At 62.1% G+C, this 55,835-nt stretch carries 49 protein-coding genes and 4 pseudogenes (2 of these 53 running past the window's edge); 23 read left to right on the top strand and 30 right to left on the bottom strand.

From position 1 onward, the window contains the following. Positions 1-665, bottom strand: the 5' portion of a protein-coding gene (locus tag F8N82_RS06345; RefSeq protein ID WP_038994406.1) for an NAD(P)/FAD-dependent oxidoreductase. 466 nt of this gene lie to the left of the window's left edge; 665 of the gene's 1,131 nt are visible here — the first part of the coding sequence; it begins with the start codon at positions 663-665; its stop codon lies off the left edge, out of view. Positions 666-786: 121 nt separating this feature from the next. On the opposite strand from F8N82_RS06345, the gene F8N82_RS06340 reads away from it, so the two are divergent. Further along, positions 787-1,410, top strand: a complete 624-nt coding sequence (locus F8N82_RS06340) for a helix-turn-helix domain-containing protein (protein WP_052251408.1) — start codon at positions 787-789, stop codon at positions 1,408-1,410. A 194-nt stretch (positions 1,411-1,604) separates the two neighbouring features. Then, positions 1,605-2,390: a sulfite exporter TauE/SafE family protein gene (locus F8N82_RS06335; protein WP_038994404.1), complete on the top strand. Its 786-nt coding sequence runs from the start codon at positions 1,605-1,607 to the stop codon at positions 2,388-2,390. Positions 2,391-2,429: 39 nt separating this feature from the next. On the opposite strand, the gene F8N82_RS06330 is transcribed toward F8N82_RS06335, so the two are convergent. Beyond that, positions 2,430-3,467 (bottom strand): DUF1176 domain-containing protein, encoded by a 1,038-nt coding sequence (locus F8N82_RS06330; RefSeq protein ID WP_038994403.1) that lies wholly within the window; start codon positions 3,465-3,467, stop codon positions 2,430-2,432. A gap of 150 nt (positions 3,468-3,617) precedes the next feature. Here F8N82_RS06330 and F8N82_RS06325 point away from each other — a divergent pair, with 150 nt between their 5' ends. Genes F8N82_RS06325 through arsH form a run of 3 tightly spaced genes read left to right on the top strand, consistent with a single transcriptional unit; the run spans position 3,618 to position 5,149 of the window. Further along, the gene (locus tag F8N82_RS06325; RefSeq protein ID WP_038994401.1) at positions 3,618-3,962 is read left to right on the top strand and encodes a metalloregulator ArsR/SmtB family transcription factor; all 345 of its coding nucleotides are present in this window, start codon (positions 3,618-3,620) and stop codon (positions 3,960-3,962) included. A gap of 11 nt (positions 3,963-3,973) precedes the next feature. After that, a complete protein-coding gene (locus F8N82_RS06320; RefSeq protein ID WP_038994400.1) occupies positions 3,974-4,444 on the top strand; it encodes an arsenate reductase ArsC in 471 nt (156 codons plus the stop codon). Positions 4,445-4,456: 12 nt separating this feature from the next. Next, positions 4,457-5,149, top strand: a complete 693-nt coding sequence (gene arsH, locus F8N82_RS06315) for an arsenical resistance protein ArsH (RefSeq protein WP_038994399.1) — start codon at positions 4,457-4,459, stop codon at positions 5,147-5,149. Between the two features lies 1 nt (position 5,150). Here arsH and F8N82_RS06310 read toward each other — a convergent pair whose 3' ends face one another. From F8N82_RS06310 to F8N82_RS06295, 5 genes and pseudogenes are all read right to left on the bottom strand, one after another. Then, the gene (locus tag F8N82_RS06310; protein ID WP_038994397.1) at positions 5,151-5,765 is read right to left on the bottom strand and encodes a hypothetical protein; all 615 of its coding nucleotides are present in this window, start codon (positions 5,763-5,765) and stop codon (positions 5,151-5,153) included. 77 nt (positions 5,766-5,842) lie between these two features. Continuing rightward, on the bottom strand, positions 5,843-7,600 hold the full coding sequence (locus F8N82_RS06305; protein WP_038994395.1) for a putative bifunctional diguanylate cyclase/phosphodiesterase: 1,758 nt from the start codon (positions 7,598-7,600) through the stop codon (positions 5,843-5,845). A gap of 9 nt (positions 7,601-7,609) precedes the next feature. Beyond that, positions 7,610-8,557 (bottom strand): annotated as a pseudogene (locus F8N82_RS27535) (methyl-accepting chemotaxis protein); the annotation flags it as partial. A 309-nt stretch (positions 8,558-8,866) separates the two neighbouring features. Further along, positions 8,867-9,175, bottom strand: a pseudogene (locus tag F8N82_RS27530) (PAS domain-containing protein); the annotation flags it as partial. 119 nt (positions 9,176-9,294) lie between these two features. Next, positions 9,295-10,251, bottom strand: a complete 957-nt coding sequence (locus F8N82_RS06295) for a LysR family transcriptional regulator (protein ID WP_038999251.1) — start codon at positions 10,249-10,251, stop codon at positions 9,295-9,297. Between the two features lie 606 nt (positions 10,252-10,857). On the opposite strand from F8N82_RS06295, the gene F8N82_RS06290 reads away from it, so the two are divergent. Next, a complete protein-coding gene (locus tag F8N82_RS06290; protein WP_038994390.1) occupies positions 10,858-11,295 on the top strand; it encodes an acetyltransferase in 438 nt (145 codons plus the stop codon). 139 nt (positions 11,296-11,434) lie between these two features. Here the strand turns inward: F8N82_RS06290 and F8N82_RS27525 are convergent. Further along, positions 11,435-11,553: pseudogene (locus F8N82_RS27525) on the bottom strand (IS5/IS1182 family transposase); the annotation flags it as partial. A gap of 297 nt (positions 11,554-11,850) precedes the next feature. Here F8N82_RS27525 and F8N82_RS06285 point away from each other — a divergent pair. From F8N82_RS06285 to F8N82_RS06270, 4 genes are all read left to right on the top strand, one after another. Further along, positions 11,851-13,401, top strand: coding sequence for a hypothetical protein (locus F8N82_RS06285; protein WP_141231031.1), 1,551 nt, complete (start codon positions 11,851-11,853; stop codon positions 13,399-13,401). Positions 13,402-13,767: 366 nt separating this feature from the next. Next, positions 13,768-14,778 carry a tRNA dihydrouridine(20/20a) synthase DusA gene (dusA, locus tag F8N82_RS06280; RefSeq protein WP_038994386.1) on the top strand — a complete coding sequence of 337 codons (1,011 nt, stop codon included), beginning with the start codon at positions 13,768-13,770 and terminating at the stop codon, positions 14,776-14,778. 126 nt (positions 14,779-14,904) lie between these two features. Then, positions 14,905-15,831 (top strand): transaldolase, encoded by a 927-nt coding sequence (tal, locus tag F8N82_RS06275; RefSeq protein ID WP_038994384.1) that lies wholly within the window; start codon positions 14,905-14,907, stop codon positions 15,829-15,831. A 179-nt stretch (positions 15,832-16,010) separates the two neighbouring features. Next, entirely contained in the window at positions 16,011-17,915 is a 1,905-nt protein-coding gene (locus F8N82_RS06270; protein ID WP_038999249.1) for an alkaline phosphatase D family protein, read from the top strand. 31 nt (positions 17,916-17,946) lie between these two features. On the opposite strand, the gene rssC is transcribed toward F8N82_RS06270, so the two are convergent. Then, entirely contained in the window at positions 17,947-18,429 is a 483-nt protein-coding gene (gene rssC / locus F8N82_RS06265; protein ID WP_038994382.1) for an anti-sigma factor antagonist RssC, read from the bottom strand. Next, positions 18,426-19,610 carry a two-component system response regulator RssB gene (gene rssB, locus F8N82_RS06260; protein WP_038994380.1) on the bottom strand — a complete coding sequence of 395 codons (1,185 nt, stop codon included), beginning with the start codon at positions 19,608-19,610 and terminating at the stop codon, positions 18,426-18,428. The genes rssC and rssB overlap by 4 nt, the downstream gene beginning before the upstream one ends. A gap of 262 nt (positions 19,611-19,872) precedes the next feature. On the opposite strand from rssB, the gene F8N82_RS06255 reads away from it, so the two are divergent. Then, entirely contained in the window at positions 19,873-20,172 is a 300-nt protein-coding gene (locus tag F8N82_RS06255) for a PilZ domain-containing protein (RefSeq protein ID WP_038994378.1), read from the top strand. Positions 20,173-20,226: 54 nt separating this feature from the next. On the opposite strand, the gene F8N82_RS06250 is transcribed toward F8N82_RS06255, so the two are convergent. After that, positions 20,227-20,928 (bottom strand): MlaA family lipoprotein, encoded by a 702-nt coding sequence (locus F8N82_RS06250; RefSeq protein ID WP_038994376.1) that lies wholly within the window; start codon positions 20,926-20,928, stop codon positions 20,227-20,229. Between the two features lie 191 nt (positions 20,929-21,119). Between F8N82_RS06250 and F8N82_RS06245 the strand changes: the two genes are divergently transcribed. Both F8N82_RS06245 and F8N82_RS06240 read left to right on the top strand, forming a co-directional pair. Next, positions 21,120-21,677 (top strand): hypothetical protein, encoded by a 558-nt coding sequence (locus F8N82_RS06245; protein WP_038994374.1) that lies wholly within the window; start codon positions 21,120-21,122, stop codon positions 21,675-21,677. A gap of 124 nt (positions 21,678-21,801) precedes the next feature. Then, complete coding sequence (locus F8N82_RS06240; RefSeq protein ID WP_038994372.1) at positions 21,802-22,065, top strand: DUF4404 family protein; 264 nt, start codon at positions 21,802-21,804, stop codon at positions 22,063-22,065. A 45-nt stretch (positions 22,066-22,110) separates the two neighbouring features. Here F8N82_RS06240 and queF read toward each other — a convergent pair whose 3' ends face one another. Continuing rightward, positions 22,111-22,941, bottom strand: a complete 831-nt coding sequence (gene queF / locus F8N82_RS06235) for an NADPH-dependent 7-cyano-7-deazaguanine reductase QueF (protein WP_038994370.1) — start codon at positions 22,939-22,941, stop codon at positions 22,111-22,113. Positions 22,942-23,009: 68 nt separating this feature from the next. After that, a complete protein-coding gene (locus F8N82_RS06230) occupies positions 23,010-23,519 on the bottom strand; it encodes a cupredoxin domain-containing protein (RefSeq protein WP_038994368.1) in 510 nt (169 codons plus the stop codon). A 156-nt stretch (positions 23,520-23,675) separates the two neighbouring features. On the opposite strand from F8N82_RS06230, the gene F8N82_RS06225 reads away from it, so the two are divergent. Then, the gene (locus tag F8N82_RS06225) at positions 23,676-24,356 is read left to right on the top strand and encodes a heavy metal response regulator transcription factor (RefSeq protein WP_038994366.1); all 681 of its coding nucleotides are present in this window, start codon (positions 23,676-23,678) and stop codon (positions 24,354-24,356) included. Further along, complete coding sequence (locus F8N82_RS06220) at positions 24,353-25,702, top strand: heavy metal sensor histidine kinase (protein ID WP_038994364.1); 1,350 nt, start codon at positions 24,353-24,355, stop codon at positions 25,700-25,702. Before F8N82_RS06225 ends, F8N82_RS06220 begins: the two co-directional genes overlap by 4 nt. Before the next feature lie 66 nt (positions 25,703-25,768). On the opposite strand, the gene F8N82_RS06215 is transcribed toward F8N82_RS06220, so the two are convergent. From F8N82_RS06215 to F8N82_RS06205, 3 genes are all read right to left on the bottom strand, one after another. Next, complete coding sequence (locus F8N82_RS06215; RefSeq protein WP_038999248.1) at positions 25,769-27,013, bottom strand: lipoprotein-releasing ABC transporter permease subunit; 1,245 nt, start codon at positions 27,011-27,013, stop codon at positions 25,769-25,771. A gap of 72 nt (positions 27,014-27,085) precedes the next feature. Beyond that, positions 27,086-27,769, bottom strand: a complete 684-nt coding sequence (lolD, locus tag F8N82_RS06210; RefSeq protein ID WP_176470402.1) for a lipoprotein-releasing ABC transporter ATP-binding protein LolD — start codon at positions 27,767-27,769, stop codon at positions 27,086-27,088. 7 nt (positions 27,770-27,776) lie between these two features. Beyond that, complete coding sequence (locus F8N82_RS06205; protein ID WP_038994360.1) at positions 27,777-29,027, bottom strand: lipoprotein-releasing ABC transporter permease subunit; 1,251 nt, start codon at positions 29,025-29,027, stop codon at positions 27,777-27,779. A 94-nt stretch (positions 29,028-29,121) separates the two neighbouring features. On the opposite strand from F8N82_RS06205, the gene F8N82_RS06200 reads away from it, so the two are divergent. Beyond that, positions 29,122-29,706 (top strand): PilZ domain-containing protein, encoded by a 585-nt coding sequence (locus tag F8N82_RS06200; RefSeq protein WP_038994358.1) that lies wholly within the window; start codon positions 29,122-29,124, stop codon positions 29,704-29,706. A gap of 28 nt (positions 29,707-29,734) precedes the next feature. Then, positions 29,735-30,457: a glycerophosphodiester phosphodiesterase gene (locus F8N82_RS06195; RefSeq protein WP_038994356.1), complete on the top strand. Its 723-nt coding sequence runs from the start codon at positions 29,735-29,737 to the stop codon at positions 30,455-30,457. Positions 30,458-30,499: 42 nt separating this feature from the next. On the opposite strand, the gene sthA is transcribed toward F8N82_RS06195, so the two are convergent. The 3 genes from sthA to F8N82_RS06180 all read right to left on the bottom strand — a co-directional run bounded on the left by sthA (position 30,500) and on the right by F8N82_RS06180 (position 34,618). Beyond that, the gene (gene sthA / locus F8N82_RS06190; RefSeq protein WP_038994353.1) at positions 30,500-31,894 is read right to left on the bottom strand and encodes a Si-specific NAD(P)(+) transhydrogenase; all 1,395 of its coding nucleotides are present in this window, start codon (positions 31,892-31,894) and stop codon (positions 30,500-30,502) included. Between the two features lie 188 nt (positions 31,895-32,082). Beyond that, positions 32,083-33,081 carry an FAD:protein FMN transferase gene (locus tag F8N82_RS06185; protein ID WP_038994351.1) on the bottom strand — a complete coding sequence of 333 codons (999 nt, stop codon included), beginning with the start codon at positions 33,079-33,081 and terminating at the stop codon, positions 32,083-32,085. Between the two features lie 73 nt (positions 33,082-33,154). Further along, positions 33,155-34,618: a glyceraldehyde-3-phosphate dehydrogenase gene (locus tag F8N82_RS06180; protein WP_038994349.1), complete on the bottom strand. Its 1,464-nt coding sequence runs from the start codon at positions 34,616-34,618 to the stop codon at positions 33,155-33,157. Positions 34,619-34,787: 169 nt separating this feature from the next. On the opposite strand from F8N82_RS06180, the gene mfd reads away from it, so the two are divergent. From mfd to F8N82_RS06160, 3 genes and pseudogenes are all read left to right on the top strand, one after another. After that, entirely contained in the window at positions 34,788-38,237 is a 3,450-nt protein-coding gene (gene mfd, locus F8N82_RS06175) for a transcription-repair coupling factor (protein WP_038994347.1), read from the top strand. 10 nt (positions 38,238-38,247) lie between these two features. Then, positions 38,248-38,808, top strand: a complete 561-nt coding sequence (locus F8N82_RS06170) for a CsiV family protein (protein WP_038994345.1) — start codon at positions 38,248-38,250, stop codon at positions 38,806-38,808. A gap of 3 nt (positions 38,809-38,811) precedes the next feature. Beyond that, positions 38,812-42,145, top strand: a pseudogene (locus F8N82_RS06160) (SNF2-related protein). Between the two features lie 75 nt (positions 42,146-42,220). Here F8N82_RS06160 and nagZ read toward each other — a convergent pair. From nagZ to F8N82_RS06145, 3 genes are read right to left on the bottom strand one after another with little or no spacing between them, the layout of a single operon-like run. Continuing rightward, complete coding sequence (nagZ, locus tag F8N82_RS06155) at positions 42,221-43,219, bottom strand: beta-N-acetylhexosaminidase (RefSeq protein WP_176470412.1); 999 nt, start codon at positions 43,217-43,219, stop codon at positions 42,221-42,223. 22 nt (positions 43,220-43,241) lie between these two features. Then, positions 43,242-43,766, bottom strand: a complete 525-nt coding sequence (locus F8N82_RS06150; RefSeq protein WP_038994341.1) for a L,D-transpeptidase — start codon at positions 43,764-43,766, stop codon at positions 43,242-43,244. A 46-nt stretch (positions 43,767-43,812) separates the two neighbouring features. Further along, positions 43,813-44,526, bottom strand: a complete 714-nt coding sequence (locus tag F8N82_RS06145) for a TetR/AcrR family transcriptional regulator (protein WP_038994339.1) — start codon at positions 44,524-44,526, stop codon at positions 43,813-43,815. A 230-nt stretch (positions 44,527-44,756) separates the two neighbouring features. On the opposite strand from F8N82_RS06145, the gene lexA reads away from it, so the two are divergent. Together lexA and sulA are read left to right on the top strand one after the other, a co-directional pair. Continuing rightward, complete coding sequence (lexA, locus tag F8N82_RS06140) at positions 44,757-45,365, top strand: transcriptional repressor LexA (protein ID WP_038994337.1); 609 nt, start codon at positions 44,757-44,759, stop codon at positions 45,363-45,365. 10 nt (positions 45,366-45,375) lie between these two features. Next, a complete protein-coding gene (sulA, locus tag F8N82_RS06135; RefSeq protein ID WP_038994335.1) occupies positions 45,376-45,870 on the top strand; it encodes an SOS-induced cell division inhibitor SulA in 495 nt (164 codons plus the stop codon). A 67-nt stretch (positions 45,871-45,937) separates the two neighbouring features. Here the strand turns inward: sulA and F8N82_RS06130 are convergent, their stop codons facing one another. From F8N82_RS06130 to F8N82_RS06100, 7 genes are all read right to left on the bottom strand, one after another. Beyond that, positions 45,938-46,171 carry a hypothetical protein gene (locus tag F8N82_RS06130; RefSeq protein ID WP_038994333.1) on the bottom strand — a complete coding sequence of 78 codons (234 nt, stop codon included), beginning with the start codon at positions 46,169-46,171 and terminating at the stop codon, positions 45,938-45,940. A 50-nt stretch (positions 46,172-46,221) separates the two neighbouring features. Next, the gene (locus F8N82_RS06125; RefSeq protein WP_038994332.1) at positions 46,222-46,743 is read right to left on the bottom strand and encodes a DUF6586 family protein; all 522 of its coding nucleotides are present in this window, start codon (positions 46,741-46,743) and stop codon (positions 46,222-46,224) included. A 139-nt stretch (positions 46,744-46,882) separates the two neighbouring features. Further along, positions 46,883-49,495: a type I DNA topoisomerase gene (gene topA / locus F8N82_RS06120; RefSeq protein ID WP_038994330.1), complete on the bottom strand. Its 2,613-nt coding sequence runs from the start codon at positions 49,493-49,495 to the stop codon at positions 46,883-46,885. Positions 49,496-49,595: 100 nt separating this feature from the next. Further along, positions 49,596-49,847 carry a DUF1653 domain-containing protein gene (locus F8N82_RS06115; protein WP_038999245.1) on the bottom strand — a complete coding sequence of 84 codons (252 nt, stop codon included), beginning with the start codon at positions 49,845-49,847 and terminating at the stop codon, positions 49,596-49,598. A gap of 79 nt (positions 49,848-49,926) precedes the next feature. After that, a complete protein-coding gene (gene fadA / locus F8N82_RS06110) occupies positions 49,927-51,102 on the bottom strand; it encodes an acetyl-CoA C-acyltransferase FadA (RefSeq protein WP_038994328.1) in 1,176 nt (391 codons plus the stop codon). A gap of 31 nt (positions 51,103-51,133) precedes the next feature. Further along, positions 51,134-53,281, bottom strand: coding sequence for a fatty acid oxidation complex subunit alpha FadB (gene fadB / locus F8N82_RS06105; RefSeq protein ID WP_038994327.1), 2,148 nt, complete (start codon positions 53,279-53,281; stop codon positions 51,134-51,136). A gap of 482 nt (positions 53,282-53,763) precedes the next feature. Then, positions 53,764-54,201, bottom strand: a complete 438-nt coding sequence (locus F8N82_RS06100; RefSeq protein WP_038994326.1) for a hypothetical protein — start codon at positions 54,199-54,201, stop codon at positions 53,764-53,766. Positions 54,202-54,310: 109 nt separating this feature from the next. Between F8N82_RS06100 and F8N82_RS06095 the strand changes: the two genes are divergently transcribed. Beyond that, positions 54,311-54,754 carry a universal stress protein gene (locus F8N82_RS06095; RefSeq protein ID WP_038994324.1) on the top strand — a complete coding sequence of 148 codons (444 nt, stop codon included), beginning with the start codon at positions 54,311-54,313 and terminating at the stop codon, positions 54,752-54,754. Positions 54,755-54,799: 45 nt separating this feature from the next. On the opposite strand, the gene F8N82_RS06090 is transcribed toward F8N82_RS06095, so the two are convergent. Beyond that, positions 54,800-55,835 carry the 3' portion of an ATP-binding cassette domain-containing protein gene (locus F8N82_RS06090; RefSeq protein ID WP_038994323.1) on the bottom strand. The gene runs 875 nt beyond the window's last position, so the window shows 1,036 of its 1,911 coding nt (coding positions 876-1,911); its start codon lies beyond the right edge, outside the window; it ends in the stop codon at positions 54,800-54,802.

Below are 55,835 nucleotides of genomic sequence, written 5' to 3'. Positions count from 1 at the left end.
CACGGCTGCAGGCCGACCGGTTGAACGCCACAGACTGCCGCGATGTTATCGGCCCAGGCGCCTGCGGCATTGACCACCTGGCGCGCCTGAATGCAGCTGCCGTCTGCCAGTACGATCTGCCAGTAACCTTCGTGGAAGCTGCCTTCGACTACCTCGGCATTGCATCGCAACTGCCCGCCGGCCTGACGGTAACCGCGCAAAAAGCCCTGGTGCAGCGCGTGCACATCCAGGTCCATGGCCCCGGGCTCGAGCACCGCCCCGGCCAGTACCTCGGCGCGCAGGCTAGGCACCAGCGCCAACGCCCCATCGCGGTCGAGCAAGGTAACCTCGGTGCCGTTGGCCAGGCTCTGCGCATACGTGTTGTCGAGCAGCGCCTGTTGCTCCAGAGTCGCCACATACAAGCAACCCCGCGGTTCCAGCAACGCATGCTCACAGAAACCTGGCGGTGGCGACTCATAAAAGGCCCGGCTGGCGCGGGTCAGCGCCTGGATCTGCGGCGTACCGTAAGCCTCCATGAACATCGCCGCCGAGCGCCCGGTGGAGTGGTAACCGGCCTGGGCTTCGCGTTCAAGCATCAGCACCTGCCGCCCTTGCGCCAACCGATAGCCCAGTGATGCGCCAGCAATACCGGCGCCGATGATCACGATGTCGAAGGTCTCTGTCATAGCCATGCAATCGCCTGCGAGGAGAAATTATCATTTGTGAGAATTCTAATATATGAGAATTTCGAATTATGCAAGCCGCCACGGTAAGATGTGGGTTCGTTTTGACTAACAGAGATGCTTGATGAGTGCCGATTGCTACCCTGCCGACGACCGCGCTGGTGCGCTGCCGCTGATTGACCGCGGCGAAGTTGGTGCGCGCCTGCGCAGCGTGCGCAAGGCCCAGCAAATGACCCTCAAGCAGCTGTCAGCGTTATCCGGGGTGCCGGTCTCGACCCTGTCGAAAATGGAACTGGCGCAGGTTTCGGTGAGCTACGAAAAGCTGGCCGCGGCGGCGCGGGCGTTGCAGCTCGACATCGCCCAGCTGTTTCGCGCCTCAGGCGTGAGCGATGTGCCGGTGCCGACCACCGTGGTAGTCAACTCCCTGCCCACGGCGCCCGGTTACAGCACCGGCACCTACGACTACCACCCGATTGCCGGCGAATTCCCCCAGCGCCTGATGACACCGATGTATGCGCGCATCATCGCCCGCGAACGGCAACAGTTCGACGAATTCATCCGCCACCCGGGGCAGGAATTTGCCCTGGTGCTCAGCGGGCGGGTGCGGATTGTGTTCGAGACCGGTGAAGCCGTGAGTATCGGCCCGCAGGAGACGGCGTACTTCAACAGTAGTGTCGGGCATATTTATCTGTCGGAGACTGAAGATGGTGGGGATGCGCATGTGATGGTGGTGATGACGGATCGGTAACAGCGTTGTCTGTAACACCGCATCGCGGGTCAAGTCGAGACGTCGCACCGCCGCTCCCACAGCGCTACGCGCTAAGAACCCTCCCGAAGCTCGACCCAGTTATAACCTAATAACGAACTAGTCTATTTGGCTATAAAAAAACCTTTATGCTGGCTGCCATCCGATCACGGGCACGTTGGGCGTTTAGGTTACTTATGGATGTAGGTTCTTTCGGTTTCACCCTTGCAGGCCTGGTAGTTGGATTCATCGTCGGCATGACCGGCGTCGGCGGCGGCTCGCTGATGACCCCGATCCTGCTCTGGTTCGGCATCAACCCCGCTACCGCCGTAGGCACCGACCTGCTCTACGCCGCCATCACCAAAGCCAGCGGCGTCTGGGTCCACGGCAAAAACAAGAATATCGACTGGAAAATCACCGGCTGGCTGACCCTCGGCAGCGTCCCGGCCGCCGCCCTGACCCTGTGGTTTCTTGCCAGCCTCGATACCGACACCCAGGCCGCCAACGCCATCATCAAGCAAGGCCTGGCCGTGGTCCTGGTGCTCACCGCCCTGGCCATCCTGTTTAAAAGCAAACTCCAGGCATTCGCCAGCAAACACGCCGGCGACCGCTACCACCTGAGCGGCACCAGCCTCAACCTGCTGACCGTCGTCACCGGTGTGGTGCTCGGCGTCATGGTCTCACTGACCTCCATCGGCGCCGGCGCCCTGGGTACCGTGGCCCTGTTCCTGCTCTACCCCTACCTGGTCACCCGCCGCCTGGTCGGCACCGAAATCGCCCACGCCGTGCCCCTGACCCTGGTTGCTGGCCTGGGCCATGCAAGCATGGGCAACATGGATTGGTCGCTGCTCGGCTACCTGCTACTGGGCTCGCTGCCAGGCATCTACATGGGCAGCCACCTGACCGGACGGATTTCCGACAACGTCCTGCGCCCTTGCCTGGCAGGGATGCTGCTGATGATCGGCTACAAGCTGGCGTTCTGATCCAGATTATCAGGCGACACAAATCCCACAGCCCCAGGGTCAATCCTGCGTTCGCCACAGCACTGGCCATTGTTCCGACCAGGTGCCGGTGCAACTGCCCAAGCGCGCCAGCGAGCGCAGTTGCATGCGCTGACCATCGAAGCGCCAACTCTGCGCAGCGCCACAGTCGCCTATCCCCCGGCCCAGGACGAAACTGCTGAGCACCCCGGTGTCGGGGTCATACCCTACCGAGCCACCAAAATCCCCCCACTGCTCCTGCACCGCAATCGTCTCCAGCTGCAGCGCCTTTGCCTGCTCAGGATGCGCCCGCGAGGTGGTGTAAAGCGCATACTCGCAGTTGTAGGCACCGCAACCGAAACGAAAACTGACCAGTGCGGTTTCACGGCTCAAGGCGTAGGCCTGGGCGCCGTCCGGCCTCCAGTCAGCGCCTGGGTCGCGCCAATCATCCGCAGTGGCAGTCATGACCACCTCGCTAATGCGCCGGGCCTCTGCTTCACCCATAGGCTCGGGGCGTACAAATGGCGCCAGCTTGGGCAACGCTGGCGCCGGCGGCACAGCGCTGTCCGGCGCGTCACCTGTACGCACGAATGCACTGCGATGCCCTACCCGTCCCTGCACCGAATCGATCAGCAACAACGAGGCACTCAGGCCATTGAGCGAACTACCCAGCTCGCCATCGTTGCTCTGTGAAGTCAGGCGTGCGCCATTGCGCAAGGCTTTGAGCAGAGCCATGGCCTGCTCGCCGCTGGCGCGCCAGAACACTACACCACTCTCCTGCGCATCGCTCGCGAGCACCAGCGGCTTGCCATCGAGTTGCAACGGCGCCGCAAGCGAACTCTGGCTGAAGATCAGCACCTGCAATTGCCCATCGATGCCTGCCGCGCGCACGATTTGTATGCCCAACGGCATATCGGCATTTTCGTCGGCGGCCACGGCCGTGCATTGGCGGGTATTGTCACAACCCACTACCCAGTCCTTGAGGTGTTTGTACAACGGTACCGGCTCGATTGCCGTCGCCTGGGTAACAGCGGGCAAGGCCAGCAGGGAGAGAAAGGCGGCATGCAGCGGTGCGGTCATGATGAATTCCGTTTCAGGTGAGCGACGCATTCTATCCCTTGGGCTGTTGAAGTTCTGCTCCCACGGCATTGACCGGCCGGTAGATCGGACTTGCCATATACATATGGAAATTCGTATATTCGAATCTCCATATGTATAAAGGTCGATTCGATGCTGACCCCCGCCGCCCTGTTCAAGTGCCTCGCCGACGAAACCCGCGCCCGCGCCACGCTGCTGATCGCCCGCGAAGGCGAGCTGTGCGTGTGCGAGCTGATGTGCGCGCTCGACGACAGCCAGCCAAAGATCTCCCGCCACCTGGCGCAACTGCGCACCTGCGGCCTGTTGCTCGACCGCCGCCAGGGCCAGTGGGTGTATTACCGGCTCAACCCGCAACTGCCGGCCTGGGTCAACCAGGTGCTGCAGTTGACCCTTGAGGCCAACGGCCAGTGGCTCAGCGCCGACAGCACCCGCCTCGACGGCATGGGTGATCGCCCTGCCCGCACTGCCTGCTGCTGAGGAATCTCACCATGCGCGTCCTGTTCATGTGCACTGCCAACAGCTGCCGCAGCATTCTTTGCGAAGCGCTGTTCAACCACCTGGCGCCGGCCGGCTTCGAAGCAGTCAGTGCCGGCAGTTTTCCCAAGGGCCAGGTGCATCCTCGCAGCCTGTCGACCCTGCATCGCGCCGGCATACCCACCGCCGGTCTGAGCAGCAAGGGCAACGAGGCCTTTGCCGGCAACCCGCCGGATATCGTCATCACCGTCTGCGACAACGCCGCCGGCGAAGCCTGCCCGCTGTACTTCGGCCCGGCGCTGAAGACCCACTGGGGCCTGGCGGATCCGTCCGAAATCCACGGCACCGACACTCTGCTCGATGCCGCCTTCGACGCCACCCTGGCGCGTATCGAACTGCGCTGCAAAACCTTCCTCGCCCTGCCCTTCGAGCGCCTGAGCCGCGACCAGCTGCAGGCTGAAATCGACCGCATCGGCACCCTGTAAAAGGACGCTTCCATGAACGACCAACTGCCCAATCTCGACCTCGACCTGATCCCGGCCAACGCCAGCCATGACGAGCACAAGCCGCGTATCCTGCTGCTTTACGGCTCGACCCGCGAACGCTCGTTCAGCCGCCTGCTGACCGAGGAAGCCGCGCGCCTGCTTGAGCACTTCGGCGCCGAAACAAGGGTTTTCAACCCAAGCGGCCTGCCCCTGCCCGATGACGCGCCAGACGATCATCCCAAAGTGGCGGAACTGCGTGAACTCATGCAGTGGTCCGAAGGCCAGGTGTGGTGCTCGCCCGAGCGTCACGGCGCCATGTCGGCGGTGTTCAAGGCGCAGATCGACTGGGTGCCACTGGCCATGGGCGCGGTGCGTCCGACCCAGGGCAAGACCTTGGCGGTGATGCAGGTGTGCGGCGGTTCGCAGTCGTTCAACGTGGTCAACCAGCTGCGGGTACTGGGGCGCTGGATGCGCATGTTCACCATCCCCAACCAGTCCTCGGTGCCCAAGGCCTGGCTGGAGTTCGACGGCAACGACCGGATGAAACCATCGGCCTATTACGACCGCGTGGTCGACGTCATGGAGGAGTTGGTCAAGTTCACCCTGCTGCTGCGCGGGCGCAGCGAGCACCTGGTGGACCGCTACTCCGAGCGCAAGGAGTCGGCCGAGGCCTTGTCCAAGCGTGTCGGCCAGCGCTCGATCTGAGCTACAGCTGGCGCCTGACGATATCCAGCCGGTAGTGGCAGCGGCTGTCGTCATCCAGGCTGATCAGGTCCATGGTCAGCAGATAGTGATCGGTAACCCCCAGCCCATCACCCTGGCCGCGAAAAAACTCGCGTAGCACCGGCCACCGCAGCGCATCCTCGAACCCCAGTTCCCGGGCGATGCGGTGGTAGCGGTCGGCGCCTTTGATGCGCAAGCGCACCTGGGCTGGGCTGAATTCGAACACTTCCAGTCGATACTCCGGGCTGGAGGTGAAAATCGCCGCGGCCACCAGCCGGCCCAGGCCACGGGCATCGCGCTCGAGCAGCACCTTGCTGGCCAGATACTGCGCCGCCATGCGCCGGCCCAGGCGATAGAACATGCGCTCGGACAGGCGATTGATGTGCTCACGGCCGAACATTTCCCCCGCTTGCTCAAGCATCAGGCCGTAGAAGGCTGCGGTGATGTTCGACAACGATTGGGCCATGCCGACCACGCTGTCGGGGAAAAAGGCATGGACCAGCGCCTGCCAGTCCATGTCGTCGGGATAGCGGTCGTGCTCACGCAGGGCGGCGGCTTGCAGGAAGGTCTCGGGAAGTCCTTTTCCGGGCGGATTCATTGCCACTGATCTCCATGACATTACCCCATGCATCCATTGCACAGGCGACCACTAAGTGTAGGCAAGCCTTGCCGGCGCTAGCGCACCAACCGACGCCCGGCACGCTCACGGCCCATGACGAACTGCAGCAAGCGATCCATCGGCAACGGCCGGCAGAACCAGAAGCCCTGACCGAGGCTGCATCCCTGGGCCTTGAGGTAATCCAGCTGCTCACGGGTTTCGATACCCTCGGCCACCACCTGGATGCCCAGACTTTCGGCCAGCATCAGGTAGCCTTTGACAATGGCCTGGTCGATCGGGTTGCCCTGGACCTCATTGACGAACACCCGGTCAATCTTGAGCTTCTCGAACGGCAAGGCCCGCAAGGTGCTGGGCGATGAATAGCCGGTACCGAAATCGTCAATCGACACGCGCACGCCCATGCCCTGCAACAGCAGGATATTCTGCCGCGCCTGCTCGATATCCTTGAGCGCAGCGGTCTCGGTCACTTCGATTTCCAGGCGGTTGGCCGCCAAGCCGCTGCGCTCAAGGGCAGCCGTGAGCCTGGCGACAAAGTCACACTGCATGAACGAATAGCCGCTCATGTTCACCGCCACCGGCACGTCCAGCAGGCCGGCCTCGATCAACGCGCGATTGTCGGCGCAGGCACGGGTGACCACCCAATCATTGAGCGCCGACATCAGCCCGTTCTGCTCAGCCAAGGGGATGAACACCTCGGGCGACACCGGGCCGTAAACCCCGTCGTTCCAGCGCAGCAGGGCCTCAAGGCCAGTGATCCGCTGCGGGTCGGCCAGTTCGAATTGCGGCTGGTAATGCAGCTCCAGTTGCTGAGCGTCAATGGCCTGGCGCAAGCGCTCCAGACGCTGCTGTTCGCGATGCTGAGTGACGCGCATGGCCGGGTTGAAACAGGCAATGCGATTACCGCCGGCCTTCTTGGCCTGGTACATGGCAAAGTCGGCATCGATGATCAGTTGGTCGGGCGCAGGCGTTACGCCCTCGGGGCAGTTGGCGCAGGTACTGACCCCCAGGCTTGCGCGCACGGTCAGGGCCATGCCGTCGATCCGCAGCGGCGCTCGCAGGCAGTCGAACAGGCGCGTGGCCAGGCTCATGCCGCCCTGCTCGGCAAACGCCTGGCGCACCACTACGACAAACTCGTCACCACCGACCCGGGCCAACAGGCCCGCGCCGGCCAGGCACTGGCGAATGCGCTCGGCGACGCCGACCAGCACCCGGTCGCCAACGTAGTGGCCGTGGTTGTCATTGATGATCTTCAAGCCATCGAGGTCGATGAACACCAGCACCAGTTGCTGTCCGTGCGCCACTGCCAGGGCGATCTCCTGTTGCAGACGCTCATGCAGGGCGCTGCGGTTCATGCAATGGGTCAGGGTGTCGTGGCTGGCCAGGTGGTTGATGCGCCGGTGCATCTGCAACTGCTCACTGATGTCGTAGCAAACCCCGATCAGCAATTGCCGGCCGCCCAGCAACAGTTCGCCGACACTCACGTGCAAGTCGAACAGCGAGCCGTCCTTGCGCTTGCCCAGCAGCTCGCGCACCAGGCCATTGAGCTTGCGCCCGCCGCCAGCACGGTAGGACGCCAGGCACTGATCATGGCGCTCGGCGTAGGCCCGGGGCATCAACCGGGCAATGTTGGCCCCGGCCAGTTCGCCGAAGCTGTAGCCGAACAGCTTCTGCGCCGCAGCATTGATCGCCTGCACCCGCCCCCACTCATCGGTGATGATAATGGCATCGGCGGCGGCCTCGAAAATCGCGTAGGGAATGCTGGTCAGCTCGCGCTCGGCGTTGGCCGCGAGCTTGTCGAAATCCTCTCGGGTCATGATCGCGGCCTAGCGGTTGAACCGGTCCACCAGCGCGTACATCTCATGCGCCGTATGTTCAAGCTCACGACCAATGGTGGCGGAGCTGGCGGCAATGTCGACGTTCTGTTCGGACACCTGGGCGATGGTAGTGATCTGCCGGCTGATGTCCTCGGCGACATGGGCCTGCTGCTCGGAGGCGGCGGCCATCTGCTCGGTCATCTGGTGGATATGCTCGACCGCCACGCCGATGCCTTCCAGGGCATTCTGGGTGGCAATCACCTGATCGACGCCAGCATGAGCCTCGTCACTGCCCTGGCGGGCGATATCCACCGCCTGGTTGGCGGCGCTGTGCAGCGACTGGATGATGGTCTGGATGGTTTCGGTCGACTCCTGGGTCTTGAACGCCAAGGCCCGCACTTCATCGGCGACCACGGCAAAGCCACGCCCCTGCTCGCCGGCCCGCGCCGCTTCAATGGCGGCGTTGAGCGCCAGCAGGTTGGTCTGGTCGGCGATCTGGCGAATCATGTTCGAGGCGATCTGGATCGACTGGGTTTCGTCGGCGAAGTTCTCCACCGACTGGCTGATCTGGTTCACCGTGTCCTGCAGTTTCTCGATCACCAGACGGGTCTTGCCGGCTTCTTCGGAGCCAACCCGGGTCAGCTGGTTGACGTCGTCGGCTTCGCGGGCGGTGTCGTGGATGTGGGTCGACACCTCAGCGATCGATGCCGCCATCTCGGTCATGGCGGTGGCGGCCATGTCGGTCTCGTCGCGCTGGCGCTGCAACGACGACTCGGAAGCCTGGGCCAGCTTGCCACTCTCGCCGGCCATGGTTTCGGTCTTCTGCGCATAGTCGCCGGAACGGCTGAGGGCGGTGCGCACCTTGGCCTGTTCGCTGATCAGCGACATCATCAACTGCGCCACGGCGCCGTGCTCGTCGGTGTAGGTGCGGGCGATCAGTTCGCTGTCGAAACTGTCGGCGGTGGCACGCCGGGCCAGGGCGAACTTGCGCTGCAGGTTCCAGTGCGCAGCCACCTGCATGCCGACAAAACCGCAGGTCAATACGGCCAGCGCCGCCCAGCTATCCAGGTACCACACGGCCGCAAGGCAGGGCACGCCAAGCGCCACCGGCGCCAGCGCCTGCTCTTTCACGGCCTTTGCCAGGAGCTTGAAACTCCAGCTCTTCTTGCCCGTGCGAATGCGCTCGTAGAGCGCTGCGGCGCGCTCGATATCGGCGCGCTGCGGCTTGACCCGCACCGACTCGTAGCCCACCACCGCAGTGCCTTCGAGGATCGGCGTGACGTAGGCGCTGACCCAATAGTGATCGCCATTGCGGCAACGGTTCTTGACGATGCCCATCCAGCTCTTGCCGTCCTTGAGGTACGACCACATGTGGGCAAACACCGCCTCCGGCATGTCCGGGTGGCGAACGATATTGTGCGGGCTGCCAATCAGCTCCTCACGGCTGAAGCCACTGATGGCCACCAGCTCATCGTTGCAGTAGGTCAGGTTGCCGTGCAGGTCGGTGGCAGAAATCAGCCGCTGTTCGTTCTGGAAGATGACTTCCTGCTGGGTGACCGGCAGATTGCTTCTCATTGCGCTGGGTATCCGTTATTGCGAGATCAATCGGGTATAAGAACCCGCATTGTAGGTGTGGCAATTGGCCATACCTCATGAATAGAGCGGCTGCAGCTATAGCGATATGGAATACCTGGTTAATTTTCCGCGTTGGGCTGGTTGGCCAGGGTCAGGCATTCGCGAAACAGCCGGCTGGCCGGGTCGAGGCTGCGATTGGCCGAGTAGAAGCAGCCAATGCTGCCAAAGCTCAACGGCTTGCCGAGGTCGAAGGCCTTGAGCTTGCCGCCCTGGGCCAACTGCTGGGTGGTTTGCAGGGGGAAGAAGCCGACGGTCTGTTGGTCCTGCATCAATTCGTAGTTGGTCAGGGCCGCGATCGACTCGATGACGTTGGCCGGCGGCCCCAGGTCCAGCTCTTCGAACAGGCGGTCGACAGTGCGCCGCAGCAGGCCGCTGCGCGGTGGCAAAATCCATGGGAACGGATGCAGCTCGGCCAGGCTCACCGGCCGGCCGCTGGCGTGCAGCGGGTGCTCAGCGCCAGCGACGATGCACAGCCCCTCCTCGCACAATACATCGACCTTCAGCCGCGGCTCGTACTCATGCCGGCGCCAATCATCCGGGATGCGCCCGACGACAATATCCAGCTCGCCGGCCAACAGGCTTGAGAACAGCTGGTCCATATGCCCGACCCGCACCGTCACCAGCACCCCCGGCGCGCTCTCTTTGAGCAGGCGCAAGGTATGCGGCAGCAGCAAGGCCGATGACGAGGTCAAGGAACCGACCATGACCTGGCCGGTGGTGCCGCTGTGGTAGGCGTTGACCTCGTCGGTGAGGCTGCGCAGTTCCGTGAGCATGGCATGGGCGCGGCGCACCACCACCCCGCCCAGCTCGGTGGCACGCACCCCGCGGTTGCCACGCACCAGCAGGGCGGCGCCGAGGAAGGCTTCCATTTCGTGGATGATCTTGGTCACGGCCGGCTGGGTCAGGTTCAGCGCCTGGGCCGCGCCCACCAGCGAGCCGCTGCGCAGCACCTGGTCGAAGACCACCAATTGATAGAGTTTGAGTTTGCGGGCAACAGAGACAACGGTCGACTTCATGGGTAACACCGGATGATGATCGAGCGCCATGCGTAACAGCACTCAACCTAACGGGCGATTCCTTATTGTTTTATAAACTTTCACACCGAAACTTCTCAGCATGGCGGGGAGAGTTGTTCATTCCTTTAAATTCAATATAGAGCGCGCAGACGAGCGAAAAACTGATGTAGATCATCAATTTAGGGGAGAAAAGCAGGTAGGGGAAAGGTGTGCGGCGGGGGTTATTTTCCGAGCATAACATACTTTCAGACATCAGCAAGGCAGGGGCTGGCCTGGTATTCCAATCAGCCTATAAACGGGGAAAGCCAAGTTGAAATAAAAATAATGAACACACGTATAACAACTTGGAATATCTGCAAGATTTACTATCTCTACTTGCCCTGCAGGCATGAAAACCCCGCGCGGGGCGGCCACGCTCAAGCGTCCACTTTCCTTGACACATCGAAAAGCACCCAGTAATTTTCTCGGCCCCTCCTTTTCGGCTACCCCTGCCGTGCACTGCCCAGGCGTTAACTCGCGAAGCGGTCATACAGATGCCGACACTTATACGGTCGCTAACCATTGGCGTGCCTCCATCTCCGCTATCAAGTGTACAAGGATGATTTCATGATCATTCGTCAGGCTAACGCTGCCGACTACCCGCCACTGCTCGACATCTGGCTGCGCTCCGTGCGTGCTACCCACCACTTCCTGCAAGCGTCCGACATAGACGCGTTGCTTCCGCAACTGCGCGACGTCTACCTACCCGCTGTTGAGTTATGGGTTACGGTAGACACTGAAGACTGCCCGCTGGGTTTTATTGGGCTCAATCAAACCCACGTAGAAATGCTCTTCATTGATCCAGACCTGCGCGGGCAAGGCATTGGCCGGGCGCTACTGGATTTCGCCCGCAGTTCGCGCGCTACGATGAGCGTTGACGTAAACGAGCAAAATCCCCAGGCGGTGGGGTTTTATCTGCATTACGGCTTTGTTCAAACCGGCCGCTCCCCACTGGATGGCGAAGGCCGGCCGTTCCCGTTGCTGCACATGAGCTTGCCCGGCTAAGCGCATGATAGAAAATCGCCCCTGCGCTCCCGCGTAGGGGCGATTGATCTGTCGCGAGACCATCGTGTTGTTGCTAATTCATGCACGTTCAAGCACCCCACTGCCTACTTGCGGGTGAATGCCTGGCATTCTTGGCACACTAGGTTCTGTACGAGAAGTAATGTCGCAAACTCACATAGCTCAAGCTAACGAGACCATCGCTGCATAGCTTTTCGCGAGCTTGTCAAAGCGTGTGACGATGCGGCGGCTCTCTTTTAGCCCATCGTCATTGTCCGGCTATCGGATAGCACATTGACAGGTAATGGCACTCGGCTATCGTCAGCGCACGGTGCTCGCTTGACAATCAAATGGCGAGTATCAGGATGGTATAGGCCGTTCTTTTAACTAACCTTCCCCGGGGCCGCTGCAAGTGCGTCCAGCCTTCGCACCTGAAGACCCTATAACGTTGGTTTCGGTAACGGATATACCGGTTATCAGCGGCTCGAACTCAGCGCGGTGCAGTAAGTTTCGTGAGCGCTCGGGCGAGAGCAGCCTAGGTGTGCAAGGAGGCAAGTCATGCAAAATACTGTATCGGGGACCTTGGTTTCCGGGAATGATTCACGTCTTCAGGTCAGCATGGGCAACGAAACGGCCAATGGCCGTTGGGATAATCCGTACGCTATCCAGTTCACCTTCTCCATCGCCGGACGTCAGTTCTTCTATGGCCAGAACCTGAAGACCCACTACTGGTTCATCCAGGAACTGCTGCCAGGCGGCAAGATGGGTCAGGAGACTGCCAACGGTCGCTGGGACAACTCCTATGCGGTCCAGTTCGCCTTTTCGGTTGGTGGTCGTCAATACTTCTACGGCCAGAACCTGGAGACCAATTACTGGTTTATCCAGGAGTTGCTAGCCGGTGGCAAGATGGGCCAGGAAACCGCCAATGGCCGCTGGAACAACCCCTATGCGAGCCAGTTTGCATTTTCCGTCGGCGGGCGTCAGTTCTTCTACGGGCAGAACCTGAAAACCAACTACTGGTTCATCCAGGAGCTGCTTGCTGGCGGCAAGATGGGCCAGGAAACCGCGAACGGTACCCTGGATGGACCGTTCGCGGTTCAATTTCCCTTCAGTGTAGGCGGTAGCCAGTATTTCTACGGGCAGAACATAAATAACCGAAGCTGGTTCATCAAAGAACTCCTGGCCGGCGGCAAGGTAGGCAAAACAACAGCCAGCGGGCGCTGGGACAACGCCTATGCTGTTCAGTTCGCCTATCCGGCGCAGCAGTACGGGCGCCAGTACTTCTATGGTCAGAACCTTGATACCAACTACTGGTTCGTCCAGGAACTGTTGCCGGGCGGAGCAATGGGCGAGGAGATCATGAACGGGCGGTGGGGCAACCCCTACGCTACACAGTTTGCCTACGAGCAGGGCGGCATCTCCTACTTCTACGGACAGAACCAGTCGAGTAACTACTGGTTCATCCAGGAGTTGCTGTCCGATACCGAGTACACGGTACGCCGGCTTCCGCTTCTCGACTACTCCAACTCGGCATCCGCTGCCCAGGAGGGTGCACCCGGTGTCTGCCTGGACGCAGGTTCATCCACGAGCTATCAGCCTAGTTATGCCGTTGGTTGGTCGCCCTACCTGGCGGATTGGATACGCTACGTCAAGAACGGCGGCCCGATCTTCAAGTACCACGATCCTGCCGAGATCGATGGTGTCGGCATACTTCTGCCCATGCGCAACGGGAAGTTGTACGGGGACCAGCTCAAGCGACAGATTACCGAGGAACTGCCCCTGTATGAAAAGTCCGAGGGGCACTATTCGTGGGTACTGACGCCGGGCGGGAAAATCCTCTACAAGTGGAATTCCCAGCTTGAGCTCGACAGTCGCCAGTACACGCGGCACAGCGACCTCAACCAAGGGCGCCCGGTTACTTGTGCCGGCGAGTTCTACCTGACCCGGCGAAGCTCGAACATCTTTCTCACGGAGTTGTACATCGAGATCAACGACAGCTCGGGCCACTACAAGCCATCAGCCGCGGTGTGTTTCAGGTACGTGCTTGAGGAGTTCGAGGCACTGGGCATCGACCTGAACAACATCGAGGGGGTTTACACGCGCAACTAAGCGCTCTCCCCCCTGGCAACCCAGGGGTGCTGCAGCCAGGCCCGGGAGTTCACTCTCCCGGGCTGTCCCGCTGCTTTGCACCCAACGTGCGCTAGCGCGCATGATTGGGCATTCCAGGTTCAGCCACCGTTAGTCTCTCGTCGCTTCGCCTAAGCCTTGGCAGCCTGATTGCAGGCGAATACCTGACACTCTTGGTAGACTATGACACCTTTGTTTTTGATACGGATCTTGGCACAGCAACTGCTCGCCCCCCTCCAGGCTGTTCTCGATCACTGGCCGCAACCCTGATCTCGGCGGCTGCGTTGGTACGCCGGACCAACGATCCATCAAAAACGCCCAGAAATGGTACAAAACACGTAACCGAAAATGCCTCTAGAATCCGCCTCAACCCCAGTAAACCCGCGCCCTGAGCCGTCCCGCCGCTTCAGCGTTGCGCCTATGATGGACTGGACCGACCGCCACTGCCGGTTCTTCCTGCGCCTGCTCTCCAGCAACGCCCTGCTCTACACCGAAATGGTCACCACCGGTGCCTTGCTGCACGGTGATGCCGAGCGGTTCCTGCGTCATAGCGAGGCCGAGCATCCGTTGGCTCTGCAGTTGGGCGGCAGTGTGCCGGCTGATTTGGCCGCGTGTGCCAAGCTGGCCGAGGCTGGCGGGTATGATGAGGTCAACCTCAACGTCGGCTGCCCGAGCGATCGGGTGCAGAACAATATGATCGGCGCCTGCCTGATGGGCCATCCGGCGCTGGTCGGCGATTGCGTGAAGGCGATGCAGGATGCGGTGCAGATTCCGGTGACGGTCAAGCACCGCATCGGTATCAATGGCCGCGACAGCTACGCCGAGCTGTGCGATTTCGTCGGCCAGGTGCGCGACGCCGGTTGCCGCAGTTTTACCGTGCACGCGCGGATCGCGATTCTCGAAGGCCTGTCGCCGAAGGAGAACCGCGAGATTCCACCGCTGCGCTATGACGTCGCCGCGCAGTTGAAAGCGGACTTCCCCGACCTGGAGCTGGTGCTCAACGGCGGGATCAAGACCCTGGCTGAATGCCAGGAGCACCTGAAGACGTTCGACGGGGTAATGCTCGGCCGCGAGGCTTATCACAACCCGTACCTGCTGGCCGAGGTCGATCAGCAGTTGTTCGGCAGCAGCGCGCCGGTGATCAGCCGCAGCGAGGCGCTGGCCAAGTTGCGCCCTTATATTGCAGCGCACCTGGCCTGCGGTGGCGCCATGCACCACATCACCCGGCATATTCTCGGCCTTGGCCAAGGCTTCCCGGGGGCGCGCAAGTTCCGCCAGTTGCTGTCGGTGGATATCCACAAGAGCAAGGACCCGCTGGCCCTGCTCGACCAGGCCGGCGAGCTGCTGCAGGGGCGCTAGCCCCGGAACCTGTGCGCGCTTTGGCACTCGAAGGCTTATCCCACTTCGCCCCGCCTGCCAGCCAGCCCTTGAGCGGCTGGCAGCGCTCGGGTAATGTCGATCCATTGCACAGGACAGAGCACGCCCATGACTTCCAAGCTGGAACAACTCAAGCAGTTCACCACTGTGGTTGCCGACACCGGTGATATCGATGCCATCAGCCGCCTGAAACCGGTCGATGCCACCACCAACCCTTCCCTGCTGCTCAAGGCCGCGGCCATGCCCGGTTATGCCGAGCTGCTCCAGCAGTCGGTCGAGCACAGCAAGGGCGATGTCGGCCTTGCCTGTGACGCCTTTGCCGTGGCCGTTGGCGCCGGCATTCTCAAAGTGATTCCGGGGCGCATTTCCACCGAGGTCGACGCCCGCCTGTCCTTCGACCAACCGGCGCTGCTGGCCAAGGCCCGGCAGTTGATCGCGCTGTACGACAAGGCCGGTATCGGCCGTGACCGGGTGCTGATCAAGCTGGCCTCGACCTGGGAAGGCATCCGCGCCGCCGAGATCCTGGAAAAAGAAGGCATCCAGACCAACCTGACCCTGCTGTTCTCCTTCGCCCAGGCCCAGGCCTGCGCCGACGCCGGGGTGTTTTTGATTTCGCCGTTCGTGGGGCGCATCTACGACTGGTACAAGAAGTCCACCGGCAAAGAGTACGTCGGCGCCGAAGACCCGGGCGTGCAATCGGTGACGCGCATCTACGACTACTACAAGACCAATGACTACAAGACCGTGGTCATGGGCGCAAGCTTCCGCAATATCGGCCAGATCGAGCAACTGGCGGGCTGCGACCGGCTGACCATCAGCCCCGAGCTGCTGCAGCAGTTGAGCGATGATCAGGGCCAGTTGCCGCGTCTCTTGAAGCCAGGCAAAAACGGTGAGGCGCGCCAGCAACTGAGCGAGAGCCAGTTCCGCTGGGCGTCGAACGAAGATGCCATGGCCACCGAGAAACTGGCCGAGGGGATTCGCCAGTTCGCCCGGGATCAGGAGAAGCTCGAGGCGTTGTTGGCGGCAAAGGCCTGATACAAATCTGGGTTTGCCAGTGAGGGGTGCAGCGTAGAGCATCTTATCGGCCTTCAGGGCCTCATCATCGCGGGTCAAGTCGAGTCGTCGCACCGCCGCTCCCACCCATCAAGTGGGAGCGGCGGTGCGACGACTCGACTTGACCCGCGATGCTTTCGACTTTGCTTTCAGAGATGTTGATGTCTGAATCTTCCGAATTACCCGCAGTACTGGCCGGGCCTTTACTGCGCCGTCTCGAACCCACGCGAATCGTGTTCTGGCTGGTAGCCTCCGAGCCGCTGCAAGCCGAGCTGCAACTGAGCTGCACAGGCATTACTGCCGATATCAACTGCACGGTTGTGCCGATCGGCCGCCACGCCTTTGTCCACCTGCTCGACATCCGCCTCGACAGCCCGCTGCCCTGCGATGAGCAGGTCGACTACGACCTGATTCTCAACAGCCAAGGCATCGCCCAGTACGCGCCGCACCTGCTCTACCCCGGCGCACAACGGCCGAACCTGGTCCTGCGTTCACACCTGGAGCAACTGCTCCACGGCTCGTGCCGCAAGCCTCATCACCCGGCAGCGGACGGCTTGTTATGCGCCGACCGCCTGTTGCTGGAAAACCCCGCGCCGTTGCAGCGCCCTGCCCTGCTGATGATGAGCGGTGACCAGGTGTATGCCGACGATGTCGCCGGGCCGATGTTGCGCGCCATACACGCGCTGATCGAGCGCCTGGGGCTGTTTGGCGAGCAGTTGCAAGGTGCGGTGGTCGATGACAGTGCCGCGCTCTACCAGCATCCGGCCTGCTATTACCATCGCGCCGACCTGCTGCCGGCGTTGGAGAGCAACGAAACCCTGCGCGCGCGTTTTTTTGGCGGCACGCGCAAGCCGATCTTCACCAGCAGCAACGCCGACAACCACCTGGTGACCTTCGCCGAAGTCATGGCCATGTACCTGTTGGTCTGGTCACCGCTGCCCTGGGGCCTGATCGACGTGCAGATGCCGCCCGGCCTCAACGCCCAGCGCCAGGCGCGCTACCGCCAGGAGCAACAGCTGATCGAGGTTTTTGCCAGTGGCCTTGGCGGGGTGGCGCGGGTGTTGGCGCACTTGCCGAGCCTGATGATTTTCGACGACCACGACATCACCGATGACTGGAACCTCTCGGCGCAGTGGGAAGAAACCGCCTACGGCCATCCGTTCTCCAAGCGCATCATCGGCAACGCCCTGCTCGGCTACCTGCTGTGCCAGGGTTGGGGCAACAACCCCGATGCCTTTACCGCGCTGCTGGAGCATTGTCAGGCCTTCAGCCACAGTGCCGACGCCGATGACTACCTCGACACGCCGCTGCAGGATGCCCTGATCAACGAGGTGTTGCGCTTTCAGGGCTGGCAGTTCGTCCTGCCGAGCAGCCCGGCGCTGCTGGTGCTGGACACCCGCACCCGGCGCTGGCGCAGTGAAAGCAACTTCAACAAGCCTTCGGGCCTGCTCGACTGGGAAGCCCTCAGCGAGCTGCAGCAGGCGCTGCTCGACCACCCTTCGGCAATCATCGTCTCGCCGGCACCGATCTTCGGCGTCAAACTGATCGAGAGCGTGCAGCGGGTGTTCAGTTGGCTGGGCTATCCGCTGCTGGTGGATGCCGAGAACTGGATGGCCCATCGCGGTGCGGCGCAGGTCATCCTGAATATCTTCCGCCACTCGCGCACGCCGGGGCATTACGTGATCCTGTCCGGTGATGTGCATTACTCGTTCGTCTACGAGGTGCTGATCCGCCACCGCCAGCGCGCCCCGCACCTGTGGCAGATCACCAGCAGCGGCATCAAGAACCAGTTCCCCAAGCGCCTGCTGGATACCTTCGACCGCCTCAACCGCTGGCTGTACTCGCCACGCTCACCACTCAACTGGTTTACCAAGCGCCGGCAGATGCAAGTGATCCCGCGTACCCCCGCCCACAGCAAGGCTGGCGAGCGGCTGTGGAACAGCGCAGGCCTGGGTCAGGTGTTTTTCAATGAACAAGGGCAACCGGCGCGGATTTTCCAGCTCAACGCCGATGGCAGCGAGGCAACCGAGTTTGCACCGCGCCAAGCTGACTTGAAAGAAGTTTGACGGGCGCCTGGAACGGCGCCCCGGTCGACGCTCAGGTACGCTCGAGGGCGTTGACCAGGTCGTGGAAGGCTTCGCGGTTGGAGTCGTTCAGGCCCATGAGGATCTTGTGCGCTTCGAGCACCTTGGAGCGCACCACGTCCTCGTTCTGATCCTGCGACGGCAGGTCGGTCAGGCACTCGGGGCACGGGATCGGCCGGTCAACGATGTTGAACACCTGGTCGAAGCCCATCGACTGCAGCAGGCGGGTGATGTCGGCATGGGTGGTGACCACCGTTGGCAACAGCCCGACCTTTTGCCGCGACAGGATCGAGAGCTTGGCCAGCAAGCCCAGGGTGGTGCTGTCGATGCTATGGGTTTCTGTCAGATCGATGACGATCGCCGAGAAATTCAGCGCCGTGAAGATCTTTTCAATCGTCGCATCCAGCGCCGAACACAAGGTCAGGCGCACTTCACCGACAAACTTCAGCACGAAGGTGCCATTCTGCTCGGCGAACTGGATTCTACCCGTACTCATTGAAGGTTCCTGCTCAACACCAATAGGGCGATATCATCCGGCATCTCCCCAAGCGTAGCTAATCCGAATCGTTGGCGCAGCCCATCCAGACTACCGCCTGCGGCCTTGATGATTTCAGGCAGGGCCGCCTCTTTATCTTTGAGTGTGTCACCGGGCAAAAGGTCCAGAATGCCATCAGATAGCAGGGTCAGGCTGAACTGCGGCGGCAACTCCAGGACATGGTCCTGGTAGGTCGCCTCCTCGAACAAACCGACCGGCAATCCGCGGCCTTCCAGGTAACGGCTCTGGCTCGGGGTGTAAAGCACTGGCAACGGCAGGTGACCACCGATGCTGTAGGTCATGATACCCGTATCTTCGTCGATCACACCGCCGACCATGGTCACATGCTTGCCCAGCTTGCAGTTGATCAGGCCGCGGTTGATGTGCCCGAGCACTTCCGAGGGCTTGAAGTCGCGCAGCTTGCCGCCGCGCTTGAATTCGAACAGCAGGCGCGTGGTCATGAACTTCAGCAGCACGGTGACGAAGGCTGATGAAGCGCCATGCCCGGAAACGTCTGCCAGATAAAAGGCAATGCGCCGGTCATCGACACGGAAATAGTCGGCAAAGTCGCCCGACAGGTACAACGACGGAATGATCTGGTGCTCGAACGACAGGTCGTCGGCCACCCAGGGGCTTTCCGGCAGCATGTTCATCTGCACCTGACGCCCGGCGGTCTGGTCTTCCTGCAGCAGGTGCAGGCTGGCCTCAAGCTCGCGGTTGGCAGTTTCAAGCTTTTCCCGGTAGCGCTGGTTTTCCAGCACCAGGCGCGCGCGGTCCAGGGCCCGGCGAACCGAATGCTCGAGGACTGCGAGGTCTTCGAGCGGCTTGATCAGGTAGTCGGCCGCGCCCAGGCGCAGGGCCTCGACGGCGTCGTTCATCACCCCGGCGCCCGATACCACGATCACCGGCAGTTCCGGCGCGCGCTCGGTCACCTGGCGAATCAGCTCCAGGCCGCCCATTTGCGGCATGCGCAGATCGCAGATCACAAGATCAGGGTGTTCCTGTTCGAAGACCTGAAGGCCCTGCTGGCCATTGCTTGCCTGCAGGACGCTGAAACCGCTGTCTTCCAGGTAGGCGGCAAGACTCGCACGTACGACGTCGTCGTCATCGATTATCAGCAGCGTTGCACTGGTTTTCTGCATGTGGGCAAACGGCGCCAGGAATAGGTTGGGCGTAGGTGAGCATCGGCCCACGTACTGGATTCACTTCGAGCTACTCTTCTATGAGTTGTAGGACATGAAAACCTGTCCGGCAAATAGCAGAGGTGCCTTGTAAGGCGCAGACGGTACTCCCATCCGCCGGGCGTTTCAAGGGCACACCGATGGTCGCCGATGCTCTTTACAGCCGAAAGCACCGGGAGTTATAAAAACCCCTCCAACCGCAACGCAATGAAAGGATGCAGACATGAGTTCAGTACACACGAACTACAGCGAGAAGCGCGATTTCATTCGCATGCGGGTGGACGCAGATATCAGCCTGATCCTCGAGGATCAAGTCATCGCCGCCGTCTGCCTGGACCTCTCCAGCAGTGGCATGCAGGTCCAGGCGCCGCATCAGTTCAAGGTCGGCGATAGCCTCGAGGTACGGATCGATTCCGAGCACCAGGCGCTGCAGGGCCTGGAAGCGAGCGCCGAGGTGGTATGGATTGCCGACCAGGCGGGCGGCGAACAGAAGCTTGGCCTGCGCATCCTGAAGATGAAATAAATGCAGACACAAAAAAAGGCGACCTGAAGGTCGCCTTTTGTTTACCCGCGCGGATCAGAAGTCGTCGACGACTTCACCATCCTTGACCTTGAATTCGCGATTTTGCAGATAAGCATTGCGAATGAAGATGTATTTGTCGCCATTGATCAGCTTTTCTGCCGACAGCAGGCTGGCGCGGGTGTCGACCACATCGACGGCGGCAGCGGTGTTGCGGGTCGGCACATGATCGATGTAGCGGTAGGGTTCGGTGTAGGTGTCCGGGTACTTGGCGATCGCGTCGCGCACGGTGCTCGGGCCGAGCAACGGCAGCATCACGTACGGGCCACTGCCCACGCCCCAGTAGCCGAGGGTCTGGCCGAAGTCTTCGTCGTTGCGCTGCAGGCCCATCTTGGTACCGACATCAAAGAACCCGCCAATACCGAAGGTGGTGTTGACGATCAGCCGCGCGGTGTCGACGCCGGCCGCGTGCGGCTTGAGTTGCAGCACGTTGTTGGCCAGGTTGGTGACGTCGCCCAGGTTACGGAACATGTTGTGGATGCCGTCTTCGAGGAACTGCGGGGTGACCGCCTGGTAACCCTTGGCCAGCGGCTTGAGCGCATAGGTGTCAACCGTGTCGTTGAAGCGGAAGATCGGCCGGTTGATGCTTTCCCAAGGGTCTTCTTCCGTCGCCGCCTGAGCCGCGATTACCGGCGCCACCAGCAGACCGGCACAGACACAGGCCCGGGTCATCCGATCGATCAGGCCGATCCTACGCATAAAGTTACTCCTCGAACTAGGGCAGACGCTGGGCGTCCTGTGCCGAAAAATGAAACTAGTATAAAGCCTGTACCGCAGTTAAGCAGCTTGGCATAAACAGCGCCGCTAAAATGTGAACGACTGTGTATCGGTCGCGTCACCAAAAGGTCACAAACCCAGCGTAGCCTGCAGGTTATTTCAGGGACGTTGCCATGTCAGACTCCCCCGCCATCACTGCCTTGCTGTTTGGCTTGCGCGGTTGCCTTGTAGATGAGCACGCCAACCCTGAATCCCCTTGCCCTACCCCGGGCGCGCTGCCCACCCTTGACTGGCTCCACCAGCAAAAGGTTCCTTGTGCCTGGTTAGATGAGCTTCCGGCCGCAGACGGCACACTGCTTGCCAGCCCGTTGCCGGCCTGGCTGCACGCCTATCCCGCCTGTACAACGCCCTGGCCGGCACCCGACGCCTGCTGGCAGGCGCTGATGGGCCTCAAGGCGGACAAGCTCGAGGGTTGTGTGCTGGTCAGCGGCGAGCCGCGCCTGCTGCAATCGGCCCTCAACGCCGGGCTGTGGACCATCGGCCTGGCCTCTTGCGGGCGCAACAGCCAGCAGTGGCAGGCGCTGAGCGCACAGGAGCAGGAACGCAGGCGTGGCCAGGCCACCTTGCAGCTGTTCAGCCTCGGCGTGCATTCGGTGATCGATCACCTGGAAGCCCTGGCCGACTGCCTGGCCGATATCGGCCAACGCCGGCGCAAAGGCGAAAAACCCTGAAACAGCGCCATTGATCAGGGTCATGCAAAGCACCGGCCGGTGGATTACTCTAGTAGACAGGGTATGGACCTTTCACCCGCTGCCGGGGTCCATGACTGTGCCTATTCATAGAGGGAGTACACCCATGCCTGCCCGCGAACTGCAAGAGCAACTCAATGAGCTGCGCGAGCAACTGGAGCAAAATCCGCCGCTTTCCGAAACCGAGCGTAAACACCTGCATGAGCTGATGCAGCAAATCGAGGCAAAGCTCGAGCTGGAAGCTGCAAGCCCTGATAACGATCTGGTCGATAGCGTCAACCTGGCTGTGGAAACCTTTGAAGCCAACCACCCCAGCTTGACCGGCATCTTGCGCCGACTCGCCGTAAGCTTGCACAGCATGGGCATCTAAGCCCACCTGAATAAAAAAGCCCCGTCATCGAACGGGGCTTTTTCGTTACTGGCGAACCAGTCGCAGGTTCGCCAGGGTCACCTGGCCGGTGCTGCGGTACGGGTTGATATCCAGCCCGCCGCGGCGCACGTAACGGGCGTAGACCGTCAGGTGCTCGGGGTTGAGCAGGCGCTTGAGGTCGAGGTAGATGCGCTCGACGCACTGCTCATGAAAGTCGGCATGCTGGCGGAAGCTGATCAGGTAGGTCAGCAGGCTGGCATGGTCCAGCGCCGCGCCACGGTAATGCACAGTGACGCTACCCCAGTCCGGCTGGCCCGTGACCGGGCAGTTGGACTTGAGCAAATGGCTGTGCAGGGTCTCTTCAACGATGTTGGCGCTGTCGCACCGCAGCAACTCCGGCTGAGGCTGCTCGTAATTGCTGATGCTGATATCCAGCTCATCGATGCACACACCCGGCAGGCCGACCACGCCCTGCCCTTCGACTTCGGCCAGGCTGCGGATCTGCACGCCCACCGGCTTGCCGGCGGCAGCGGAGAGGTCCTTGACCAGGCACGCCTGCAGCGCTGCGGGCGATTCGAATACGGTCTGGTTCAGCGAGTTGAGGTACAGCTTGAACGACTTCGACTCGATGATGTTCGGCGAATCGGCAGGGATGGCGAACTCGCCGATGGCCACCATTGGCTTGCCCGACGGCAGCAGCCAGGACAGCTCGAAGCAGTTCCAGAAGTCGACGCCCAGCCATGGCAGGGTTTCGGCGCTGACGCCCAGCTCGGCCCATTTTGCTGCCCGCGGGATCGGGAACAGCAGCGAGGGTGTGTAGGTGCAGACGTATTCGCTGGATTTACCCAGCGGAGAATGTTCGGCGGCAGGATGCATGGCTAAAACCTGTAGGAGCAAATGCGCCTAGTTTATCGGTTTTAAGCCATGCTTTGGGCAATCGGCTGTTATTGGCCGATGGTCAGCCTGCCGACCATGCCGGCCTGGTAATGACCGGGGACGTTGCAGGCGAACTCGATTGGCGTCGACTGGCTGAAAGTCCACGTCAGTTCGGCGCTTTTGCCCGGTTCGACCATCACCGTGTTCGGGTCGTCATGCTGCATGCTCGCGCCTTGCTTCATGCTGCCATGGTTCATAGTGCCGTGGCCCATGCCCGAATGATCCATCTGGCCTTGCATGGCGAGCATTTCTTTCTGATGCTTGGCATGCATCAGCGCATCACCCAGGCTGAACTCATGGACGACCGCACCCTTGTTGACCAGCACGAAGCGCACGGTCTCCCCGGCCTTGACCTCAAGGCTGCGCGGCGCGTAATACATGTCGCCCATCACCACCTCGACAGTGCGGGTGGCCTTGCTCGCGGGCGCAGGTTGCCCGAAGGCGTAGGAATGCGCGGGCGATGCCAGGACCGGAAGGCTGAACAGCGCCAGGGCGCCGACGATATAAAGCTGTTTCATTTCAAGCCCACTCCAGGGTTGCGACGATTCAGGCTTCACTGTAGAAAACCGCCGCTGGCAGTCACCTGACAAAAAGATTACAACTTTGTCAGCTTGGCCACCCGGCACGCCCGGCGCGGTATAACCCTCCGGCAATCCACGCTAAAGAGCCAGCCGATGAAACTGTTGATCGTCGAAGACCAGACCAAGACTGGCCAGTACCTGTGCCAGGGCCTCAGTGAAGCGGGCTTCGCCACCGAGCTTGCCAGCGACGGCAACACCGGCCAACACCTGGCCCTGACCGGCGACTACGATTTGCTGATCCTGGATGTCATGCTGCCCGGTCGCGATGGCTGGCAGATCCTCCAGGCCGTGCGCGCTGCCGGCCTGGAAATCCCGGTGCTGTTCCTCACCGCCCGCGACGCCGTCGAAGACCGCGTGCACGGCCTGGAACTGGGCGCCGACGATTACCTGGTGAAGCCTTTTGCCTTCTCCGAACTGCTGGCGCGGGTGCGCAGCCTGCTGCGCCGTGGCAGCAGCCCGGCGCAGGAAACCAGCCTGGGCCTGGCCGACCTGCGCCTGGACCTGATCCGCCGCCGGGTCGAACGCGCAGGCCAGCGCATCGACCTGACCGCCAAGGAGTTCGCCCTGCTCGAACTGCTGCTACGCCGCCAGGGCGAGGTGCTGCCAAAATCGCTGATCGCCTCGCAGGTGTGGGACATGAACTTTGACAGCGACACCAACGTCATCGAAGTGGCGATCCGCCGCCTGCGCCTGAAGATCGACGATGCCCACGACAACAAGCTGATTCATACCGTACGCGGCATGGGTTATGTGCTTGAAGAGCGCAGCGCCTGATGCGGCGCCTGTCCCTCGGCAGCCGCCTGGCGCTGCTGTTTGCCGCCTGCACTGCAGTGGTGTCGCTGAGCGCCGGCATCCTCTTCAGCCGCGCCAGCGCCACCCACTTCATTGAGCTCGACCAGCAATTGCTCAACAGTCGCCTGTCGCTGTTGCGCCAGATGCTCGAAGGGGTAGATGACCCGGCCAGCCTCGCCCTGCGCCTGCCCGCCCTGCAAACCGAACTCAGCCACCAGGCCGACCTTGCCGTGCGCATTCGTGGCCGTGACGGGCGTACCTGGTTCGACAGCCAGACAGGCCTGCCCGATTCACCGCAGGTGCTCGGCCTCAGCACCCTGTACAGCAGCGGCATCGACTACCGCAGCCTGTGCGTCAACCTCAACGACGGCGACGCGCAGCTGACGCTGTTTCTCGACATCACCCACCACCAGCATTTCCTCCAGCGCATGCAACAGTTGATCTGGCTTACCGTCGGCCTCTCGGCGCTGGCGACCGCACTGCTCGGGGCCTGGGCCGCACGCAGCGGGCTGCGACCATTGCGGCAGATGGGCGAAGTGGCCTCGAGGGTGTCGGCGCGCTCGCTGACCACGCGCTTGCCCGAAGGGCAAATGCCGCTGGAGCTGGCGGAACTGGCACAGACCGTCAACGCCATGCTCGAACGCCTGGACGATGCCTTCCAACGCCTCTCGGCGTTCTCTGCCGATATTGCCCACGAGCTGCGCACGCCGCTGTCCAACCTGCTGACCCACACCCAGGTGACCCTGACCCGGCCGCGCAGCCTGGATGAATACCGCGAGGCGCTGCACAGCAACCTCGAAGAACTGCAATGGATGGCGCAACTGGTGAACGACATGCTCTACCTGGCCAAGGCTGACCACGGCTTGCTGATGCCCAGCCGCCAGCAACTGGCGCTTGAAGACGAGGCCGATGCCTTGCTTGAGTACTACGCACCGCTCGCCGAAGAAGCCGAGGTGACCTTGAGCCGCGAGGGCCAGGCGCCGCTGACAGGCGACCGGCACATGCTGCGCCGGGCGCTGTCCAACCTGCTCGACAATGCCTTGCGCTTTACCCCGGCCGGCGGCGAGATTCGCGTCACGCTTGAACAGCTGGAAGGCCTGGTGCGGCTGCAGGTGGCCAACCGTGGTGAGCCGATTGCCCCGGCGTTGCTGCCAAAGCTGTTCGACCGTTTCTATCGCGCGGACCCGGCGCGGCGCGAAGGCAGTAGCGAGCATGCGGGATTGGGACTGGCGATCACCCGCTCGATTGTGCAGGCGCACGGCGGGAGTATTCGTGGGGAGTCGGCTGGGGGCTGGACCCGATTTGTGGTCGATTTGCCGACGGTGTGAATACTATCGCGGGGCAAGCCCGCTCCTACAGCCGGTGTAGGAGCGGGCTTGCCCCGCGAACAGCCATCACTCGTAACGCAAGGCGTACGCCGGCTCTACCTGCGATGCCCGCCACGCCGGATACAGCGTCGCCAGGAAGCTCATGATCAGGCCGGCACTGCAGATCAGCGCCACGTCGCCCCACTGCAGCTCCGACGGCAAGGTGCTGATGAAGTACACGTCCGAGGTAAAAATGTGCTGGCCGCTGACCCGCTCCAGCCAGCCGACGATCTGGCTGACGTTCAGCGCTGCGATCACCCCGAGCACGCCGCCGATCAAGGTACCGACGATACCGATCAAGCTGCCCTGAACCATGAAGGTGCCCATGATCTGCGCCGGCGTCGCGCCGATGGTACGCAGGATGGCGATATCGGCACCCTTGTCGTTGACCACCATGATCAGCGTGGCAATGATGTTGAACGCCGCCACGGCGATGATCAGCAGCAGCAACAGGCCGATCATGGTCTTTTCCATCTTCATCGCGCTGAACAGGCTGCCCTGGGTGTGGGTCCAGTCATCGGCGCGGTACTGCTCGCCCAGGCTCGCGGTAATCGCCTTGGACACCTGCGGCGCGGCATACAAATCTTTGACCTTGAGGCGCACGCCCTGCACCTGGTTCGGCGCCCAACGCTGCATCTGCGCGGCGTCGGCCATGTGCATCAGGCCCAGCGAGCCATCCAGCTCGGCGCCGACCTTGAATACCCCGACCACGTTCAGGCGCTGCATGCGCGGGGTGATGCCACCCGGTGCGCTGCTGACTTCCGGCACGATCAGGGTCAGCTTGTCGCCAACATTGAGGCGAAAACGCCGTGCGGTGATTTCACCGATAACCACGCCGAACTCGCCCGGCTTGAGGTCTTCGAGGCTGCCTTGAACGATATGCTGGGCCACGATCGACACCTTGCCCTCCTCGGCCGGGTCGATGCCGCTGACCTGGATCGGCTGCATCGAGCCCTTGTAGGAGAGCATGCCTTCCATTTCGGTCAGTGGCGCAGCAGCGATCACTTCAGGGTTCTTCAAGGCTTGGGCCGCCACCGGCCGCCAGTCATCCAGCGGCTGGGCACCGAGCACGCTGGCGTGCGGCACCATACCGAGGATGCGCGAGCTCATTTCACGCTGGAAGCCGTTCATCACCGACAGCACCACGATCATCGCCAACACGCCCAGGGACAGGCCGATCATCGAGGTCATGGAAATGAACGAGATGAAATGGTTGCGGCGCTTGGCGCGGGTGTAGCGCGCGCCGATGAAAATAGACAAGGGTCTGAACATGAACGAAAGCACCCGGGTAAAGAAAAGGAACCAGGTGCCCGCCTGAACGCGGCGGGCACGTTGCGCGGGCAATCAGATCGGTACCAGGTGCCCGTCATCCAGGCGCAGTACGCGGTCCATCTGGCGCGCCAGGTTGAGATCGTGGGTCACCACCAGGAAGGCCGTTTGCGAAGAACTGCTGAGCTCCTGCATCAAGTCCTGGATACCCTGGGCGGTATGGTGGTCGAGGTTGCCGGTGGGCTCGTCGAGCATCACCAGCCCCGGCCGGTTGACCAGTGCCCGGGCGATGGCTACGCGCTGACGCTCGCCACCGGACAGCTCGGCCGGCTTGTGGCTCAGGCGATGGCCCAGGCCGACGCGTTTGAGCAGCGCTTCAGCGCGCTCACGGGCTTCGGGGATGGCCGTGCGCCCGATCAGCAGTGGCATGCACACGTTCTCAAGCGCGGTGAATTCCGGCAGCAGGTGGTGGAACTGGTAGACGAAGCCCAGGGCGCGGTTGCGCAGCAGGCCGCGGGCGCGCTCGCCCAGTGCCGAGAGTTCTTCGCCGGCCAGCCAGACGCTGCCTTCGGTAGGGGTATCGAGGCCGCCGAGCAGGTTGAGCAAGGTACTCTTGCCCGAACCTGAACTACCAACGATCGCCACCCGTTCGCCCGGGTGCAGCTCCAGCTGCAAGCCGGACAACACCTGGACCTTCTCCGGGCCTTCCTCGTAGGACTTGCCCAGGTTGCGGCAACTCAGCACTGCTTTATCACTCATGCCCAACTCACTCATAACGTAGCGCCTCCGCAGGCTGGGTGCGTGCCGCACGCCAGGCCGGATACAGGGTGGCGAGGAAACTCAGGACCAATGCCGCACCGCAGACCATCCACACGTCCTCGGCCATGATCTGCGAAGGCAGGTAGTCGATGAAGTAGACGTCGGCATTGAGGAACTTGTGCCCGATCAGGGTTTCGATCCCGGCAATCGCGGCGCTGACGTTGAGCGCGGCGAAGATACCCACCAGCGCGCCGATCAGGGTACCGACCACGCCGATCACCGTGCCCTGGACCATGAAGATGGCCATGATCTGCCCGGGCGTCGAACCCAGGGTGCGCAAGATGGCGATGTCGCCCTTCTTGTCGTTGACCACCATCACCAGGGTGGAAATGATGTTGAACGCCGCCACCGCGACAATCAGCAGCAACAGCAGGCCGATCATGGCTTTTTCCATGCGGATCGCCTGGTACAGGTTGCCGTGGCTGCGGGTCCAGTCGCGGGCGTAGAACTCCTGCTCGCCCAGCTTCTGGGCGATGTCCCAGGCAACCCGGGGGGCCTGGAACAGGTCGTCGAACTTCAGGCGCAGGCCCTGGACCTGGTCGGCATTCCAGCGGTGCAGGCGCGACAGATCGGCCAGGTTGGTCAGGCCCAGGTAGCCGTCGATTTCACCGGCGCCGACATGGAAGATGCCGACCACGGTAAAACGCTTCATGCGCGGGAACATGCCGGCCGGGGTCACGGTGACCTCGGGAGCGACGAAGGTCAGCTTGTCGCCAATACCGACGCCCAGCTTGGCCGCGGCCTTGTCGCCGATCATGATGCCGAAATCGCCGGGGGCCAGGTCATCGAGCTTACCCTCCCGGATAAAGTCGTCGATGATCGAGACCTTGCGTTCCTGGGCCGGGTCGATACCGTTGAGCAGCACCTTCTGCACCTTGCCGTCATGAGTCAGCAGGCCCTGCATCTGAGTGAAGGGCGCCACCGCCAGAACCTGCGGGTTCTGCTTTACTTGACTGGCAAGGGCCGGCCAGTCGTTGATCGGCTGGCCGGTTTCCAGTGTGGCGTGGGGCACCATGCCCAACACCCGGGTGCGCATCTCGTGATCGAAGCCATTCATGACCGACAACACCACGATCATCACGACAACGCCCAGGGCGAGGCCGATCATCGAGGTCAGGGAAATGAACGAGACGAAGTGGTTGCGACGCTTGGCACGGGTATAACGCGTGCCGATGAATACGAAGAGAGGTCTGAACATGTCGGGGCTTGTTCGGATGAAAGAGGAACGTCCTTGTGGCGGGGCTTGATTAGCAGCTTTACACTCAGACCACCGCCGCTACCATGGGTTCGCCATGTCGACATTAGATGAAGAAGATCGCCGCGAATACTACCGTATCGAGGATCGGATCGCACTGGAAATTAGCCCGTTGAGCGCCGCCGAAGCGCTTGGCACGGACTTGTTGCAAGATACTTCACCGCTGTTCAACTTGCTCGGTGAACTGCACCTGAGCGAGTTCGAATCCCAGCACCTGCTGCGCCAGCTCAGTGACAAGGACCGCACCCTGGCGGCCTTTCTCAAGGCCCAGAACAAACGCATCGACCTGCTCAGCGCAGTGGTCGCGCAGACCTTGCTCGGGCAACTGAGCGCGCCACAGGCAGTGGTGCTGTCCGAGGGCGGCATCGAGTTCAACCAGGCCGAGCCGCTGGCGGCCGGCGCCCGCGTGGCGGTGAAGATGGTGCTGATGCCCCAGGCCCTGGGCCTGCTGCTGCGCGCCAAGGTCACCCATTGCGACCGTCAGGCCGACGGTCAGTACGAGATCGGCACCGAGTTCGTCGACACCACCGATGCCCAGCGCCAGCTGCTGGCCCGCTACATCCTGCAACGCCAAGCGCAACAACGACGCCAGGCCCTGGAAAACGACCCAAGCGCCTCCTGAGTTTCACTTATTTGTTGAAGGAACAGACGTGACCACGATTTACGGCCACCGCGGCGCCAAGGGCGAAGCCCCCGAAAACACCCTCGCCAGCTTCCAGCAGTGCCTCGGGCACGGCGTGCGTCGCTGCGAGCTCGACCTGCACCTGTCAGCCGACAACGAACTGATGGTGATCCACGACCCGAGCCTCAAGCGCACCACCGGCCGGCGCGGCAAGGTGGTTGAACACAGCGCGGCTGATCTGGTGACCTACGACGCGCGCAAGGGCGGCCCGGGCTGGGTTTCGCCCTGCCCTGTCCCGCGCCTTGAGGAGCTGTTTGAAAAGTGCGATTTCGAGCACTGGCAGCTGGAGGTCAAGAGCGCCTCGCGCACCCGCGCTGCCACCACCGTGCTGGCAATCCGCGAAATGGCCCAGCAGTTCGGCCTGCTAGACAAGGTCACCATCACCTCGAGCTCTCGGGAAGTGCTGGGCGCAGCGCTGGAGCTGACGCCGGATATTTCCAGGGGACTGGTCGCCGAATACGCCTGGCTCGACCCATTGAAGGTCGCCCAGAACTATGGCTGCAACTTGCTGGCGTTGAACTGGACACTGTGCACCCCCGAGCGCCTGGTCAAGGCCCAGCGCCAGGGTTTGCACGTGTCGGTGTGGACAGTCAACGAGCCGGCGCTGATGCGCAGGCTCGCCGACTTCGGCGTAGACAGCCTGATTACAGACTTTCCCGGTTTGGCCAGCGCCACCCTCGAGAATCGCTGAAATCGGTCTCCCCGGCCGGCTCAGGCCACCGGCCGGAGCCGCTCAAAAAAGCCGGTTGAGGCCGTCGTAAGCCGCTACCCGATAGGCTTCGGCCATGGTCGGGTAGTTGAAGGTGGTGTTGACGAAGTACTTCAGGGTATTGCGCTCACCCGGTTGATCCATGATCGCCTGACCGATGTGCACGATCTCCGACGCCTGGTAACCGAAGCAGTGCACGCCGAGGATTTCCAGGGTTTCGCGGTGGAACAGGATCTTCAGCATGCCTTGCGGCTCACCGGCGATCTGCGCCCGGGCCATGCTCTTGAAGAAGGCCTTGCCCACTTCGTAAGGCACTTTGGCCTGGGTCAGCTCCTGCTCGTTCTTGCCGATCGAGCTGATCTCCGGAATGGTGTAGATACCGGTCGGTACGTCGTTGACGAAGCGCCAGCTGCCGTTGTCGACGATGCTGCCGGCGGCCGAACGGCCCTGGTCGTGGGCGGCACTGGCCAGGCTCGGCCAGCCGATCACGTCACCGGCGCCATAGATGTTCGCCACGTGGGTGCGGTAGTTCTCGTCGACTTCGATCTGGCCACGGCTGTTGACCTTGATGCCGATGTTCTCCAGGCCCAGCTTGTCGGTGTTGCCGGTACGGCCGTTGCACCAGAGCAAGGCATCGGCCTTGATCTTCTTGCCGGATTTCAGGTGCAGGATCACCCCGTTGTCCAGGCCTTCGACACGCTCGTACTCTTCGTTGTGGCGAACGGTGATGTTGTTGTTGCTGAAGTGGTAGCTCAACGCCTGGGAGATTTCCGAGTCGAGGAAGCTCAGCAACTGGCCGCGGTTGTCTACCAGTTCCACCAGCACACCCAGGCCACTGAAGATCGAAGCGTACTCACAGCCGATCACGCCGGCGCCGTAGACGATCAGTTTGCGCGGGGTGTGACCGAGGCTGAGGATGGTGTCGCTATCGTAGATACGCGGGTGGTGGAAATCGATATCGGCCGGGCGATACGGGCGCGAGCCGGTGGCGATGATGATGTGCTTGGCCACCAGTTTCTCGACCACGCCGTTGGCGCAGACCACTTCGATGGTTTGCTCGTCGGCGAAGCTGCCGGTGCCGAAGAACACGTCGACGCGGTTGCGCGCGTAGTAGCCGGTGCGCGAGGCAACCTGCTTGGAGATCACCTTCTCGGCGCTTTTCAGTACGTCAGGGAACGAGAACCAGCGCGGCTCACCAATAGCCCGGAACATCGGGTTGGTGTTGAACTGCATGATCTGGCGCACCGAGTGACGCAGGGCCTTGGACGGGATGGTGCCCAGGTGGGTGCAGTTGCCGCCGACCTGGCGACGGCTATCGACCATCGCCACCTTGCGTCCTGCTTTGGCAGCATTCATTGCCGCCCCTTCTCCTGCGGGGCCGGAACCCAGCACCACTACGTCGTAGTTGTAGACAGCCATGCGTACTCCTTCAGAACAGGCCCGCGCGCCACATCGGCGGGCGGGGCTACCTCATGCCGCCAGCGGCGCCATGAAAAAATTCGGGTGCAGTCTAATCAAGCTTGAACGCCGCGCACATTAACCCTTGGTCGCGTCGTAGGCTATTTTTCTCTGCACTACATGTACAACACATCATTTATGCAAACGGGCTACTGCCTGTTCACCTGGGCAAACGCCGGCGTGCTGCGGGAGACGAAACCATCGGCAACCCGGGTCACGAACACCGCGGCGATCCCGTGCTTGTGGGCAAACGCCCAGCCCCTTTCGGGCCCGAGGATAAACAACAAGGTCGAATACCCATCGGCCATCAGCGTCGATCGGTCAAACACCGTCACCGACGCCAGGTCGTGTTTCACCGGTTGCCCCTGGCGTGCATCGAAGGTGTGTGAATAGCGCTGGCCATTCTCCTCGAAATAATTGCGATAGTCACCGGAGGTGGACACACCAAAACCGTCCACGGCCAGCACTTGCTGGGCAATCTGGCGATCCTCGCGAGGCAATTCCAGCGCCACTTTCCAGCGGCTGCCATCGGGTTTGCGCCCGATCGCCTTGAGCTCGCCCGTGGCCTCGACCAGCAAATCCGCGATGCCCAGGGCTTTTAGCCGCTCCACCAGCAAGTCAACCGCATGCCCGGCGGCGATACTGTTGAAGTCCACTTCCACCGGTGCATCCTTGCACAGCTGCTCGCCCACTATGCGCAAATGCCCATGCCCGACCCGCTGGCGAGTGGCAGCCAGAGCCTGGGCATCCGGTACTTTTTCCATACGCGACTGCGGACCGAAGCCCCACAGGTCGAGCAAGGGTTCCACGGTCAGGTCAAAGGCGCCGTCACTCTGCTGCGCCAGTCGCTCGCCAACCCGCACCAGTTCCAGCACATCGGCCGGCATTGGCTGGCAGCTATTGGCCGGCAGCCTGTTGAAGGCTTCGGTCAACGAGTCGCTGCGGTAAGTGGAAAAACGCCTGTCGACGCCTTCGAGAATCCGCTCGACCTCGCGCCTGACCTGCTCCGGCGCCGGCCCCTGGGGCCTACGCACATACTGCACGGTGTAGCTGCTGCCCATGGTCGGGCCACTGATACGCTCGAGGGTGTCGCCCTGCCCGCATCCGGCCAGGCTCAGCAACGCGCCGATCAACACTGCTTTGCGCATCCAGCCTCCTGGGAAAATTCAGGCAAAAAAAACGGGAACCCTGAGGTTCCCGTCTTTCACGATCAAGCCAAGCTTAGCGTGGGAAAGCAGGCGGATTGACGCCAGCCATGTCTTCCATCACGCGCACTACCTGGCAGCTGTAACCGAATTCGTTGTCGTACCAGACGTACAGGACAACACGGTTATCGTTGCAGATGGTGGCTTCGGCATCGACCACACCGGCGTGGCGGGAACCGACGAAGTCGGTGGAGACCACTTCCTGGGAGCTCACGTAGTCGATCTGCTTGTGCAGGTCCGAGTGCATGGCCATCTGGCGCAGGTACTCGTTGATCTCTTCGCGGTTGGTGGCTTTTTCCAGGTTCAGGTTCAGGATAGCCATCGACACGTTCGGCGTTGGTACGCGGATCGCGTTGCCGGTCAGCTTGCCCTTGAGCACTGGCAGTGCCTTGGCGGCTGCAGTGGCGGCACCGGTCTCGGTGATAACCATGTTCAGCGGCGCGGCGCGGCCACGACGGCTGCCCTTGTGGAAGTTGTCGATCAGGTTCTGGTCGTTGGTGAACGAGTGAACGGTTTCAACGTGACCGTTGATGATACCGAACTTGTCATTGACCGCCTTGAGCACAGGAACGATGGCGTTGGTGGTGCAGGAAGCCGCGGAGATGATCTTGTCATCAGCGCTGATTTCGCCATGGTTGATGCCGTGCACGATGTTCTTCAGCGCGCCCTTGCCAGGTGCGGTGAGGATCACGCGGGCAGCGCCCGGGCAGGCCAGGTGCTGGCCCAGGCCATCGGCGTCACGCCATACACCGGTGTTGTCGACGATCAGGGCATTGTCGATGCCATACTGGGTGTAGTCGACTTCGCTCGGGTTCTTGGCGTAGATAACCTGGATCAGGTTGCCGTTGGCGGTGATGGTGTTGTTGGCTTCGTCGATGGTGATGGTGCCATCGAACGGGCCGTGCACCGAGTCACGACGCAGCAGGCTGGCACGCTTGACCAGATCGTTCTCGGCGCCTTTGCGCACGACGATGGCGCGCAGACGCAGGCCGTCGCCACCACCGGTTTTCTCGATCAGGATACGCGCCAGCAGACGGCCGATACGACCGAAGCCGTACAGCACGACGTCGGTACCTTTGCGCGCCGAAGCGTTTTGCTGGCCAACCACGTCAGCCATTTCTTCACGCACGAATTGCTCGGCGGTACGGCCGTTGCCTTCTTGCTTGAACTTGTTGGCCAGCTTGCCCAGGTCGACCGAAGCGGCGCCCAGTTTCAGCTCGCTCATGGCTTTGAGCAGCGGGAATGTCTCGTGTACAGACAGTTCGGTTTCGTCGGTCTGGCGATGACGGGCAAAGCGGTGCGCTTTGAGGATCGAGATCACCGAGCGGTTGATCAGGCTACGGCCATAGATCGAGCTCACCACATTGTTATTGCGGTAGAGCTGACCGATAAGCGGGATCATCGCTTCTGCAAGCGCTTCACGATCAATCCACTCACCAAGACACTGGTCGGGCTTCTGAGTCACGGGAACCTTCCACATGTAGGGACAGAAAAAAGGGGCTACATTATGACGCCCCGCAGCCCATCGAGCAATGAGCGCCTGTCGCCAGCATCGCACTACATGCTTTTAGCCTGCACAAACCTGACAGCGCGGGCCTGCGCCCGGTACAATTGGCGTCTTTGTCGCAACGCTTGGAGCTCGACCTCCCGTGCCTGTTCTGCGTCTACCGCACCTGCCGGCCACTGCCGGCAAACAAACCTGGGGCAACCTGCCGGGCGCCGCCCTGAGCCTGGCCATTGCCGAAGCGGCCAGCGCCGCCAAACGCTTCACCCTGCTGTTGACCGCCGACAGCCAGAGTGCTGACCGCCTCGAGCAGGAGCTGCGTTTCTTTGCGCCCGAACTGCCGGTGCTGCCGTTCCCCGATTGGGAAACCCTGCCCTACGACCTGTTCTCGCCGCACCAGGACATCATCTCCCAGCGCATCTCCAGCCTGTACCGGCTGCCGGAGCTCGATCACGGCATTCTCGTGGTGCCGATCACCACGGCCCTGCATCGCCTGGCGCCGACGCGTTTCTTGCTCGGCAGCAGCCTGGTGCTGGACATCGGCCAGAAGCTTGATGTCGAGCAGATGCGTACGCGCCTTGAAGCCAGCGGCTACCGCTGTGTCGACACGGTCTACGAGCATGGCGAATTCGCCGTGCGCGGCGCCTTGATCGACCTGTTCCCGATGGGCAGCAAGCTGCCGTACCGCATCGACCTGTTCGATGACGAAATCGAGACCCTGCGCACCTTCGACCCGGAAACCCAGCGCTCGATCGACAAGGTCGAGTCGGTGCGGCTGCTGCCGGCCCGCGAGTTCCCGCTGCAAAAAGATGCGGTGACGCGCTTCAAGGCGCGCTTTCGCGAGCGTTTCGACGTTGATTTTCGCCGCTGCCCGATCTTCCAGGACCTCTCCAGCGGCATCACCCCGGCCGGTATCGAGTACTACCTGCCGCTGTTCTTCGACGACACCTCGACCCTGTTCGACTACCTGCCCCAGGACACCCAGGTGTTCTCCCTGCCGGGCGTCGAGCAGGCCGCCGAGCACTTCTGGAGCGATGTGCGCAACCGTTACGAGGAGCGGCGCATCGACCCGGCGCGGCCGCTGCTGCCGCCGGCCGAGCTGTTCCTGCCGGTGGAAGACTGCTTTGCCCGGCTCAAAAGCTGGCCACGGGTGGTGGTCAGCCAGGATGACGTCGACAGCGGCGTCGGCCGCGAACGCTTCCCGGCCCAGGTCCTGCCCAACCTCGCCATCGAAGCCAAGGCCAATCAGCCACTGGCGGCGCTGTCGGGTTTTCTTGAGCAATTCCCCGGCCGCGTGCTGTTTACCGCCGAATCGGCGGGCCGTCGCGAGGTGCTGCTGGAGCTGCTCGAGCGCCTGAAGCTGCGCCCGCAAACCGTCGACAGCTGGAGCGCCTTCGTCGCCGGCAAGGCGCGCCTGGCAATCACCATCGCCCCGCTCGACGAAGGCCTGCTGCTGGATGACCCGGCCATTGCCCTGGTTGCCGAGAGCCCGCTGTTCGGCCAACGGGTGATGCAGCGCCGGCGCCGCGACAAGCGCAGCGACGCCAACAACGATGCGGTGATCAAGAACCTCACCGAGCTGCGCGAAGGCGCACCGGTGGTGCATATCGATCACGGCGTAGGCCGCTACCTGGGCCTGGCGACCCTGGAAATCGACAATCAGGCCGCCGAGTTCCTCACCCTCGAGTACGCCGAGGGCGCCAAGCTCTACGTGCCGGTGGCCAACCTGCACCTGATCGCCCGCTACACCGGCAGCGACGATGCCCTGGCACCGCTGCACCGGCTCGGTTCCGAAGCCTGGCAGAAAGCCAAGCGCAAGGCCGCCGAACAGGTACGCGACGTGGCCGCCGAACTGCTCGACATCTATGCGCGCCGCGCCGCGCGCAAAGGCTATGCCTTCGCCGATCCGTCGGTGGATTACGCCACCTTCAGCGCCGGCTTTCCCTTCGAAGAAACCCCGGACCAGCAGAGCGCCATCGAAGCGGTGCGCGAGGACATGCTCGCGGCCAAGCCGATGGACCGCCTGGTGTGCGGCGATGTTGGCTTCGGCAAGACCGAAGTGGCCATGCGCGCGGCGTTCATTGCCGTGCACGGCGGCCGTCAGGTAGCGATTCTGGTGCCTACCACCCTGCTCGCCCAGCAGCACTACAACAGCTTTCGCGACCGCTTTGCCGACTGGCCGGTGACGGTCGAAGTGATGAGCCGCTTCAAGTCGCCCAAGGAAGTTGCCGCCGCCGTGGCGGACCTGGCCGAAGGCAAGATCGACATCGTCATCGGCACCCACAAGCTGTTGCAGGACGACGTCAAGATCAAGGACCTGGGCCTGGTGATCATCGACGAAGAACACCGTTTCGGCGTGCGCCAGAAAGAACAGCTCAAGGCCCTGCGCAGCGAGGTGGACATTCTTACCCTGACCGCCACGCCGATCCCGCGCACCCTGAACATGGCCGTGGCCGGCATGCGCGACCTGTCGATCATCGCCACGCCGCCGGCACGCCGGCTGTCGGTGCGCACCTTCGTCATGGAACAGAACAAGAGCACGGTCAAAGAGGCGCTGCTGCGTGAGCTGCTGCGCGGCGGCCAGGTGTACTACCTGCACAACGATGTAAAGAGCATCGAAAAATGCGCCGCCGACCTTGCCGAGCTGGTACCGGAAGCACGCATCGGCATCGGTCACGGACAGATGCGCGAACGCGACCTCGAACAGGTGATGAGCGACTTCTACCACAAGCGCTTCAACGTGCTGATCGCCTCGACCATCATCGAGACCGGCATCGACGTGCCGAGCGCCAACACCATCATCATCGAGCGCGCCGACAAGTTCGGCCTGGCCCAGTTGCACCAGTTGCGCGGCCGGGTCGGCCGTAGTCACCACCAGGCCTATGCCTACCTGCTCACCCCGCCGCGCCAGCAGATCACCCCGGACGCCGAGAAGCGCCTGGAAGCCATCGCCAATACCCAAGACCTGGGCGCAGGCTTCGTCCTGGCCACCAATGACCTGGAAATCCGCGGCGCCGGCGAACTGCTCGGCGAAGGCCAGAGCGGGCAGATCCAGGCAGTCGGTTTTACCCTGTACATGGAAATGCTCGAGCGCGCGGTCAAGGCCATCCGCAAGGGTACCCAGCCGAACCTCGACCAGCCGTTGGGCGGCGGGCCGGAAATCAACCTGCGCTTGCCGGCACTGATTCCCGAGGACTACCTGCCGGATGTGCATGCGCGATTGATCCTCTACAAGCGCATCGCCTCGGCGGTGGACGAAGACGGCCTCAAGGACCTGCAGGTCGAGATGATCGACCGCTTCGGCCTGCTGCCGGAGCCGACCAAGAACCTGGTGCGCCTGACCCTGCTCAAGCTGCAGGCAGAGAAACTCGGCATCAAGAAAGTCGACGCCGGGCCCAATGGCGGCAAGCTCGAGTTCGAGGCGCAGACCCCGGTCGATCCACTGGTGCTGATCAAGCTGATCCAGGGCCAGCCCAAGCGCTACAAGTTCGAAGGCGCTACCCAGTTCAAGTTCATGGTGCCGATGGAGCGCCCGGAAGAACGCTTCAACAACCTTGAGGCGCTGTTCGAGCGCCTGACCCCACAATCTGCGTGAAGGAAGTTCCATGCGTGTAATGCGTAACCTGACCCTGCTGCTGGCGCTGATTGCCCCGGCGGCCTTTGCCGATGGCATTTATCAGGTCGAAATGATCCTGGTACGGCAAAACGCCGTGCCGGCGATCACCATCAAGTCGGCTCCGGAAGACTGGCGCAACGGCGCCCAGATCATCCAGGAAGGTAACCTGCGCCAACCCGCGCTGAATGAAGAAGCGACCAAGCTTGCGGCCGACCCGCAGTACACCGTGCTGCTGCACAAGGCCTGGAAACAGGACGCCGGCACAGTGGCGATCAGCGACGGCGAAGAGCACTTCGGCCAGTTCTCCATCGCCGGCAACCTGAGCATCAAGGAAGAGCGCTTTATTACCGCGAACGCCAAGTTCTGGGTCAACCAGTTCGACGGCAACGGCAGCGTGATCCAGAGCGAAGCGTTCAAGCAGAGCAACAGCAACATCAAAAATGGCGAGCTGACCTTTCTCGACGGCGGCCACCTGGCCGTGCTGCTGAAAGTTACCGCCAACCGGCCAGTCAGCGCCCCCGCTGCGCCTGCGGAGATGATGGAGCAGTAACCGATGCACAACGCCCTGCGCCAGCTGCTTGAGAATGACGACTGGGCCCACGCCTTCAACCCGAAGGCCCTGGCCAAAGGGTTCGACTACGCAACCGAGCATCGCGTCAGCATTGTTTCCCAGAGCGACGACTTGATTGTCTCGCTGTGTCGCGGCTCGGGAAACAACGCCTACAGACAGGAAATCTTGCTGGAGGGCCCTGCAGACTCGGCCTCTATCCAGGCCTATTGCAGTTGCCCGGTCAGTTACAACTGCAAGCACTGCGCCGCGGCCTTGTACCTGCTGACCGAACAGATGGCGCAGCACAGCGGCGCCGAGCAGGATGACAGCGAGCGCCTGAGCCCGCCCCTGGAAAACTGGATCGACAGACTGTCCAAGGCCGACCTCGACACGGAAAAACCCGCCAGCGGCGTCGGACGCATCATGGTGTACGAGCTTGACCTGATGCCAGAGGGGAAAGCCGTTATTACCCCGTACACCTGCAACCGCCGCAAGGATGGCAGCCTCACGGACTTCAAGCCGGTGCCGTATCCAGACGAAGTGCTGCGGCAAAAGCCACGCTACCTGAGCGAGGCCGATGCAAAACTTCTGCGCAGAGTCGTCGCGCGCGCCGGTGGGCGCCTATATCAGCAGCGTACCGCTGGACGGCACGGAAGGCGCCGAGCTGCTCGAACAAGCCATCGCCACCGAACGGCTGATCCTGGCAACCAGCCTGCAACCCATCCGGCCCGGCCCGCCGCTGGACTGCGAGTTCCGCTGGGAAAAACTGCCCAACGATGACTACCGAGGTTGCTGGTACAGCCAAGGCAGGCTGCTCAACCAGGTACTGGCATTGCAACCGCTGTACTACTTTGATCCGGCCGAGGAAAGGATCGGTCGCCTGCGACACAGCTATGATCAAGTCACTGCCTCTTACCTCGCTGCGGCACCGGCGGTTCCAGAGGACCAGGTGGTAAAATTCAGCCACCGGATCCACACCCTCAATCGGCAGATCCCAACCCCCAGAACATTGAGCGAGAAGATCATCGACGGTATTGCCCCCACGCCCCACCTGATCCTGGGCAGCCACGAGTTCAGCGCCTACGTGCCGCAAACCGGCCGCATGCAGCGCCAGCACCAGCACCGGGCGGCGCTGTCGTTCAACTATGACGGCATTCGCGCCAGTGGCAGGCAAGGCAAGGAAGTCAGCCGTCTGGATGGCACCACCAGTCAGCGCATACAGCGCCACGCCGAAGCCGAAAGCCAGCTCCGTCTGACCCTGCAGCGCCTGGGCTTCAAGGTCGCCACCCGGCAAAGCAAGGCCTTGCCAGAGAGCGCCGGCGACCTGCTGGAACTGGCCTCCGAAGCGGCCTGGCTACGTTTCATGCTCAACGATCTACCCAGCCTGCGCGAGCAAGGCTGGGAGATCGAGTACACCGAGGACTTCGCCTTCAACCTCGCCGAGGTTGACGACTGGTATGCGCACATCGACGAAGCCAGTGGTCGCGACTGGTTCGACCTGGAGTTGGGTATCGAAGTCAACGGCCAGCGCCTGAGCCTGTTGCCAATCCTGCTCAATGTACTGCGCAGCCACCCGGAGCTGCTCAATCCGGCGCAACTGCAAAAGCGCCGCGATGATGAACAGTTGCTGGTGCAGATTCACGCCCCCGCCGGCGAAGCACGGCGCAACCTGCAAGTGGCCCTGCCCTACGGCCGACTCAAGCCGGTACTGGCTACGCTCGGCGATTTTTATCTGCGTGAGCCGGGCGAAACCAGCGTGCGCCTGCCGACGCTCGACGCCACCCGCCTCAACGCCCTGGATGACCTGCCGCTGAGCTGGCAAGGTGGCGAACTGGTGCGCAGCCTGGGCGAGCGCCTGCGCGATATTCGCCTGCAGCCGGCGCAAACCCCGGACGGCCTCAACGCCACCCTGCGCCCCTATCAGCTCGAAGGCCTGAGCTGGATGCAGGCCCTGCGCGAGCTGCAGGTCGGCGGCATCCTCGCCGACGACATGGGCCTGGGCAAAACCTTGCAAACCCTCGCCCACTTGCTCAGCGAAAAGAACGCCGGACGCCTGAACCGCCCGGCGATGGTGGTGATGCCCACCAGCCTGATCCCCAACTGGCAGGACGAAGCCGAACGCTTCGCCCCCGGCTTGCGCGTACTGGCCCTGCAGGGCATTGGCCGGCGCAAGCATTTCGACACGCTGCAGGATTACGACCTGCTGTTGACCACCTATGCCCTGCTGCCCAAGGACCTGGCGCACTTCAAGGGCCTGATGCTGCATGTGCTGATCCTCGATGAGGCGCAGTACATCAAAAGCCCGAACAGCAAGGCGGCCCAGGCGGCGCGCCAGCTCGAAGCCCGTCAGCGCCTGTGCCTGAGCGGCACGCCGCTGGAAAACCACCTGGGCGAGCTGTGGTCGCTGTTTCACTTCCTGCTGCCTGGCTGGCTGGGCGATGCCAAAGCCTTCAATCGCGACTACCGGGTGCCGATCGAGCGCCAGGGCAACGATGAGCGCCTGCAACACCTGAATGCGCGAATCAAGCCCTTCCTGCTCAGGCGCACCAAGGAACAGGTGGCCACCGAGTTGCCGGCCAAGACCGAAATGATCCACTGGGTCGAGCTCAGCGATGCCCAGCGCGACGTGTACGAAACCATGCGCCTGGCCATGGACCAGAAAGTCCGCGCCGAAATCACCCGCAAGGGCGTGGCGCGCAGCCAAATCATCATCCTCGAAGCGCTGCTCAAGCTGCGCCAGGTGTGCTGCGACCTGCGCCTGATCAACAGCGAAGCCTCGACCGCGCGCGGCGCGCACTCAGGCAAGCTGGCCAGCCTGATGGAGATGCTCGAGGAGCTGATGGCCGAAGGCCGGCGCGTGCTACTGTTTTCACAGTTCACCAGCATGTTGCGGCTGATCGAGGCCGAACTGCAGCAACGCGGCATCGCCTATGCCCTGCTGACCGGCGAGACCCGCGATCGCCGGGCGCCGGTGCAGGCCTTTCAAAGCGGGCAGTTGCAGATCTTTCTGATCAGCCTCAAGGCTGGCGGCGTTGGCTTGAACCTGACGGCGGCGGACACTGTGATCCACTACGACCCGTGGTGGAACCCGGCTGCGGAAAACCAGGCCACCGACCGCGCCTATCGCATTGGCCAGGAGAAGCCGGTGTTCGTCTACAAGCTGATAACCCGGGGCACGGTGGAAGAGAAGATCCAGCAGTTGCAGCTGGAGAAATCAGCGCTGGCGGCGGGCGTGCTGGACGGGCGGCAGGCGGGGGACTGGCGTTTGGCGGCGGAGGATATCGATGCGCTGTTTGCGCCGTTGCCGGGGAAGCGGCACGGCACAAGATCCGGTTGAACTCATCGCGGGTCAAGCCCGCTCCCACAGAAGATTGCGATCCTCTGTGGGAGCGGGCTTGACCCGCGATTGCCATCAATCGACCAGCTGCGCTTCCTTGAGCGCCCCCAGCGCCTCCAGCCAGCGCGGCTGCTGACGGTAGTCGGTGCGGGCAAAGCCCTGCCCGCGCATCTGTGCGATGCGTGGCGACGGCTTGACCTTCAGGCGCTGGGCCGCCGTCAGGGCCAGTTCGGCCGCTGCGCGGTCGTTGCACACCAGGCCCATGTCGCAACCTGCGCTCAGCGCCGCTTCGATCCGGCTGGCCGCATCACCGACCACGTGGGCGCCGGCCATGGACAGGTCATCACTGAAGATCACCCCATTGAAGCCCAGCTCGCCGCGCAGGATGTCCTGCAACCAGCGTCGGGAGAAACCGGCCGGCTGATTGTCGACCTGCGGGTAGATCACGTGGGCCGGCATCACTGCCGCCATCTGCCCGCTCAAGCGGGTGAACGGCACCAGGTCGGCCGCGCGGATCTGCTCCAGGCTGCGCTCGTCGGTGGGGATTGCCACATGGGAGTCGGCCTCGGCCCAGCCATGGCCAGGGAAGTGCTTGCCACAGGCGGCCATGCCCGCGGCGTTCATGCCGCGAATAAAAGCACCGGCCAAGAGCGTGGCGCGCTGCGGATCACCTTCGAAGGCGCGACTGCCAACCACGGCGCTGCGCTGGTGATCGAGGTCCAGCACCGGGGCGAAACTCAGGTCCAGGCCCACAGCCAGCACTTCAGTGGCCATCAGCCAACCACACTGCTCGGCCAGGTACTCGGCGTTGTCGTTGTCGGCAATCGCCCGCATCGCCGGCAGGCGCACAAAGCCCTGGCGCAGGCGCTGGACGCGACCGCCCTCCTGGTCCACCGCCAGGATCAGCTCCGGGCGAATGGCGCGGATCGAGGCGCACAGCTCGCGCACCTGGCGCGGGCTTTCAATGTTGCGGGCAAAGATGATCAGGCCGGCCACTTCGGGCTGGCGCAATAGCTGGCGATCCTCGGCGGTCAGCCAGGTACCGGCGATGTCGACCATCAGGGAGCCTTGCAGGCTGGCACTCATAATTGATCCTTCAGTTGACGCTGATGTGAGCCCATTGGGGGCATGCGGCTTCGTCGATCTGCACCGGGCAATGCACCGGCACCTGGTCGAACAGGTTCAGCAGGTCGGCGTTGCGCAAGCGCACGCAGCCATGGGACAACGGCACGCCCATAGGTTCGCTATCGGGGGTGCCATGCAGGTAGATGTAACGACCAAAGGTGTCGACCGGCCCCAGGCGATTGACGCCCGGCTCGCAACCGCTGAGCCAGAGTATGCGCGAGAGGATCCAGTCGCGACCGGGAAATTGTTCATGCAGTTCGGGCGACCAGGTCTCGCCGGTCCAGCGCCGCCCGCGCAGCACCGCGCCTTGCGGCAGACCGGCACCGATCTTGGCGCGCACCTGATGGCGCCCCCGCGGCGTGCAACCCGAGCCATTGAGCTCACCGGCGCCATTACGCGCAGTGGAAATCTCAAGACGCAGGCGCAACTGCCCCTGGGTGAACCCATAGAGGCGTTGATCAGCAAGGGAAATGTGCAGGAAATCGAGACTGGCCATGGGGCGCTAGCTTAGCCGATGCGGCTCGCCGCGCCCAGCCGTGGCATCAGGCCTTGGCCGCGACCGATGCGCTGGTGGACTTGCTGCGCGGGCGCAGTTGCGCGGCAGCCATGGCTTCGTCGGTGACGCCGCTGTCGGCGCGCATGCCGGCGGCCAGGAACGGCACCATCAGGCGCATGACCTGCTCGATTGAGGTATTGATGCCGAAATCGGTTTCGGCAATGGCGCGCAGAGCCTTGATCCCGGACATGCTGAACGCCGCGGCGCCGAGCATGAAGTGCACGCGCCAGAACAGCTCGATCGGCGGAATGCGCGGTGCGGCTTCGTTGACCAGCAGCATGTAGCGGCGGAACACCTTGCCGTACATGTCTTCAAGGTAACGGCGCAGGTGGCCCTGGCTCTGGCTGAAGGCCAGGCCCAGCAGGCGCATGAAGATCGACAGGTCGTTGCCGCTGCGCGGCTGTACCACCAGCGCCTGCTCGACCAGCATCTCCAGCAGTTCTTCAAGGGTGGGCTTTTGCTCGGGGCGCGCCTGACGACGCTCCAGTTCGCGCTCAAGGCTTGCGCAGAACGGGCCGAGGAAGCGCGAGAAGACCGCCTGGATCAGGGCCTTCTTCGAACCGAAATGGTAGTTCACCGCCGCCAGGTTGACGCCGGCCTTGCTGGTGATCAGCCGTAATGAGGTTTCGGCAAAACCTTTTTCCGCGAACAACTGCTCGGCAGCATCGAGAATGCGTTCTACGGTTTCCGACTGGGCCATGACTACTCCGCCTGACAAACACTTGTTTGAAACATACGTTTCAAAGCAGGGATTTGTCAAGTCCGCGCAGCCGTTTTGCGGCCATGGGGTCACGTATTAAACCATAGCTGCAAGCCACACGCTGCAAGCTGCAAGAGCGCCCTGCCGGCTTTTCTTGGAGCTTGACGCTTGCAGCTTGCCACCCACTGTATATAATCCCAGTCACTGTATAAAAAGACAGAGCGATCGACATGCTAAAACTGACGCCACGCCAAGCTGAGATTCTGGCTTTTATCAAACGCTGCCTGGAAGACAACGGCTTCCCGCCGACCCGCGCCGAGATCGCCCAGGAGCTGGGCTTCAAATCGCCCAACGCCGCTGAAGAGCACCTCAAGGCCCTGGCCCGCAAGGGCGCGATCGAAATGACCCCAGGGGCGTCACGGGGCATTCGCATCCCCGGCTTCGAAGCCAAGCCCGACGACAGCGGCCTGCCGATCATTGGCCGGGTGGCAGCCGGTGCACCGATCCTCGCCCAGCAACACATCGAAGAATCCTGCAACATCAACCCGGCGTTCTTCCATCCCCGCGCCGACTACCTGCTGCGCGTTCACGGCATGAGCATGAAAGACGTCGGCATCGTCGACGGCGACCTGCTGGCCGTACACACCTGCCGCGAAGCCCGTAATGGCCAGATCGTCGTCGCCCGCATTGGCGATGAAGTCACGGTCAAGCGCTTCAAACGCGAAGGCAGCAAGGTCTGGCTGATTGCCGAGAACCCCGAATTCGCTCCCATCGAAGTCAACCTGAAAGACCAGGATCTGGTGATCGAGGGCTTGAGTGTCGGCGTCATACGCCGGTAAAGGAGGCATCATGCAGTTTCCCCCTGCGTCACAGAACGTACCGCTGCAAGCACAATTGCCACTGTTCGAAGCATTCCTGGCCCAGCCGGTGCTGCCCGGACTGAAAAATACCAAGCCAGCGCCCCACCCCGGCGCGGCCCAGGTTTTCAGCGAGCTGTCTTTGCGTGGCGCACTGGGTAGCTGCCAGAGCCTGCTGGCCCCGATGCTGCGCGACTTGAGTGAATTGAGCGAAGAGCATGACGCTCGCTGGCTGACCCTGATCGCCCCGCCCGCGAGCCTGACCCAGGCCTGGCTGCGTGAGGCCGGGCTTAACCGCGAACGCATCCTGCTGCTGCAACCGCGAGGCAACCAGAGTGCTTTGCAGCTGGCCTGCGAGGCGCTGCGCCTGGGCCGCAGCCACACCGTGGTCAGCTGGCTCAACACCGTCAGCAGCAGCGCCCGCCAGCAACTGAGCAATGCCGCTCGTGCTGGAGACGCACAAAGCCTGAACATCCGCCTTGGCTGATATTCAGGCCTGTTTCAATCGTTGAAATTCGCCAGGCTTCCTCAGGACGAGGAAGCCCTGCAGGCGATCAGTGCAGGACCCGCGACCCGTCGTCGCGCTCGATCTCGCCTTCTACCAGCTTGCCAGCCATCTGCACGCCAACACTGAGCATGGCCTTGGCCACTTCCACGTGCTGACCTTGCAAAAAGGCTTTGGCGTCCTCGGAGAAATCCAGGGTTACCAACGAACCCTCGTCCTCGGCACGGCGCAGCTCGATCCGGCCATCAGGCAACTCGACAATTTCTAGAAAGGACGTTGGCATAAGGGGCTGTTCTCCACGAAAGGCCGGCATTGTACCAGCCACTGCCCCAATCAGCACTCACTCAAACCTTCACGAAAACGAACCGTAAGACCCTTGAGATTCTGCCGCCAGTTTTCCAGCTCTTCGCGCGACAGCGCTGGCGCCTCGGGTTCATCGAGGCTCACCGCCTGGATCAGCGGTTGGGTAACGTCGGTTTTTGGTGCTTTTTTCGCGACCGGCGGTCGGAACAAATCGGCATAAGCGCCGAGCAGTTGCGCCAGCCAGGTTTCGCGTTGCTCGGCCAGTTCGACCAGTTCGGCCATTTCTGGAATGGCGATGGCCTCAAGCACTTCACGGGTCAGCAGCAGCTCGGCACGGGGAGCGCCAGCCTGGGGCAAACGATAGAACCCGGCAATCTCGTGACACAGACCCAGCAGCGCGCCGTACAGGTGGAATAGCGCCGATTCGCGCTCGGCCTGGATCAACGCCTGGGCGTTCATGGCCCGGCTTTCCTGCGCCTTGCCAAGGGCTTCGAGGGCCAGGCCTGCGAAGTAAATCTTCTGGTTGGTGCGGGTATAGAGTTCCTGGGCCATCTGGGTGCCCTCCGAAAGGCTGCAAGGCGGTCTGTGAATTTACACCATTGCAGGCCTGAAAAGCATCGCGGGGCAAGCCCGCTCCCACAGGAGTTACTGTGGGAGCAGGCTTGCCCCGCGATTTTACCCAAGCCGCCAATCAGCGCTTGTCTTCGACCTTCCAGGCATTGCCGTCGTAGAACGCACGCCAGCCAGTCGGCTTGCCCTCAACCTCGGTCTGCACGTACTGCTCCTTGGTCTTGCGGCTGTAGCGGATGACCGCCGGGCGACCGTCCGGGTCCTTCTTCGGCGCTTCGCAGAGGAAGTGGTACTTCGGATCGATCTCGTCCTTGTGCGGGATGATCTCGATCACCAATGGCGCACGGGTCTCGCGGTTTTTCGGGAACTGGCTGGCAGCCAGGAACAACCCCGAAGCGCCGTCACGCAGCACGTAGGTGTCGTTGACCTTCTCGCACTTGAGCTCCGGCATCTTCACCGCGTCCATCTTCGGCGGCGCCGCCTCGCCGCTCTTGAGCAGCTTGCGGGTGTTCTTGCATTCGGCATTGGTGCAACCGAAGAACTTGCCGAAACGACCGGTCTTGAGCTGCATCTCGCTACCGCACTTGTCGCACTCCAGGCTCGGCCCTTCGTAGCCCTTGATGCGGTAGTTGCCTTCTTCGATCTCGTAGCCGGTGCAGTCAGGGTTGTTACCGCAGATGTGCAGCTTGCGCTTCTCATCGAGCAGGTAGGCATCCATGGCCGTCGAGCAGATCGGGCAACGGTGCTTGTTGAGCAGGACGCGCGACTCCGACTCACCCTCGTCATCAGCGGCGATTTCATCGCCCGGGACCAGGTTGACGGTGGCCTTGCAGCGCTCTTTGGGCGGCAGGCTGTAACCCGAGCAGCCGAGGAACACGCCGGTGGAGGCAGTGCGAATCATCATTGGCCGGCCACATTCCTTGCAGGCAATGTTGGTCAGGGTCGGCTGGTTGGCACGCATGCCCTTCTCGCCGTCCTCGGCCAGCTTCAGCTTGTTGCTGAAGTCGCCGTAGAACTCGTCGAGCACGTTCTTCCAGTCGCGCTCGCCCTGGGCCACGTCATCGAGGTTCTCTTCCATGCCGGCGGTAAAGCCGTAGTCCATCAGGTTGGAGAAGCTCTCGGACAGGCGCTCGGTGACGATGTCGCCCATCTTCTCGGAGTAGAAGCGGCGGTTGTGCAGGGTCACGTAGCCGCGATCCTGAATGGTCGAGATGATCGCAGCGTAAGTCGAAGGACGACCGATACCGCGCTTTTCCATCTCCTTGACCAGGCTGGCTTCGGAGTAACGCGCTGGCGGCTTGGTGAAATGCTGACTTGGGTCGAGCTGAATCAGCTTGAGCACTTCGCCCTGGTTCATTTCCGGCAACACATCGTCATCGCCCGGCTTGCTCTGTTGCGGCAATACCCGGGTGTAACCGTCGAACTTGAGGATACGGCCCTTGGCACGCAGCTCGAAGTTGCCGGCAGTGACGCTGACGGTGGTCGACAGGTACTGCGCCGGCGGCATCTGGCAGGCCAGGAACTGGCGCCAGATCAGCTCGTACAGACGCTCGGCGTCACGCTCCATGCCGCTGAGCTTGGTCGGATGAGTGTTGACGTCGGAAGGACGAATCGCTTCGTGCGCCTCCTGGGCACCCTCTTTGCTGCCGTAGACGATCGGCGCTTCAGGCAGGTACTTCTTGCCGAACTCGTTTTCGATGTAGCTACGGGCCATTTCCACCGCATCGACCGAGAGGTTGGTCGAGTCGGTACGCATGTAGGTGATGTAGCCGGCTTCGTACAGACGCTGGGCCATCATCATGGTTTTCTTCACGCCGAAGCCCAGGCGGTTGCTCGCGGCCTGCTGCAGGGTCGAGGTGATGAACGGCGCCGACGGCTTGCTGCTGGTCGGGCGGTCTTCACGCTTGGCCACGGTGTAGCTGGAGGACTTGAGCTGCGCAAGCGCTGCCATGGCCTGGGCTTCGTTCAACGGCTTGAAGGCCTCGCCGTTCTCGCGGGCCACTTCGAAACGCACCTTGGCGTCCTTGGCGGTACCGAGGTCGGCGTGCACTTCCCAGTACTCTTCAGGGATGAAGGCACGGATCTCGCGCTCACGCTCGACCACCAGCTTCACCGCTACCGACTGCACACGGCCGGCAGACAAGCCGCGGGCGATCTTGGCCCACAGCAGTGGCGAGACCATGTAGCCCACCACGCGGTCGAGGAAGCGTCGCGCCTGCTGGGCGTTGACCCGGTCGATATCCAGCTCGCCAGGCTGCGAGAACGCCTCCTGGATGGCTTTCTTGGTGATTTCGTTGAACACCACACGCTTGTAGCGGCTGTCATCACCACCGATGGCTTCGCGCAGGTGCCAGGCAATGGCTTCCCCCTCACGATCCAAGTCGGTTGCGAGATAGATGGTGTCGGCATCTTTGGCCAGGCGGCGCAGCTCGTCGATGACCTTCTCCTTGCCCGGGAGAATCTCGTACTTGGCTTTCCAGCCGTGGTCAGGGTCGACGCCCATGCGCGCGACCAGCTGCTTGCGCGCCTTCTCTTTCGGCGACAAGGCTGGCGCTTCGCCTGCGGCGGCCTTGCCACGCTTGGCGGCTGGCTCTTTGCTGGCGCTGGCCGAACCGCTGGTGGGCAGGTCTCGGATATGGCCGATACTCGACTTCACCACGTACTGGCTGCCCAGGTACTTGTTGATGGTCTTGGCCTTAGCCGGGGATTCCACAATGACCAGCGATTTGCCCATGGATCGGAAAATTCCTGAATACTGAAAATAAAAACACGGCAGGTACCTGACGCGGCACCGCTATATATAGTGGCAACAGAGTGAGGTCAAGCGCGGGGCTTTAGCCACCCTTGGCTTCGGACCCGGAAATCAGCCCGGTTTCAGCCTTGACCAAAGCAAAGCGCGGCACTTGCTCGCCGTCAACCTCGACCGACTCGAGAAACATCGAAAGTGGTCGCACCCAAAGGCCGAATTCGCCGTACAGGGCCTGGTAGAACACCACCCACTCTTCGGTCTCGGAATGGCGCGCGGCGCCGAACACACGATACTCAGGCCCCTTGTAATGCCGGTATACGCCTGGTTGTATCTGCATGTTGCTCACCCTCTTGAAAAAAATTTCCTGCAAAAACAAAAACCGGGGCACCAGGCCCCGGTTTCCATCCAGCGAAGCGTTAAACGCGTTCGAAGACGGTGGTGATGCCTTGGCCCAGGCCGACGCACATGGTCGAAACGCCGAGGGTCCCGCCATTCTGCTTCATGACGTTGAGCAGAGTGCCGGAAATCCGCGCACCGGAGCAACCAAAAGGATGGCCCAGAGCGATAGCGCCGCCGTGCAGGTTAACCTTCTCATCCATCTTGTCGAGCACTTTCAGATCCTTCAGCACTGGCAGGGCCTGTGCGGCGAAGGCTTCGTTGAGCTCGAAGAAGTCGATATCGGCAATCGACAGACCCGCGCGCTTGAGCGCTTTCTGGGTCGCCGGAACCGGGCCGTAGCCCATGATTGCCGGGTCGACACCGGCCACGGCCATGGAACGGATCACCGCCAGAGGCTGGATACCGAGGTCCTGGGCGCGCTGGGCCGACATGACGATCATGCACGAAGCGCCGTCGGTGATCTGCGACGACGTACCGGCCGTCACGGTACCACCTTTAGGGTTGAAAGCAGGCTTGAGGGCCGCCAGGCTTTCCAGGGTGGTGTCCGGGCGAATGGTTTCGTCGTAGTCGAAGACCTTGAGGAAGCCATTCTCGTCGTAGCCCTGCATCGGGATGATCTCATCCTTGAACTTGCCTTCGACCGTCGCCTTGTGGGCGAGCTGGTGCGAACGCAGGCCGAACAGGTCCTGCTGCTCACGGCTGATGCCGTGCATCTTGCCAAGCATTTCGGCGGTCAGGCCCATCATGCCCGAGGCCTTGGCGGCGTACAGCGACATGTGCGGGTTCGGATCGACACCGTGCATCATGCTGACGTGGCCCATGTGCTCGACACCACCGACGACGAAGACATCACCGTTGCCGGTCATGATCGCTTGTGCTGCGGTGTGCAGCGCGCTCATCGACGAGCCGCACAGACGGCTGACGGTCTGGCCGGCGGCGGTGTGCGGGATCTGGGTCATCAAGGATGCCATGCGGGCGATGTTCCAGCCCTGCTCCAGGGTCTGGTTGACGCAGCCCCAGATGACGTCTTCGACTTCGCTTGGGTCGACCTTGCCATTGCGCTCCAGCAGCTTACTGATCAGGTGCGCGGACATGTCTTCGGCGCGGGTATTGCGATGCATGCCACCCTTGGAGCGGCCCATCGGGGTGCGACCGAAGTCGACAATCACCACGTCTCTTGGATTCAGGCTCATATATTCACTCTCGCTCTATATCGTTGGGCGCTTAACCGAAGAAGCTCTGGCCACTCTTGGCCATTTCACGCAGCTTCGCGGTGGGGTGATACAGCGGACCCAGATCGGCGTACTTGTCGGCCAGGGCAACGAATTCGGCTACACCGATCGAGTCGATGTAACGCAGCGCGCCGCCACGGAAGGGAGGGAAACCAATACCGTAGACCAGGCCCATGTCGGCTTCGGCAGCGGTATCGACGATGCCGTCTTCCAGGCAGCGAACGGTTTCCAGGCACAGCGGGATCATCATCCAGTTGATGATGTCTTCGTCGCTGACTTCACGCTGCTCGTAGACGATCGGCTTGAGCACTTCGAGGACTGCCGCGTCAGCGACTTTCTTCGGCTTGCCGCGCTTGTCGGTCTCGTAGGCGTAGAAGCCCTTGCCGTTCTTCTGGCCCAGGCGCTTGGCTTCGTACAGCACGTCGACGGCCGAACGGCGGTCGTCCTTCATGCGGTCCGGGAAGCCTTCGGCCATGACGTCACGGCCGTGGTGACCGGTGTCGATACCGACCACGTCCATCAGGTAGGCCGGGCCCATCGGCCAGCCGAATTTTTCCATGATCTTGTCGATGCGCACGAAGTCGACACCGGCGCTGACCAGCTTGGCAAAACCGCCGAAGTACGGGAACAGTACGCGGTTGACCAAAAAGCCCGGGCAGTCGTTGACCACGATCGGGTTCTTGCCCATCTTCTTGGCGTAGGCCACGGTGGTAGCGACAGCCACTTCGCTGGACTTCTCGCCACGGATGACTTCGACCAGCGGCATCATGTGCACCGGGTTGAAGAAGTGCATGCCGACGAAGTTTTCCGGACGCTTGAGGGCCTTGGCCAGCAGGTTGATGGAGATGGTCGAGGTGTTGGAAGCGAGGATTGCGTCTTCCTTGACCTGGCCTTCCACTTCAGCCAGCACTGCTTGCTTGACCTTGGGGTTTTCAACCACGGCTTCGACGACGATGTCGACGTTGCCGAAGTCGCCGTAGGACAGGGTCGGGCGAATCGCGTTCAGCGCTTCGGCCATTTTCGCCGGGGTCAGGCGGCCTTTTTCAACGCGCTTGCCGAGCAGCTTGGAGGCTTCGTTCAAGCCCAGCTGGATGGCGCTTTCGTTGATGTCCTTCATCAGGATCGGGGTGCCCTTGACCGCCGACTGGTAAGCGATGCCGCCCCCCATGATGCCGGCGCCGAGTACGGCGGCCTGCTTCACGTCGTGAGCGATCTCGTCATGGGCCTTGGCTTTGCGCTTGAGCTCCTGATCGTTGAGGAACAGGCCGATCAGGCTCTCGGCAACCGAGGTCTTGGCCAGTTTGACGAAGCCTGCGGCCTCGACTTCCAGGGCCTTGTCACGACCGAAGTTGGCGGCCTTCTGGATGCTCTTGATCGCTTCGACTGGCGCCGGGTAGTTCGGGCCAGCTTGACCGGCAACAAAACCTTTGGCGGTTTCGAACGACATCATCTGCTCGATGGCGTTGAGCTTGAGTTTTTCCAGTTTTGGCTGGCGCTTGGCCTTGTGATCGAGCTCGCCGCTGATGGCGCGCTTGATCAGGTCCAGGGCTGCAGCCTGCAACAGCTCAGGAACCACCACGGCATCGACGGCGCCGACTTTCAGCGCGTCTTCAGCACGGTTTTCCTTGCCGGCGGCAATCCATTCGATGGCATTGTCGGCACCAATGATGCGCGGCAGGCGCACGGTACCGCCAAAGCCCGGGTAGATACCCAGTTTGACTTCCGGCAGGCCGATCTTGGCGCTGGTGGCCATGATGCGGTAGTCGGCAGCCAGGCACATTTCCAGACCGCCGCCCAGGGCGATGCCATTGATCACAGCAACGGTCGGCACGGCCAGGTCTTCGAAATCGCTGAAAATCCGGTTGGCTTCCAGGTTGCCAGCGACCAGTTCGGCCTCGGGCAGCTTGAAGTTATCGACAAACTCGGTGATGTCCGCGCCGACGATGAACACGTCCTTGCCACTGCTGACAATCACGCCTTTGATCGATGCGTCGGCTTTGATGGTGTCTACGGCCTGACGCAATTCGTTCAGGGTAAGACGGTTGAACTTGTTGACGGACTCACCCTTGAGGTCGAACTTCAGTTCGACGATGCCGCTTTCAAGAGCCTTAACCGTGATGGCTTTACCTTCGTAAATCATCAACTGATCTCCACGATATGGAAGCTGAACTGTACACGCCGATCGCTGGTGAAAGGCCCGGCCGGCCATTGGCCGTTGTTGCCGAACCCTTGCTCCAGGCACACCCGCCAGCGCGATAGTCGGGATTCTGTAAGAGCCGTCTGACAATACAAACGCTCAATTCATACGCCCGTTTGATTTGGGTATGCACACATTCAACGAAAAGATCGCCGTTGTCAAATACCCAAAAGCACCGTGAAAACGCGACTTTGCGGTCATTTCCTGCTGACAGGGGGCAAACAGCCGCGCCGCTGATGGCGCGCCATTCATTGCCGCGATAGTGGTCAATGGCTTACACGCCGCGATCATCGTTCAACGCGAAAAAACCGGGGGATATGCAGCAGAGAGTCGCGAGATGACTACACTGGGAGGGATTGAAACATTACACCGGCCTGCCTGGCCTGTCCGCCCGATCTGCGAATCGGGCTTTTTATTGATGGCAATCAGGCCAAGGCTTTCAGCACTTCGGCAATATCCTGCAATACAGACGTTTCGCCCCGCTCCCCCCAATACAGCGCCACCATCTGCGGGCCTGCCTCGACCTTGTAGACGCTCTCTGGCAAGCGCGCCAACTGCTCGGCATGCACAGCATCGGTGCAAGGCTCACGCCACTGGTTGAGCCACACGCCTGGGGTGGTCTGCCAGTAGCACCAGCTGTCGCTGCGCCCTTGGCGCCGGGGGCGCAAGTACTGCGCACAGGGGCTTGGCGGCTCCTTGGGCAGCCAGTGCGGCCACTCCTGGGGCGCCAGTTGCATGGCCAGGCCCATGCGCCGCGCTTCCATGCGCAGAGCCATCTGGCCGCTCTGCTTGCGCGAGGGACGCAACCAAGCCAAAGGGCTGAGAATCAGCGCAAGGATTGACACCACTACCCAGACCGTCATATCTGTTGTTCCCATAAAGCTTTGCAAATGAGCTGGTTAGCCGTGGTTCGAAACGATCAGCCTGAAACCGACCATACTTGAACTATCGCGACTGTCAGGAGAGCTTCTCATGCCCTACGAACACATACTGGTTGCCGTCGACCTGACCGAAGAATGCGACCCGGTCATCAAACGTGCCATGAAGCTGGCTGAACCTACCGGTGCCAAGGTGTCACTGGTGCACATTGTCGAACCCATGGCCATGGCCTTTGGCGGCGACGTGCCAATGGACCTGTCGCAGTTGCAACAGCAACAGTTCGACCAGGCCAAGGAGCGCATGGACCGCCTGTTCAACAAGTACCCGGAAATCAACCGCGGCGATTCGCACCTGACCTACGGTCAGCCACGCCAGGAAATCCACCAGTTGGCCAAGGACCAGAAGTGCGACCTGATCGTGGTCGGCAGCCATGGCCGCCACGGCCTGGCCCTGCTGCTGGGCTCCACCGCCAACGACGTACTGCACGGCGCACCTTGCGATGTGCTGGCGGTACGTCTGCAGAAAAAAACCGAGTAAGACCCTGGCGGGCCCGGCGCAGGTTCATGCGCCGGGCCCTGCCCTTCAGCTGTCGAGTTCAGCCCAGCGCTCGACCAGCACATCCAGTTCAGCCTGCAGTTTCTCCAGGCTTGCCAGTACAGCGCTGGTCTGCTCGATCGGGCGCTGATAGAACGCCGGGGCAGAAATTTCTTCCTGCACCGCCGCCATCTTCTGCTCCAGTGCGTCGATCTGGCCCGGCAAGGCTTCCAGCTCACGCTGCAGCTTGTAGCTGAGCTTCTTCTTCGGCGCTTCAGCCGCTGCTGGCTCAGGGGTCACAGCCTCGACCACAGCAGTGTTGAGCTCGGACTTGCCCGACTTGCTCTCGGTCACGCCAAGCAACTTCGGCGAACCGCCCTGGCGAATCCAGTCCTGATAACCACCGACGTACTCGCGCACCTTGCCCTCGCCTTCGAACACCAGGGTGCTGGTGACCACGTTGTCGAGGAAGGCCCGGTCGTGGCTGACCATCAGCACGGTGCCCTTGAACGCCGACAGCACTTCTTCGAGCAGCTCGAGGGTCTCGACGTCGAGGTCGTTGGTCGGTTCGTCGAGCACCAGCAGGTTGGCCGGCTTGCTGAACAGCTTGGCCAGCAGCAGGCGCGCACGCTCACCACCAGACAGCGCCTTGACCGGGGTACGAGCACGCTGCGGGCTGAACAGGAAGTCGCCCAGGTAGCTCAACACGTGACGGCTCTGGCCATCGATGTCGATGAAGTCGCGACCTTCGGCAAGGTTGTCGATCACGGTCTTTTCCAGGTCCAACTGATGGCGCAGCTGGTCGAAATAGGCCACTTCCAGGCGCGTACCGGACTCGACCTTGCCGCCGGTGGGCTCAAGATCACCAAGCATCAGCTTGAGCAAGGTGGTCTTGCCGGTGCCGTTGGCGCCGAGCAGGCCGATGCGGTCTTCGCGCTGCAGGACCATGGAGAAGTCCTTGACCAACTGCGGACCACCTGGGTGGTTGAAGCTGACGTTTTCCAGGACCATCACCTGCTTGCCGGATTTCTCCGCGACATCGAGCATGATGTTGGCCTTGCCCTGGCGCTCGCGACGTTCGCTG

The organism is Pseudomonas fluorescens, from assembly GCF_902497775.2.
In the GTDB taxonomy this organism is placed as follows: Bacteria; Pseudomonadota; Gammaproteobacteria; order Pseudomonadales; family Pseudomonadaceae; genus Aquipseudomonas; species Aquipseudomonas putida_F.
This window is presented reverse-complemented; position numbering and strand designations above follow the sequence as displayed.

What these genes read in the sequence shown, in the direction of transcription:
- F8N82_RS06340 (WP_052251408.1), top strand. Translation starts at nt 787, where the DNA reads ATGAGTGCCGATTGCTACCCTGCCGACGACCGCGCTGGTGCGCTGCCG.
- F8N82_RS06335 (WP_038994404.1), top strand. Translation starts at nt 1,605, where the DNA reads ATGGATGTAGGTTCTTTCGGTTTCACCCTTGCAGGCCTGGTAGTTGGA.
- F8N82_RS06330 (WP_038994403.1), bottom strand. Translation starts at nt 3,467, where the DNA reads ATGACCGCACCGCTGCATGCCGCCTTTCTCTCCCTGCTGGCCTTGCCC.
- F8N82_RS06325 (WP_038994401.1), top strand. Translation starts at nt 3,618, where the DNA reads ATGCTGACCCCCGCCGCCCTGTTCAAGTGCCTCGCCGACGAAACCCGC.
- F8N82_RS06320 (WP_038994400.1), top strand. Translation starts at nt 3,974, where the DNA reads ATGCGCGTCCTGTTCATGTGCACTGCCAACAGCTGCCGCAGCATTCTT.
- arsH (WP_038994399.1), top strand. Translation starts at nt 4,457, where the DNA reads ATGAACGACCAACTGCCCAATCTCGACCTCGACCTGATCCCGGCCAAC.
- F8N82_RS06310 (WP_038994397.1), bottom strand. Translation starts at nt 5,765, where the DNA reads ATGAATCCGCCCGGAAAAGGACTTCCCGAGACCTTCCTGCAAGCCGCC.
- F8N82_RS06305 (WP_038994395.1), bottom strand. Translation starts at nt 7,600, where the DNA reads ATGACCCGAGAGGATTTCGACAAGCTCGCGGCCAACGCCGAGCGCGAG.
- F8N82_RS06295 (WP_038999251.1), bottom strand. Translation starts at nt 10,251, where the DNA reads ATGAAGTCGACCGTTGTCTCTGTTGCCCGCAAACTCAAACTCTATCAA.
- F8N82_RS06290 (WP_038994390.1), top strand. Translation starts at nt 10,858, where the DNA reads ATGATCATTCGTCAGGCTAACGCTGCCGACTACCCGCCACTGCTCGAC.
- F8N82_RS06285 (WP_141231031.1), top strand. Translation starts at nt 11,851, where the DNA reads ATGCAAAATACTGTATCGGGGACCTTGGTTTCCGGGAATGATTCACGT.
- dusA (WP_038994386.1), top strand. Translation starts at nt 13,768, where the DNA reads ATGCCTCTAGAATCCGCCTCAACCCCAGTAAACCCGCGCCCTGAGCCG.
- tal (WP_038994384.1), top strand. Translation starts at nt 14,905, where the DNA reads ATGACTTCCAAGCTGGAACAACTCAAGCAGTTCACCACTGTGGTTGCC.
- F8N82_RS06270 (WP_038999249.1), top strand. Translation starts at nt 16,011, where the DNA reads ATGTCTGAATCTTCCGAATTACCCGCAGTACTGGCCGGGCCTTTACTG.
- rssC (WP_038994382.1), bottom strand. Translation starts at nt 18,429, where the DNA reads ATGAGTACGGGTAGAATCCAGTTCGCCGAGCAGAATGGCACCTTCGTG.
- rssB (WP_038994380.1), bottom strand. Translation starts at nt 19,610, where the DNA reads ATGCAGAAAACCAGTGCAACGCTGCTGATAATCGATGACGACGACGTC.
- F8N82_RS06255 (WP_038994378.1), top strand. Translation starts at nt 19,873, where the DNA reads ATGAGTTCAGTACACACGAACTACAGCGAGAAGCGCGATTTCATTCGC.
- F8N82_RS06250 (WP_038994376.1), bottom strand. Translation starts at nt 20,928, where the DNA reads ATGCGTAGGATCGGCCTGATCGATCGGATGACCCGGGCCTGTGTCTGT.
- F8N82_RS06245 (WP_038994374.1), top strand. Translation starts at nt 21,120, where the DNA reads ATGTCAGACTCCCCCGCCATCACTGCCTTGCTGTTTGGCTTGCGCGGT.
- F8N82_RS06240 (WP_038994372.1), top strand. Translation starts at nt 21,802, where the DNA reads ATGCCTGCCCGCGAACTGCAAGAGCAACTCAATGAGCTGCGCGAGCAA.
- queF (WP_038994370.1), bottom strand. Translation starts at nt 22,941, where the DNA reads ATGCATCCTGCCGCCGAACATTCTCCGCTGGGTAAATCCAGCGAATAC.
- F8N82_RS06230 (WP_038994368.1), bottom strand. Translation starts at nt 23,519, where the DNA reads ATGAAACAGCTTTATATCGTCGGCGCCCTGGCGCTGTTCAGCCTTCCG.
- F8N82_RS06225 (WP_038994366.1), top strand. Translation starts at nt 23,676, where the DNA reads ATGAAACTGTTGATCGTCGAAGACCAGACCAAGACTGGCCAGTACCTG.
- F8N82_RS06215 (WP_038999248.1), bottom strand. Translation starts at nt 27,013, where the DNA reads ATGTTCAGACCCTTGTCTATTTTCATCGGCGCGCGCTACACCCGCGCC.
- lolD (WP_176470402.1), bottom strand. Translation starts at nt 27,769, where the DNA reads ATGAGTGATAAAGCAGTGCTGAGTTGCCGCAACCTGGGCAAGTCCTAC.
- F8N82_RS06205 (WP_038994360.1), bottom strand. Translation starts at nt 29,027, where the DNA reads ATGTTCAGACCTCTCTTCGTATTCATCGGCACGCGTTATACCCGTGCC.
- F8N82_RS06200 (WP_038994358.1), top strand. Translation starts at nt 29,122, where the DNA reads ATGTCGACATTAGATGAAGAAGATCGCCGCGAATACTACCGTATCGAG.
- sthA (WP_038994353.1), bottom strand. Translation starts at nt 31,894, where the DNA reads ATGGCTGTCTACAACTACGACGTAGTGGTGCTGGGTTCCGGCCCCGCA.
- F8N82_RS06185 (WP_038994351.1), bottom strand. Translation starts at nt 33,081, where the DNA reads ATGCGCAAAGCAGTGTTGATCGGCGCGTTGCTGAGCCTGGCCGGATGC.
- F8N82_RS06180 (WP_038994349.1), bottom strand. Translation starts at nt 34,618, where the DNA reads ATGTGGAAGGTTCCCGTGACTCAGAAGCCCGACCAGTGTCTTGGTGAG.
- F8N82_RS06170 (WP_038994345.1), top strand. Translation starts at nt 38,248, where the DNA reads ATGCGTGTAATGCGTAACCTGACCCTGCTGCTGGCGCTGATTGCCCCG.
- F8N82_RS06150 (WP_038994341.1), bottom strand. Translation starts at nt 43,766, where the DNA reads ATGGCCAGTCTCGATTTCCTGCACATTTCCCTTGCTGATCAACGCCTC.
- F8N82_RS06145 (WP_038994339.1), bottom strand. Translation starts at nt 44,526, where the DNA reads ATGGCCCAGTCGGAAACCGTAGAACGCATTCTCGATGCTGCCGAGCAG.
- lexA (WP_038994337.1), top strand. Translation starts at nt 44,757, where the DNA reads ATGCTAAAACTGACGCCACGCCAAGCTGAGATTCTGGCTTTTATCAAA.
- sulA (WP_038994335.1), top strand. Translation starts at nt 45,376, where the DNA reads ATGCAGTTTCCCCCTGCGTCACAGAACGTACCGCTGCAAGCACAATTG.
- F8N82_RS06130 (WP_038994333.1), bottom strand. Translation starts at nt 46,171, where the DNA reads ATGCCAACGTCCTTTCTAGAAATTGTCGAGTTGCCTGATGGCCGGATC.
- F8N82_RS06125 (WP_038994332.1), bottom strand. Translation starts at nt 46,743, where the DNA reads ATGGCCCAGGAACTCTATACCCGCACCAACCAGAAGATTTACTTCGCA.
- topA (WP_038994330.1), bottom strand. Translation starts at nt 49,495, where the DNA reads ATGGGCAAATCGCTGGTCATTGTGGAATCCCCGGCTAAGGCCAAGACC.
- F8N82_RS06115 (WP_038999245.1), bottom strand. Translation starts at nt 49,847, where the DNA reads ATGCAGATACAACCAGGCGTATACCGGCATTACAAGGGGCCTGAGTAT.
- fadA (WP_038994328.1), bottom strand. Translation starts at nt 51,102, where the DNA reads ATGAGCCTGAATCCAAGAGACGTGGTGATTGTCGACTTCGGTCGCACC.
- fadB (WP_038994327.1), bottom strand. Translation starts at nt 53,281, where the DNA reads ATGATTTACGAAGGTAAAGCCATCACGGTTAAGGCTCTTGAAAGCGGC.
- F8N82_RS06100 (WP_038994326.1), bottom strand. Translation starts at nt 54,201, where the DNA reads ATGACGGTCTGGGTAGTGGTGTCAATCCTTGCGCTGATTCTCAGCCCT.
- F8N82_RS06095 (WP_038994324.1), top strand. Translation starts at nt 54,311, where the DNA reads ATGCCCTACGAACACATACTGGTTGCCGTCGACCTGACCGAAGAATGC.